Origin of the sequence: Flexivirga oryzae (genome assembly GCF_014190805.1) — a bacterium.
GTDB lineage: Bacteria > Actinomycetota > Actinomycetes > Actinomycetales > Dermatophilaceae > Flexivirga > Flexivirga oryzae.
The window spans coordinates 1-56,006 of sequence record NZ_JACHVQ010000007.1 but is presented as its reverse complement, the minus strand read 5'-3'; the positions used below and the strand labels follow the sequence as shown (position 1 = coordinate 56,006).

At 68.8% G+C, this 56,006-nt stretch carries 54 protein-coding genes, 1 tRNA gene and 2 pseudogenes (1 of these 57 running past the window's edge); 39 read left to right on the top strand and 18 right to left on the bottom strand.

All coding sequences use genetic code 11. From position 1 onward, the window contains the following. The 5 genes from FHU39_RS23575 to FHU39_RS23555 all read left to right on the top strand — a co-directional run. Positions 1-403 carry the 3' portion of a TetR/AcrR family transcriptional regulator gene (locus tag FHU39_RS23575; protein ID WP_183323171.1) on the top strand. 200 nt of this gene lie to the left of the window's left edge, so only the last 403 of its 603 coding nucleotides appear in the window; its start codon lies beyond the left edge, outside the window; the stop codon is at positions 401-403. After that, positions 400-1,575 carry an alanine racemase gene (locus tag FHU39_RS23570; protein WP_343066101.1) on the top strand — a complete coding sequence of 392 codons (1,176 nt, stop codon included), beginning with the start codon at positions 400-402 and terminating at the stop codon, positions 1,573-1,575. Before FHU39_RS23575 ends, FHU39_RS23570 begins: the two co-directional genes overlap by 4 nt. Next, positions 1,568-2,866 carry a D-arabinono-1,4-lactone oxidase gene (locus FHU39_RS23565; protein ID WP_221185875.1) on the top strand — a complete coding sequence of 433 codons (1,299 nt, stop codon included), beginning with the start codon at positions 1,568-1,570 and terminating at the stop codon, positions 2,864-2,866. The genes FHU39_RS23570 and FHU39_RS23565 overlap by 8 nt, the downstream gene beginning before the upstream one ends. A gap of 174 nt (positions 2,867-3,040) precedes the next feature. Next, the gene (locus FHU39_RS23560) at positions 3,041-3,358 is read left to right on the top strand and encodes an ArsR/SmtB family transcription factor (RefSeq protein WP_183323169.1); all 318 of its coding nucleotides are present in this window, start codon (positions 3,041-3,043) and stop codon (positions 3,356-3,358) included. Continuing rightward, positions 3,355-3,879 carry an SRPBCC domain-containing protein gene (locus FHU39_RS23555; protein WP_183323168.1) on the top strand — a complete coding sequence of 175 codons (525 nt, stop codon included), beginning with the start codon at positions 3,355-3,357 and terminating at the stop codon, positions 3,877-3,879. Before FHU39_RS23560 ends, FHU39_RS23555 begins: the two co-directional genes overlap by 4 nt. 24 nt (positions 3,880-3,903) lie before the next feature. Here FHU39_RS23555 and rarD read toward each other — a convergent pair whose 3' ends face one another. Next, positions 3,904-4,872, bottom strand: coding sequence for an EamA family transporter RarD (gene rarD / locus FHU39_RS23550; RefSeq protein WP_183323167.1), 969 nt, complete (start codon positions 4,870-4,872; stop codon positions 3,904-3,906). Positions 4,873-5,022: 150 nt separating this feature from the next. Here rarD and FHU39_RS23545 point away from each other — a divergent pair, with 150 nt between their 5' ends. Next, entirely contained in the window at positions 5,023-6,054 is a 1,032-nt protein-coding gene (locus FHU39_RS23545; RefSeq protein WP_183323166.1) for a hypothetical protein, read from the top strand. Here FHU39_RS23545 and FHU39_RS23540 read toward each other — a convergent pair. The 4 genes from FHU39_RS23540 to FHU39_RS23525 all read right to left on the bottom strand — a co-directional run bounded on the left by FHU39_RS23540 (position 5,940) and on the right by FHU39_RS23525 (position 10,206). Continuing rightward, a complete protein-coding gene (locus FHU39_RS23540; RefSeq protein WP_183323165.1) occupies positions 5,940-7,025 on the bottom strand; it encodes a 2-oxoacid:ferredoxin oxidoreductase subunit beta in 1,086 nt (361 codons plus the stop codon). The genes FHU39_RS23545 and FHU39_RS23540 overlap by 115 nt on opposite strands. After that, on the bottom strand, positions 7,022-8,896 hold the full coding sequence (locus FHU39_RS23535; RefSeq protein WP_183323164.1) for a 2-oxoacid:acceptor oxidoreductase subunit alpha: 1,875 nt from the start codon (positions 8,894-8,896) through the stop codon (positions 7,022-7,024). Before FHU39_RS23535 ends, FHU39_RS23540 begins: the two co-directional genes overlap by 4 nt. Positions 8,897-9,032: 136 nt before the next feature. Continuing rightward, positions 9,033-9,593, bottom strand: a complete 561-nt coding sequence (locus tag FHU39_RS23530; RefSeq protein WP_183323163.1) for a sigma-70 family RNA polymerase sigma factor family protein — start codon at positions 9,591-9,593, stop codon at positions 9,033-9,035. Positions 9,594-9,765: 172 nt separating this feature from the next. Further along, positions 9,766-10,206: a carboxymuconolactone decarboxylase family protein gene (locus FHU39_RS23525; protein ID WP_221185874.1), complete on the bottom strand. Its 441-nt coding sequence runs from the start codon at positions 10,204-10,206 to the stop codon at positions 9,766-9,768. Positions 10,207-10,319: 113 nt separating this feature from the next. Between FHU39_RS23525 and FHU39_RS23520 the strand changes: the two genes are divergently transcribed. Further along, entirely contained in the window at positions 10,320-10,655 is a 336-nt protein-coding gene (locus tag FHU39_RS23520) for a PadR family transcriptional regulator (protein ID WP_221185873.1), read from the top strand. Beyond that, positions 10,652-11,050, top strand: a complete 399-nt coding sequence (locus tag FHU39_RS23515; protein WP_183323162.1) for a hypothetical protein — start codon at positions 10,652-10,654, stop codon at positions 11,048-11,050. The genes FHU39_RS23520 and FHU39_RS23515 overlap by 4 nt, the downstream gene beginning before the upstream one ends. Before the next feature lie 9 nt (positions 11,051-11,059). On the opposite strand, the gene FHU39_RS23510 is transcribed toward FHU39_RS23515, so the two are convergent. Next, positions 11,060-11,962, bottom strand: coding sequence for a GNAT family N-acetyltransferase (locus tag FHU39_RS23510; protein ID WP_221185872.1), 903 nt, complete (start codon positions 11,960-11,962; stop codon positions 11,060-11,062). Positions 11,963-12,016: 54 nt separating this feature from the next. On the opposite strand from FHU39_RS23510, the gene FHU39_RS23505 reads away from it, so the two are divergent. The 4 genes from FHU39_RS23505 to FHU39_RS23490 are packed head-to-tail and all read left to right on the top strand — an operon-like array spanning position 12,017 to position 15,459. Next, the gene (locus FHU39_RS23505; protein WP_183323161.1) at positions 12,017-12,787 is read left to right on the top strand and encodes an alpha/beta fold hydrolase; all 771 of its coding nucleotides are present in this window, start codon (positions 12,017-12,019) and stop codon (positions 12,785-12,787) included. Beyond that, entirely contained in the window at positions 12,784-14,103 is a 1,320-nt protein-coding gene (locus FHU39_RS23500) for a cytochrome P450 (protein ID WP_183323160.1), read from the top strand. Before FHU39_RS23505 ends, FHU39_RS23500 begins: the two co-directional genes overlap by 4 nt. Positions 14,104-14,113: 10 nt before the next feature. Next, positions 14,114-14,605: a GNAT family N-acetyltransferase gene (locus tag FHU39_RS23495; RefSeq protein WP_183323159.1), complete on the top strand. Its 492-nt coding sequence runs from the start codon at positions 14,114-14,116 to the stop codon at positions 14,603-14,605. Beyond that, positions 14,602-15,459 (top strand): hypothetical protein, encoded by an 858-nt coding sequence (locus FHU39_RS23490; protein WP_183323158.1) that lies wholly within the window; start codon positions 14,602-14,604, stop codon positions 15,457-15,459. Before FHU39_RS23495 ends, FHU39_RS23490 begins: the two co-directional genes overlap by 4 nt. Here FHU39_RS23490 and FHU39_RS23485 read toward each other — a convergent pair. Beyond that, positions 15,395-15,835, bottom strand: a complete 441-nt coding sequence (locus FHU39_RS23485; protein ID WP_183323157.1) for a CoA-binding protein — start codon at positions 15,833-15,835, stop codon at positions 15,395-15,397. The genes FHU39_RS23490 and FHU39_RS23485 overlap by 65 nt on opposite strands. A gap of 100 nt (positions 15,836-15,935) precedes the next feature. On the opposite strand from FHU39_RS23485, the gene FHU39_RS23480 reads away from it, so the two are divergent. The 3 genes from FHU39_RS23480 to FHU39_RS23470 all read left to right on the top strand — a co-directional run bounded on the left by FHU39_RS23480 (position 15,936) and on the right by FHU39_RS23470 (position 19,109). Then, positions 15,936-16,820, top strand: a complete 885-nt coding sequence (locus FHU39_RS23480) for a hypothetical protein (RefSeq protein WP_183323156.1) — start codon at positions 15,936-15,938, stop codon at positions 16,818-16,820. Positions 16,821-16,916: 96 nt separating this feature from the next. Next, on the top strand, positions 16,917-17,450 hold the full coding sequence (locus tag FHU39_RS23475; protein ID WP_183323155.1) for a glyoxalase superfamily protein: 534 nt from the start codon (positions 16,917-16,919) through the stop codon (positions 17,448-17,450). Positions 17,451-17,516: 66 nt separating this feature from the next. Then, positions 17,517-19,109: an IS1182 family transposase gene (locus FHU39_RS23470; RefSeq protein WP_183323154.1), complete on the top strand. Its 1,593-nt coding sequence runs from the start codon at positions 17,517-17,519 to the stop codon at positions 19,107-19,109. Positions 19,110-19,441: 332 nt separating this feature from the next. Here FHU39_RS23470 and lon read toward each other — a convergent pair whose 3' ends face one another. Together lon and FHU39_RS23460 are read right to left on the bottom strand one after the other, a co-directional pair. Further along, the gene (gene lon, locus FHU39_RS23465; RefSeq protein ID WP_183323153.1) at positions 19,442-21,832 is read right to left on the bottom strand and encodes an endopeptidase La; all 2,391 of its coding nucleotides are present in this window, start codon (positions 21,830-21,832) and stop codon (positions 19,442-19,444) included. A gap of 142 nt (positions 21,833-21,974) precedes the next feature. After that, complete coding sequence (locus tag FHU39_RS23460) at positions 21,975-22,469, bottom strand: GNAT family N-acetyltransferase (RefSeq protein WP_183323152.1); 495 nt, start codon at positions 22,467-22,469, stop codon at positions 21,975-21,977. Positions 22,470-22,623: 154 nt separating this feature from the next. Here FHU39_RS23460 and FHU39_RS23455 point away from each other — a divergent pair, with 154 nt between their 5' ends. Beyond that, positions 22,624-24,348, top strand: coding sequence for an HNH endonuclease signature motif containing protein (locus FHU39_RS23455; RefSeq protein WP_183323151.1), 1,725 nt, complete (start codon positions 22,624-22,626; stop codon positions 24,346-24,348). 303 nt (positions 24,349-24,651) lie between these two features. After that, on the top strand, positions 24,652-25,113 hold the full coding sequence (locus FHU39_RS23450; protein WP_183323150.1) for a hypothetical protein: 462 nt from the start codon (positions 24,652-24,654) through the stop codon (positions 25,111-25,113). A 271-nt stretch (positions 25,114-25,384) separates the two neighbouring features. Here the strand turns inward: FHU39_RS23450 and FHU39_RS23445 are convergent, their stop codons facing one another. After that, positions 25,385-26,023, bottom strand: coding sequence for a GNAT family N-acetyltransferase (locus FHU39_RS23445; protein WP_183323149.1), 639 nt, complete (start codon positions 26,021-26,023; stop codon positions 25,385-25,387). Positions 26,024-26,074: 51 nt separating this feature from the next. Further along, on the bottom strand, positions 26,075-26,965 hold the full coding sequence (locus FHU39_RS23440) for a sigma-70 family RNA polymerase sigma factor (RefSeq protein ID WP_183323148.1): 891 nt from the start codon (positions 26,963-26,965) through the stop codon (positions 26,075-26,077). 84 nt (positions 26,966-27,049) lie between these two features. Between FHU39_RS23440 and FHU39_RS23435 the strand changes: the two genes are divergently transcribed. The 17 genes from FHU39_RS23435 to FHU39_RS23355 all read left to right on the top strand — a co-directional run bounded on the left by FHU39_RS23435 (position 27,050) and on the right by FHU39_RS23355 (position 45,463). Further along, entirely contained in the window at positions 27,050-27,499 is a 450-nt protein-coding gene (locus tag FHU39_RS23435; protein ID WP_246336885.1) for a carboxymuconolactone decarboxylase family protein, read from the top strand. Positions 27,500-27,549: 50 nt separating this feature from the next. Next, complete coding sequence (locus FHU39_RS23430) at positions 27,550-28,626, top strand: DNA polymerase IV (RefSeq protein WP_183323146.1); 1,077 nt, start codon at positions 27,550-27,552, stop codon at positions 28,624-28,626. A 73-nt stretch (positions 28,627-28,699) separates the two neighbouring features. Further along, entirely contained in the window at positions 28,700-29,497 is a 798-nt protein-coding gene (locus tag FHU39_RS23425) for an isocitrate lyase/PEP mutase family protein (protein ID WP_183323145.1), read from the top strand. 328 nt (positions 29,498-29,825) lie between these two features. Beyond that, positions 29,826-30,206 (top strand): NADH-quinone oxidoreductase subunit A, encoded by a 381-nt coding sequence (locus FHU39_RS23420; RefSeq protein WP_343066098.1) that lies wholly within the window; start codon positions 29,826-29,828, stop codon positions 30,204-30,206. After that, a complete protein-coding gene (locus tag FHU39_RS23415) occupies positions 30,203-30,793 on the top strand; it encodes an NADH-quinone oxidoreductase subunit B (protein ID WP_183323144.1) in 591 nt (196 codons plus the stop codon). The genes FHU39_RS23420 and FHU39_RS23415 overlap by 4 nt, the downstream gene beginning before the upstream one ends. Continuing rightward, complete coding sequence (locus FHU39_RS23410; protein ID WP_183323143.1) at positions 30,790-31,329, top strand: NADH-quinone oxidoreductase subunit C; 540 nt, start codon at positions 30,790-30,792, stop codon at positions 31,327-31,329. The genes FHU39_RS23415 and FHU39_RS23410 overlap by 4 nt, the downstream gene beginning before the upstream one ends. Next, positions 31,330-32,289, top strand: a complete 960-nt coding sequence (locus FHU39_RS23405; protein WP_183323142.1) for a complex I subunit 1/NuoH family protein — start codon at positions 31,330-31,332, stop codon at positions 32,287-32,289. It abuts the gene before it with no gap. Next, on the top strand, positions 32,289-32,795 hold the full coding sequence (locus FHU39_RS23400) for a NuoI/complex I 23 kDa subunit family protein (protein ID WP_183323141.1): 507 nt from the start codon (positions 32,289-32,291) through the stop codon (positions 32,793-32,795). The genes FHU39_RS23405 and FHU39_RS23400 overlap by 1 nt, the downstream gene beginning before the upstream one ends. Continuing rightward, positions 32,792-33,322, top strand: a complete 531-nt coding sequence (locus FHU39_RS23395; protein WP_183323140.1) for an NADH-quinone oxidoreductase subunit J family protein — start codon at positions 32,792-32,794, stop codon at positions 33,320-33,322. Before FHU39_RS23400 ends, FHU39_RS23395 begins: the two co-directional genes overlap by 4 nt. Beyond that, positions 33,319-33,624: an NADH-quinone oxidoreductase subunit NuoK gene (gene nuoK / locus FHU39_RS23390; RefSeq protein WP_183323139.1), complete on the top strand. Its 306-nt coding sequence runs from the start codon at positions 33,319-33,321 to the stop codon at positions 33,622-33,624. Before FHU39_RS23395 ends, nuoK begins: the two co-directional genes overlap by 4 nt. Beyond that, positions 33,621-35,666: a proton-conducting transporter transmembrane domain-containing protein gene (locus FHU39_RS25155; RefSeq protein WP_183323138.1), complete on the top strand. Its 2,046-nt coding sequence runs from the start codon at positions 33,621-33,623 to the stop codon at positions 35,664-35,666. The genes nuoK and FHU39_RS25155 overlap by 4 nt, the downstream gene beginning before the upstream one ends. Beyond that, positions 35,660-37,162, top strand: a complete 1,503-nt coding sequence (locus tag FHU39_RS23380; protein WP_183323137.1) for an NADH-quinone oxidoreductase subunit M — start codon at positions 35,660-35,662, stop codon at positions 37,160-37,162. The genes FHU39_RS25155 and FHU39_RS23380 overlap by 7 nt, the downstream gene beginning before the upstream one ends. Further along, positions 37,159-38,607, top strand: coding sequence for an NADH-quinone oxidoreductase subunit N (locus FHU39_RS23375; protein WP_183323136.1), 1,449 nt, complete (start codon positions 37,159-37,161; stop codon positions 38,605-38,607). Before FHU39_RS23380 ends, FHU39_RS23375 begins: the two co-directional genes overlap by 4 nt. 129 nt (positions 38,608-38,736) lie before the next feature. Next, positions 38,737-39,615: a zinc metalloprotease HtpX gene (htpX, locus tag FHU39_RS23370; RefSeq protein WP_183323135.1), complete on the top strand. Its 879-nt coding sequence runs from the start codon at positions 38,737-38,739 to the stop codon at positions 39,613-39,615. 39 nt (positions 39,616-39,654) lie between these two features. After that, a complete protein-coding gene (pepN, locus tag FHU39_RS23365; RefSeq protein WP_183323134.1) occupies positions 39,655-42,192 on the top strand; it encodes an aminopeptidase N in 2,538 nt (845 codons plus the stop codon). Between the two features lie 5 nt (positions 42,193-42,197). Continuing rightward, the gene (gene pepN / locus FHU39_RS23360) at positions 42,198-44,669 is read left to right on the top strand and encodes an aminopeptidase N (protein ID WP_183323133.1); all 2,472 of its coding nucleotides are present in this window, start codon (positions 42,198-42,200) and stop codon (positions 44,667-44,669) included. Beyond that, entirely contained in the window at positions 44,666-45,463 is a 798-nt protein-coding gene (locus FHU39_RS23355) for a serine hydrolase (RefSeq protein WP_183323132.1), read from the top strand. The genes pepN (FHU39_RS23360) and FHU39_RS23355 overlap by 4 nt, the downstream gene beginning before the upstream one ends. A gap of 4 nt (positions 45,464-45,467) precedes the next feature. Here the strand turns inward: FHU39_RS23355 and FHU39_RS23350 are convergent, their stop codons facing one another. The 5 genes from FHU39_RS23350 to FHU39_RS23330 form a co-directional block, all read right to left on the bottom strand. Next, positions 45,468-48,401 carry a helix-turn-helix transcriptional regulator gene (locus tag FHU39_RS23350; protein ID WP_183323131.1) on the bottom strand — a complete coding sequence of 978 codons (2,934 nt, stop codon included), beginning with the start codon at positions 48,399-48,401 and terminating at the stop codon, positions 45,468-45,470. Then, positions 48,398-48,610 carry a hypothetical protein gene (locus FHU39_RS23345; protein ID WP_183323130.1) on the bottom strand — a complete coding sequence of 71 codons (213 nt, stop codon included), beginning with the start codon at positions 48,608-48,610 and terminating at the stop codon, positions 48,398-48,400. Before FHU39_RS23345 ends, FHU39_RS23350 begins: the two co-directional genes overlap by 4 nt. A gap of 246 nt (positions 48,611-48,856) precedes the next feature. Then, entirely contained in the window at positions 48,857-49,612 is a 756-nt protein-coding gene (gene fabG / locus FHU39_RS23340; RefSeq protein WP_183323129.1) for a 3-oxoacyl-ACP reductase FabG, read from the bottom strand. A 28-nt stretch (positions 49,613-49,640) separates the two neighbouring features. Then, positions 49,641-50,627, bottom strand: coding sequence for an NADPH:quinone oxidoreductase family protein (locus FHU39_RS23335; protein ID WP_183323128.1), 987 nt, complete (start codon positions 50,625-50,627; stop codon positions 49,641-49,643). After that, positions 50,624-51,427, bottom strand: coding sequence for an SDR family oxidoreductase (locus FHU39_RS23330; RefSeq protein ID WP_343066097.1), 804 nt, complete (start codon positions 51,425-51,427; stop codon positions 50,624-50,626). The genes FHU39_RS23335 and FHU39_RS23330 overlap by 4 nt, the downstream gene beginning before the upstream one ends. A gap of 163 nt (positions 51,428-51,590) precedes the next feature. Here FHU39_RS23330 and FHU39_RS23325 point away from each other — a divergent pair, with 163 nt between their 5' ends. Both FHU39_RS23325 and FHU39_RS23320 read left to right on the top strand, forming a co-directional pair. Next, a complete protein-coding gene (locus FHU39_RS23325) occupies positions 51,591-52,235 on the top strand; it encodes a TetR/AcrR family transcriptional regulator (RefSeq protein WP_183323126.1) in 645 nt (214 codons plus the stop codon). A 132-nt stretch (positions 52,236-52,367) separates the two neighbouring features. Then, positions 52,368-53,270, top strand: a complete 903-nt coding sequence (locus tag FHU39_RS23320) for an SDR family NAD(P)-dependent oxidoreductase (RefSeq protein WP_183322679.1) — start codon at positions 52,368-52,370, stop codon at positions 53,268-53,270. 38 nt (positions 53,271-53,308) lie between these two features. Here the strand turns inward: FHU39_RS23320 and FHU39_RS23315 are convergent, their stop codons facing one another. Beyond that, positions 53,309-53,806 (bottom strand): YajQ family cyclic di-GMP-binding protein, encoded by a 498-nt coding sequence (locus FHU39_RS23315; protein ID WP_183322680.1) that lies wholly within the window; start codon positions 53,804-53,806, stop codon positions 53,309-53,311. A gap of 126 nt (positions 53,807-53,932) precedes the next feature. Here FHU39_RS23315 and FHU39_RS23310 point away from each other — a divergent pair. Continuing rightward, positions 53,933-54,016 (top strand) — tRNA-Tyr (locus FHU39_RS23310). A gap of 223 nt (positions 54,017-54,239) precedes the next feature. Further along, positions 54,240-54,833, top strand: a pseudogene (locus FHU39_RS23305) (GTP pyrophosphokinase); the annotation flags it as partial. Between the two features lie 39 nt (positions 54,834-54,872). Here FHU39_RS23305 and FHU39_RS23300 read toward each other — a convergent pair. Next, the gene (locus FHU39_RS23300; RefSeq protein ID WP_183322681.1) at positions 54,873-55,745 is read right to left on the bottom strand and encodes an EamA family transporter; all 873 of its coding nucleotides are present in this window, start codon (positions 55,743-55,745) and stop codon (positions 54,873-54,875) included. A gap of 77 nt (positions 55,746-55,822) precedes the next feature. Here FHU39_RS23300 and FHU39_RS23295 point away from each other — a divergent pair. After that, positions 55,823-56,006, top strand: a pseudogene (locus tag FHU39_RS23295) (MFS transporter); the annotation flags it as partial.

Sequence of the window (56,006 nt, the reverse complement as noted above, 5' to 3'; positions counted from 1 at the left end):
GATCGACGTCAGTTCGCTGGAACGGCTGCCGACGGAGGAGGCGCTGACCGCGGCGTTCCGCGCCTACTGGGAGCAGATCGGCAGTGATCGACGCCGTCAGCTGCTCATCTACGAACTGCTCGCGCATCTGTCCCGTGGCGGCCCGGAGAGCCGGGAGATCGCGCGCAACCTGATGGACCGCGTCTACGGAGCCGTGCTGGATGCGGTCCGGCGGTATGCCGAGGACCTCGGCCGGACGCTTCCGGTCGACCCGGAGCTGTTGGCTCGGCTGATCATCGCCGTCACCGACGGCGTGAGCATCGCGTGGATCGTCACCAGTGACGATGCCCGGGCCCAGGCCATCATGGAGATCTTCGCCCGGCTGCTGGCCGGCGTACTGGATGCGCAGGTGGACCCGGCGTGAAGTTGTTGCGGCCGGGACGGGGCCGGCCGGAGGCACCGTTGTGGCGGGCCGTGCGCGGCATCGGCGCACCGGTCGCGGTCCTCGATCTCGAGGCGTGTGAGCACAACATCGCCGAGATGCGTACCCGGGCTGCCGGCCTGCCGATTCGCCTCGCGTCGAAGTCGATTCGGGTCCGTGGTCTGATCGAGCGGGTGCTCGCGGAGTCCGGCTATCGGGGCGTGCTGGCCTACTCGGCCGCAGAAGGGCGTTGGCTGGCCGGACACGGTGTGACCGACGTGCTGGTGGCCTATCCGACGGTGGACAGCGCGACCGTCGCCGAGGTCGCAGCGTCGGACGACCTGCGTGAACGCGTCACCTTCATGGCCGATCTGCCGGAGCACCTGAGGCTTCTCGACGCCGCGTCCGGTGGCCGGCCGGTGCGGGTGTGCCTGGACGTCGACAGCTCGCTCGACATCGGCCCGGCGCATCTCGGCGTGCACCGGTCGAGTGTGCACACTCCCACTCAGGCCGCCGAGTTCGCCCGACTGGCAGCAGGTTTCGACACGATCCGGCTGGTCGGGTTGATGTTCTACGACGCGCAGATCGCGGGGATGCAGGACACCGGCCCGGCGATCCGTCTGGTGAAGCGGAAGTCGGCCGAGGAGCTGCGGGTCCGTCGACAAGCGGTGCGAGCCGCCGTGGAGGAGCATGCCGAGCTGGAGCTGGTGAACGCCGGCGGGACCGGCAGCCTGCATGCCGACTGGGACACGTCGGTGACCGAGCTGGCCGCAGGATCAGGGCTTTTCACGCCCGCGTTGTTCGACGCGTACGACGACACCGAGTTGCGGCCCGCCGCGTACTTCGCCTCGCCCGTGGTGCGGAAGCCACAACGCGACATCGTGGTGACCTTCAGTGGCGGGTATGCCGCCTCCGGTGTCGCGGGACCGTCCAGGTCGCCCCGACCGGTGCACCCGGAGGGCCTGCGTCTGATCCGCGCCGAAGGAGCCGGCGAGGTCCAGACTCCGTTGCGGGGCAAGGCGGCTCGCGACCTGCAGCTCGGTGACGTGGTGTGGTTCCGGCACGCGAAGGCGGGCGAGATGTGCGAGCGGTTCCAGGAGATCGTGCTGGTGCGTGACGGTGAGATCGTCGACCGGCTGCCGACCTATCGTGGAGAAGGACAGAACTTTGGCTGACTGGAGCAACTGGTCCGGTACGGTCACCAGCCACCCCCGGGAGACGGTGCTGGTGCGCGACGTCGCGCACCTGCAGCTGCTGTGCGAGGAGTCGATGCTGGCCGGCCGGCGGGTGAAGGCGGTCGGGGCGGGCCACTCGTTCACCGGGATCGCCGAGCCCACCGACGTCCTGGTGCGGATGGACCGGTTGTCCGGCATGCGCTCGGTCGACGAGGCGACCGACCGGGTGTGGGTGCACGCCGGCACGCCGCTGCACGTCCTCGGGCCGGAGTTGCGACGACGGGGACTGGCGATGACCAACCTCGGCGACATCGACCGGCAGACGATCGCCGGCGCGGTGTCGACCGGCACGCACGGGACCGGTGCCGGCTTCACCGGGCTGGCCGGCCAGCTGACCGGGGTCGAACTCGTGCAGGCCGACGGGTCGTTGCTGCGCGTGACCGAGACGGAGAACGCCGAGCTATTGCCCGCGGTGACCCTCAGCCTCGGCGCGCTCGGCATCGTCACCGCGCTGCAGATCCAGTGCGTGCCGAAGTTCCTGCTGCACGCCGTCGAAGCGCCGGCGACCCTGGACGAGACACTCGACGGCATCGACGAACGGGTCGATGGCACAGACCATTTCGAGTTCTACTGGTTCCCGCACACCGACCGGGTGCTGACGAAGTCCAACACGCGGCTGACCGACCCGGCGGCCCGCGCACCGTTGCCGGCCTGGCGCAGCCGGCTGGACGACGACCTGCTGTCCAACAAGCTGTTCGGCGCGCTCAACAAGGCCACGACCAGGGCGCCGCGGATCATCCCGGCGATCAACCAGGTGTCGGCCCGGGCGTTGTCCCGCCGCGAGTTCACCGACTGGTCCTACCGGGTCTTCGCCTCGGAGCGGGATGTCGTCTTCCGCGAGACCGAGATGGCGATCCCGCGCGCGGCCGTGCCGGACGTGTTGCGTGAACTGCGGTCCTGGTTGGCCCGCAGGGTCGAGGTCGTGACGTTCCCGGTCGAGGTGCGTTTCGCCGCCGCCGACGAGCTGTGGCTGTCGACGGCGCACCGGCGGGAGTCGGGCTACATCGCCATACACCAGTACGCCGGGCGCGACCACCGGCGCTACTTCGAGGCCTTCTGGTCGATGCTGGCCGGACTCGACGCCCGCCCGCACTGGGGCAAGATGCACGACCTCGGCGCTTCCGAATTGCGTTCGCGTTACCCGAGGTTCGACGACTTCGCGGCACTGCGCGACCGCCTCGATCCCCAGCGCGTCTTCACCAACCCCTACCTCGACCGCGTCCTCGGCTGACACCCCCTCTTCACCCACAGGCTCAGTAACGACCCAGAGGCTCAGATATTCGGGGGTATCGCTGCCTGGAGTGCTGGGCCTGTCGACGTTTTGTGGGCCTTTCGGCGGTGGGTGGGTGCGAGTTTTGGGCTATGTACCCTTGCGGGTAGGTAACTGACCGGGTACATTCAACGAATGGACGCAGTACTGCAGGCGCTGGCCGATCCGAGTCGGCGCACCGTGTTGGAGATCCTGCGCGATCACGAAGCGACCGCCGGCGAACTGGCCGACGCGTTGCCGATCGCCCGGCCCGGAGTGTCCCGGCACCTGCGGGTGCTTCGGGAGGCCGGGCTGGTCGACGTACGCCAGGACGCGCAACGGCGGATCTACAGCCTGCGCCCGGAAGCGCTTGTGCCGGTTGATGATTGGCTGGAGGACTACCGCGCCCTCTGGCGGAACCGACTGGATGCTCTTCATACCGAGATCGCCCGAGGGAAGAAGGCACGGAGATGAGAACGACTGCAACGACGAGGCCGATCGACGAAACCCGCGGCGCAGTGCGCGTCGAGGACGTCTACGACACCGGCATCGACGACCTGTGGGATGCCTGTACCTCGCCGGAGCGACTCGCCCGGTGGATCGCCCAGGTGTCGGGTGAGTTGCGGGTGGGCGAGACCATCCACGCGACCTTCACCAGCACGTGGAGCGCACCGGTGCGGATCGATGCCTGCGATGCACCGCACCACCTGCTGTTGACCTCCGACCCGGGCACGGCGGAGGAGGGCCAACTCGAAGCCTGGCTCACCGACGAAGGACCGAGAACCCGCCTGGTCGTTGAGGACCGCGGTATCCCGGTGGAGGAGTTGCCCTTCCATGGTGCGGGCTGGCAGGTGCACCTGGAGGACCTCGGCCGATCGCTGGCCTCCGGCGACACGGCACATCCGGACGGCTGGTCGCAGGATCGCCCGTCGCCCGCCTGGCACGCGCACTGGCAGGAGCTCATCCCGGCATACCGGGGCTCCGAAACGGGATGAACCCGTTGGCCGGCCCGGGCCGCGTCAGATCGCGCAGTTCTCGGCGGCCCGGGCCAGCCGTCGCGCGCGTGTGCTCGCGGTGAGCGAGTCGAACGTCAGCAGGATCAGTGCGACCCACACGATCGCGAAGCCGATCCACCGGGAGATCGGCATGTGCTCGCCGAGCAGCAGGACGCCACACAGCAGTTGCAGGATCGGCGTGATGAACTGCAGCAGTCCGATCGTCACCAGCGGCACCCGGCTTGCTGCGGCGGCGAAGAGCAGTAGCGGCACGGCGGTCACGATGCCGGCGCACAGCAGCAGCAGGAAGTGGCCGCTGCCGTGCGAGGTGAAGGTGGCGTTGCCCGTCATACCGACGCCGACGAGTATGACGAGGGCGATCGGTGTGAGGGCCACGCTCTCGGCGGACAGGCTCTCGATCGCGGTGAGCGAGCCGCCGATGCGCTTCTTCATGAACCCGTAGCTGGCGAACGACAGCGCGAGCACCACCGAGATCCACGGCGGGCGGCCGTAGTCGATCGCCAGGTAGACGCAGGCGAGCGCACCGACGCCGACGGCGACCCATTGCAGGACGCGCAGCCGTTCGTGCAGCACGACCACGCCGAGCGCCACCGTGACCAACGGGTTGAGGAAGTAGCCGAGCGCCGCCTCCACGGTGTGCCCGGAGTCGACCGCCTCGATGTAGACCCCCCAATTGACCGCGATCAGCAGGCCCGCGACGGTGGTCGCGCCCAGCTGGCGCCGGTCGGACACGAGACGGTGCAGGAAGCCCAGGTTGCGGGTGGCTGCGAGCGCGATCAGGCACACGACGAGCGTCCAGAGGATCCGGTGCGCCAGCACCTCCCAGGCGCCGGCCGGCTTCAGTGCGTCGAAGTAGAGCGGGAAGGCACCCCAGATGAGATAGGCGAGGAGGCCGTAGGCCGCACCGTTGCCACCGACCGGGGACGACTTCGGCGACGAAGTCTCCGGTCGGGTGGTCTGCACGGCTGCCATCCTCTCACTGTCGCAGGAGGGATACAAAAGCACCAGCGAAAGTTTCTTGCGGACCATGAAGTGTCGCTGTATTGACCTGGGCCCGAAATGGGTGACCGATCCAGGCTTTCCCCGAGTGCCCGACGGTCGCCCGAGACCTACCGTCGAACCATGATCCGACGCGGGCTGCTCGTCCTGTGCGCGACATGCGCTGCCGTCCTGCTGCCGTGGACCGCCTACCTCGGCACGACGCTGCCCACCGACCACCGGGCCGATGCCTGGCGGGCGGCCTGGGTTGGTTTCGACCTCGCGCTGTTCCTGCTCTTCGGCTGTGCACTCTGGCTCGGCGGGCGGCGCCACCCGATGGCGGCACCGGTGATGACGGCGACAGCAGCGCTCCTGCTGTGCGATGCGTGGTTCGACATCGTGCTCGACTGGGGATCCGCCGCCGTCTGGGCCTCGGTCGCCTCAGCGGCGCTCGTCGAGATCCCGCTGGCTGCAGTGCTTCTCGCCTTCGGCAGACAGATGCTGTCCGGGGGTATGGCGCGCCACGTCCTGACGGCGGGCGACGTCCGGGCCCAGCGGGACAGCACGGTCGCACGCGTGATGACGGCGCTCGCCGACGGGCCACTGGACACGGGCGCGATCGCCACCCGGACCGGACTCACGCCGCACGCGGTTACGGCATCCCTGGGCGAGGCGGCGAACGTGCGGCAGGTGCGTCGGCTCGCGGACGGCCGCTGGCGGCAGCTGCCGGTGTCCTTCGAGCGGCCGTCGCCGGCCGGTCTGGGCGAAGCCGATCGGCGCACGCTCGAAGCGTTCTACGACGAGAAGCTGCACCAGGAGCTGGAGCTCTTCGCCTGGGCCGCCGCACGGCACCACGAGTTCGGTGAGTGGGCCAAGGGCAGCCGTTCGTCGATGTGGCTCACCGAGCGCGAGCTGCGCAGGTTCGACCGCGAGTACCTCGATCTCGTCCTGCGCTACGGGATGCTGCACCAGGTGCCTGCCGAGGGAACCCGTGAGTTCGCCGTGCGCTGGTACGCATTCCCCACTCGTGACGAGTTCGAGCGCGGCGTCGTGCCCGGGCCTCAGCCGTCCACTGCCCAGGTGTCGCCGCCGTGCAGCAAGGCGAGCAGTTCCTCGTCGGTGGCGGGTCCGTTCGGCGACGCAGCCTCGACCTGCGCGCGCACCCCGTCGTCGTAGGTGGGTCGCTCGACGTTGCGGAAGATGCCCATCGGGACGTTGGTCATCTCCGGGCCGTCGAAGCGGGACAGCGCGAACGCCGCAGCCGGGTTGGCCGCGGCCGCGTCGTGGGTGACGATCCGGTCGGGCTCGGCGGCGGACTCGGGCACCAGCTCGAGGTCGCCGGCCGCATTGCGGATGACGACCCGTGCGTTGTCGCCCTCGCCGGCGCGCACCGGCTCGCCGTCGACCAGTCGCAGCACCCGCGCCCTGCTCTCGTCGGCGTCCTTCAGCACGTCGAAGGCGCCGTCGTTGAAGATGGGGCAGTTCTGGTAGATCTCGACCAGTGCCGAGCCGCGGTGCTGGGCGGCTGCCCGCAGCACGTCTGTCAGGTGCTTGCGATCCGAATCCATCGTGCGCGCAACGAAACTCGCCTCTGCACCGAGAGCTAGCGACACTGGGTTGAACGGCTGGTCGACGGACCCGAGGGGTGTTGACTTGGTCACCGCGCCGACTTCGGAGGTGGGGGAGTACTGCCCCTTGGTGAGGCCGTAGATCTTGTTGTTGAACAGCAGGATCTTCAGGTTGACGTTGCGCCTCAGTGCGTGGATCAGGTGGTTGCCGCCGATCGACAGCGCGTCACCGTCACCGGTGACGACCCAGACCGACAGATCCGGCCGGCTCGTCGCCAGTCCGGTGGCGATCGCCGGCGCGCGGCCGTGGATGGAGTGCATGCCGTAGGTGTCGAGGTAGTAGGGGAATCGGCTCGAGCAGCCGATGCCGGAGATGAAGACGATGTTCTCCCGGCGCAGCCCGAGCTCGGGCAGGAAGCTCTGGACCGCGTTGAGGATGATGTAGTCGCCGCAGCCGGGGCACCAGCGCACCTCCTGGTCGGAGGTGAAGTCCCGCTTGGTCTGCTTCTCGCCGTCGGCGAGCAGCGGAACGCCGACGATGCCGCTCGTCCGTGGTGTGTTGAGGTCGGTGGTGCTCATGCGTTGGCCCCTTCCCCGAGGTCTTCCAGTTGCTCACCGATGACGGTGGCGATTTCGACTGCGGTGAAAGGCAATCCGCGCACCGCGTTGTGGCTTCGTATGTCGACCAGGTACTTGCCGCGCAGCAGCAACGCGAGCTGACCGAGGTTCATCTCCGGCAACAGGACCCGGTCGTAGGAGCGCAACACCTCGCCGAGGTTGGCCGGGAACGGTGCCAGGTTGCGCAGGTGTGCGCGGGCGATCCGGGCACCGGTCGCGCGGGCCAGCCGGACACCGGCCGCGATCGGCCCGTAGGTCGAGCCCCAGCCCAGGACGAGGAGTTTCGCGTCTCCCGTGGGGTCGTCCACCACGACGTCGGGCACCGCGATGCCGTCGATCTTGGCCTGCCGGGTGCGGACCATGTGGTCGTGGTTGGCCGGGTCGTAGCTGATGTTGCCGCTGCCGTCCGCCTTCTCGATGCCGCCGACGCGGTGCTCCAGGCCGGGCGTGCCGGGGACGGCCCACGGCCGGGCCAGGGTCTTCTCGTCCCGCAGGTAGGGGTGGAAGACCGGATTGCCCTTGGCGTCAGTGGCGTCCGGCTCGGTGGCGAACTCGACGGTCACCTCGGGCAGGTCATCGGCCGACGTCGGCAACCGCCAGGGCTGCGAGCCGTTGGCGAGGTAGCCGTCGGTGAGCAGGATCACCGGCGTCCGGTAGGTGGTCGCGATGCGCACTGCGTCGGCCGCGGCGTTGAAGCAGTCCGCCGGGGAACTCGCTGCGATGACCGCGACGGGTGACTCGCCGTTCCGGCCGAACATGGCCTGCAGGAGGTCGGCCTGCTCGGTCTTGGTGGGCAGGCCGGTCGACGGTCCGCCACGCTGGACGTCGATGACCACCAGCGGGAGTTCCAGCGCGACGCCGAGGCCGATCGTCTCGGACTTCAGGGCGAGTCCCGGGCCGCTCGTGGTGGTGACACCGATCGAGCCGCCGAAGGACGCGCCCAGGGCGGCGCCGACGGCGGCGATCTCGTCCTCGGCCTGGATCGTGGTCACGCCGAAGTGCTTCATGCGCGACAGGTTGTGCAGCAGATCGGAGGCGGGAGTGATGGGGTAGCTGCCCAGCACGAGCGGGAGCTTCGCACGGTGTGCCGCGGTCACCAGGCCGTATGCCGTTGCGACGTTTCCGGTGATGTTGCGGTAGGTCCCCGGCTCCATCGGCGCCGGGGCGACGGCGTACTGCACGGAGAAGGCTTCGGTGGTCTCGCCATACGCATGACCGGCGCGCAGCGCCGTGAGGTTCGCCTCGAGGATGTCGGGCTGGCCGGCGAACTTGGCGCGCAGGAACGCGTAGGTGCCGTCCAGCGGACGGGTGTACATCCAGGAGAGCAGGCCGAGCGCGAACATGTTCTTCGCGCGTTCCTTGTCCTTGCGGCCCAGGTCGAAGTCGGCCAGCGCCTCGACCGTGATCGAGGTGAGCGGGACTGCGTGGACCTGCCACGCCTCGAGCGAGTCGTCGTCGAGCGGGCTGGACGCGTAGCCGACCTTGGACAGGTTGCGCTTGGAGAACTCGTCGGTGTTGACGATGATCGTGGATCCGCGCGGCAGGTCCCCGAGGTTGGCCTTCAACGCGGCGGGGTTCATCGCGACCAGCACGTCGGGAGCATCGCCCGGGGTGAGCGCGTCGTGGTCGGCGAAGTGCACCTGGAAGCTGGAGACGCCGGGGAGCGTCCCCTGGGGCGCCCGGATCTCGGCGGGAAAGTTGGGCAGCGTCGACAGGTCGTTGCCGAGCACGGCCGAGTCGCTGGTGAATCGGTCACCGGTCAACTGCATGCCGTCGCCGGAGTCTCCGGCGAAGCGCACGACGACACTGTTGATCTGTTTGAGGTTGCTCACTACTTCTCCCGGCTTCGCTGACTACCCCCAAATCTACGCGCCTGATCAGCGCCCATTGCCTTGGGGTGGCAAGTCATAACACTGACTTATATATCGAGTCGGCTCGAAGTTTGGGTCGACCGTCCGGTCCGTGAAACTACGGCTGTGGCACTGCGCCGAGCTTGTCCGGGTTGCCGACGAGGAGCAGCTCGTCGACCCGGCCGTCCCGCACCACCAGCGTGACGATCCGTGGCAGGCCGTCCGGGCGGAACAGCAGTGCGGGCAGGCCGTTGAGCTCGATGACGGCGGCCGGTGTGTCGGGGTGCGTCACGCCGGCGACGAAGCGGGCCACCTTCGCGGCGCCGTGGATCGGGTTGAGCGCGGACCGGACCTTGCCGCCGCCGTCGCTCCACAGCACGGCGTCGTCCGCGAGCAGGGTCTCCAGTTCGCGCATCGCGCCGTTGCGCGCTGCGGCCAGCAGGGCGCGCAGCAGCCGGGTGTGCGTTGCGGCGTCGGTGTCGAAACGTGCATCGGAGCCGATGCGCGTCGTGGCACGACGGAAGAGCTGACGGCAGGCTGCCTCGGTGTGATCGATGACCGAGCCGATCTCACGGAACGAGTAGGCGAACCCGGTGCGCAGCACGTACGTCGCACGCTCCGGCGGGGTCAGACGTTCGAGGAGCTGAATCGCCGCCAATGACAACAGATCCCGATCCACTGCGGCGTCCTCGGGTAGCCGATCGGACGCGACCGGCTCGGCGATCCACGAGCCGACGTAGTCCTCCTGCCAGGAGAGCCGAGCATCCGGTAGGCGTGTGCGAGCATCCGACCACGTGCGGCGGCCCAGGCCTCCGTGTGATCGGGGGTCTGGGCCGTGCACTCGGCGGGGGTCACCGCTTGGGCGGCTGCATTCTGGTCGGTATCGCGACTCGGTTCCACACATTGATGGTCGCAATCGCCACCAACAGGTTGGCAACCTCCTCCTCGGTGAACTGCGCGTTGGCCTCGTCCCACACCTCGTCGCTGACGCCGCCCTCGTCGAGCCGGGTGACCTGATCGACCAGCGCGAGCGCCGCGCGCTCCTTGTCGGTGAAGCAGTCCACCTCCCGCCAGGCCATCAGCTCGAAGAGTCGTTGCGGTGTCTCGCCGGCCTTGAGCGCGTCGTGGCTGTGCATGTCGATGCAGAAGCCGCAGCCGTTGATCATCGATGCCCGCAGCTTGACCAGTTCGTAGAGGGTGGGGTCGACATGCGCGGAAGCGTACTTCTCCAGGCCGAGAACGGCGTCGTACGCCTCCGGTACGACGTTCGCGATCTTCATCCGCGGTTCCATGTGTGCTCCTTCGGATCGAGGCTCTTTCTCACGGTACGACGAACGATGCGGGCGAAACGTGACAAGGTGGACAACTCTCTTGTATATACATTTCAACTGTATATACTGGTGGCATGGGTAAGAAGCGCGCGATGCACGAGGTCAGCTTCCTAATCCTGACCGCGCTCGCCGGCGGCAGCCAGCACGGCTACGGCATCATCAGCGACGTCGAGCAGATCTCCACCGGCCGCGTCCGGCTGAAGGCGGGGACCCTCTACGCCGCGCTCGATCGCCTCGCCGATGAAGGCCTGATCCACCCGGACCGCGAAGAGGTCGTCGAGGGACGGTTGCGCCGCTATTACTCGATCACCCACGACGGCCGTGAGCGGCTCGGCCATGAGGCGGAGCGACTGCGAGCCAACGCACGGGTCGCGCTCCGCCGGCTGCGGCCGGGAGGAGCGACGTCATGACCGACCGGAGCCCGTTGGAGCGCAGTTATCGCCGCTGGTTGCGGTTCTATCCGGCATCGTTCCGTGCGCAGCACGAGGAGGAGATGATCACCGTGTTGATCCATGGCTCCGGCGGTGAGGATCGGCCGAGGACAGGGGAGCTCGTCGATCTGGCGCAGCACGGCCTGCGGGAACGACTGCGGCAACTGGCTGCTCGGGTTCCGAGCCGGTGGGAGCGTGAGCACGCCAGGGCGATGTTCCCGATCCGCGTCGGCATCGCGTTGTGGCTGTGCATGATCAGTGGCCTGCTGATCGGCTATCACCACGGTGAGCTCTGGCTCGTGCTGCTGCTGCCGGCGATCGCGGCGCACCTCTACATCGCCTACTGCATTCGTCCGGGTCGCCGGGTGGCGTGAGGCGACCGGTCACAAGTCCCGCGCGAGTCCGAGCTCGGTGGCGACCCGGCGGTAACCGAGCCAGTCGTTGACTGCGAGCATCGGGCCGTTCCGGTCGTCGTTGGAGGTGTATGCCGACACGACGCCGTTCGCGTGCGCCCGGTGGAGGGACGCGGACTTGACGAGCTTCGACAGGCCGCGGCCACGCTGCGGCGGGACGGTGCCGCTGAAGGCGGACCACAACCGGTCCCCGTCCGTCTCGGCGATCGTGAAGGACAGCACCTCATCGCCGGAAACCGCTGCGACACTGAGGTTTCTGTCGATCGCGGGATCGTTCCAGAAGTCGGTGAGCCACTGGTCGTAATCCATCGAATCGAGCGGCGCGTCACCCGGTTCGTCGGAGGCAGCGAGCATCTCGGCGGCGTAGACGGACCGTGGATCCACTTCGGCATACGTGTGGAGCTCGACGCCCGCCGGAGGTGTGGGTCCGGGCGGGAGGTCTTCCAGCCGGACACCGGCGTAGTGCATGGTACGGGTGGGTTCGTAACCGCGGTGCCGGGCGAACTCACCGCTGTCCTGCAGTGCGAAGACCTGGACGCGCTGCGCGCCGGCGTCGCGCAGGTGCTGGTGCAGACGTGTGCAGAGCGTGCTGCCGATGCCGTCCCCGCGATGGTCCGGATGTACGAAGACCGCGAGGCTGCTGTGTCCGGATGCGCTGGTCCACACGTTCAGGCCGGCCTTGCCCCAGCCGACGATCCGGTCGGTGCGCTCCGCGACGAGTGCCAGGCGTTCCTCGCCGGGGTGCTCGGAGGTGATGGCGTGTCGCAGCATCTCGGCCGACATCACTTTGTACGGGAAGACCGTCCGGCGCAGCGCCGCGACGGCTTCGGCGTCATCGGCTCTGGCTCTGCGCACGGTCACGTCGGTCGCCATACAAGTCACGCTAGACGGGCGGCGGGAACGTTCGCGACGGATTATTGTCGGCGGATGAGCATCGGACACGTCCTCGTGGGCTCCGGCCCGGTCACAGTGATCGCCCTGCACGGGTGGTTCGGCTCTGCACAGGGCTGGGGTGAACTGCCGCTGCGGATCGACGGCGATCGCTACACGGTCGCGTTCCTGGACTATCGCGGTTACGGGAGCCGCAAGGACGAGACCGGTGACTACAGCCTGGCCGAGATCAGCGCCGACGCCCGGGAGCTCGCCGACGAACTGGGCTGGGAACACTACGCATTGATCGGCCACTCGATGGGTGGTTCGGCAATGATGCGCACCTTCGCCGACGCGCCGGAGCGTGTGACCGGCCTGGTCGGCATCTCGCCGGTGCCGCCGACCGGCGTGCCCTTCGACGATGACTCGTGGGCGCTGTTCGACGGCGCCGCCGTCAACGACGAGAACCGGGCCGCGATCATCGGTTTCACGACCGGCAACGTCCATCCGGACGAGTGGGTCCAGCAGCTGGTGCGTTTCTCGGTCGACAACTCGCGCCGAGACGCGTTCGGCGCCTACCTGCCGTCGTGGGGCAAGACCGACTTCCACGAGGAGGTGCCCGCCGTGCAGGTGCCGCTGCGGGTGATCACCGGGGCACGGGACGCCGCGCTCGGGCCGCAGACGTGCGAGGCGACGTGGCTGCAGCTCTTCCCCGGTGCGCGGATGGACGTCATCGACGACGCCGGGCACTACCCGATGTATGAATCACCGGACGTCTTCATGACGCACCTCGACAGCGCGCTCGGCGAGGTGCCCTCGGACGAATGACGACCTCCGACACCGCCGCGCTGCACGATCCGGACACCTACACGCGGGGTGTCCCTTTCGGCCTCATCGAACAGCTGCGTGCGCGGGGTCCCGTGCACTGGGTGGATGAGCCTGAACTTCGCGGGCTACCAAGGGGTTCCGGCTATCACCTGGTGCTCGACCATGCACTGGTGACCGAGGTGGTGCGTGATGCGGCGACGTTCTCCTCGGCGCTCGGCGGCACCCAGATCCACGACCCGGCCACGCCCCGGGACCTGGCGTACGTGCGCCGGATGATGCTCAACATGGACCCGCCGGAGCACACCCGGCTCCGGAAGCTGATCGCCGCGTCGTTCACGCCACGCGCGGTCCGGGCGCTGGAGGAGCGGATCGCGGGGCACGCGAAAGGCATCGTGGACCGGATGCTGGCCGGGCCGCGCGAGTGCGATTTCGCCAAGGATGTCGCGGCGGACCTGCCACTCCTCACACTCGCCGACATCCTCGGGGTGCCGACCGAGGATCGGTGGCTGATGTTCGACTGGTCCAATCGGGTGATCGGCTTCCTCGACGCCGACTACGCGAGCTCAGCGAGTTTCGACCCGGGACAAGGGACCTCGCTCGCACAGGAAGCGGTCTCCTTGCGTCCGTCACCCGACGCGTCGGGGCGAATGCCGGATCCGCGCGGCCGCGACGGTATGCCGGACCTCTACCGCTACGCGCACCTGCTCGGCGATGCGAAGCGGGCCGCGCCGGGCGACGACGTGATGTCGATCCTGCTGGCCCAGCGGGAGGAGGACGGCGACCGGTTGTCGGTCGAGGAGTTCGAGAACATGTTCTGGCTCTTCGCCGTTGCCGGCAACGAGACGCTGCGCAACGGATTGCCCGGAGCGATGATCGCGCTGCTCACCAACCCGGAGGCGATGCGGGCGCTGCGCGAGGACCCGTCGCTCATCCCGACGGCGGTCGACGAGTTGTTGCGCTGGTGGACACCCGTCATGACGTTCCGGCGCACCGCGAGTCGCGACACATCGCTCGGCGGCACCGCTGTCCGGTCGGGCGACAAGGTGGTCGTCTCCTACCTCGCGGCCAACCGGGACCCGGCCGTCTTCGACCACCCCGACGAACTGCTCATCGACCGGAAACCCAACAACCACCGGGTCTTCGGGCACGGCCCGCACGTCTGCGTCGGCGCGCACTTCGCGCGAGTGCAGATGGCACTGCTGTTCCGGGAGGTGTTGACGCGCACCAGCGACATACAACTCGCCGGTGAGCCGGCATACCTCCGCTCGAACTTCCAGCGCGGCGTCAAGCGACTGCCGATCGCATGGACGGCGTGACGTGATGTCCATGGCCATCCGGGTCGCGACGGCGGCCGACCTGCCGGCGATCCGGGCGATCTACGGCCAGTCGGTGCGGGAGACCGTCGCCACGTTCGACACCGACGACCCGCCGGCCGCGTACTGGCAGGCGAAGCTGGACAGCACGGCGCCGGGTGACCACACGATCGTGGTCGAGGAGGCCGGCACCGTCGTGGGCTTCGCCTTCTCCGGACCCTTCCGGCCCCGCCCGGCCTATCTGCGCACCCGCGAGACGTCGATCTACCTCGCGGACGGGGCCGTGGGTCGCGGGATGGGGAGACTGACCTACACGCACCTGCTCGATCTGCTGCGCGCCGACGGCATACACACCGTCATGGCTGTCGTCGCCGAGCCGAACCCCGCGTCGTGCGCGCTGCACGAAGCACTCGGCTTCGAGTCGGTCGGCACCCTGCGGGAGGTCGGCTGGAAGTTCGACCACTGGGTCGACACCCGCTGGTACCAACTGATGCTCGTGCCATGAAGCCCGAGGTGACGACGTACCGTTACGTGCGGCTCGGCCTGCTGGCCCTGTTGCTCGCGCTGGCGATCGCCATCGGGATCGAGACCGTGAGCGACGGGTGGCAGGCATCGATCAGCGCGTACTACTACACCCCGGCCGGCCCGGTCTTCGTCGCGGTGATGGCCAGTGTCGGGGTCTGTCTGGTCGCCCTGCAGGGTTTCACCGACGCGGAGAACGTCTGCCTCAACCTGGCCGGGATCAGCGCGCCGATGGTGGCGTTCGTCCCGAGCCCGGAACGCGGCGAGTCGCCGGATGTCGCCGCGATCACGAACAACGCGGCGACCTATCTGAGCGTGCTCGCCGTGGGCTACCTGGTCGTGCTGGCGTTCGTCTGGCGTCGCGTGCGGCGCGGAGGGACGGTGTCGGTCTGGAGCAGGATCGGTCTCGGATCCGTCGCGCTCGCCTGGCTGGTGGGTGTGGTGTGGCTGCTGAGCGATCGCAGTTCGTTCGTTGCCCGGGCGCACACGCTCGCGGCCACCTTCACCCTGTTGCCGTTCGTGTTCGTCGTCGCGTTGAACACCGACTGGGGTGTACGCGTGATCGCCCGAGAGCCGGTGCCGAGTCGAACGCGCTTCGGTCGCGCGTACTGGGTCGTACTCGCCGGGATGTTCTGTGTGGCAATTGTTTTCGGGGTGCTGCACACGTGGGCCTACGCGCTCCTCGGCCTCGAGATCGGCGTCCTCGTGCTGTTCGCGGCGTTCTGGGTGCTGCAGTCCGTCGACCTCATCGACCCGGCGCGCGACGAGCTGACTAGCGATGCGGCCCGATCAGCCAGGAATGCTGCACCCGGAGGCAGCGGTCCATCACCACGGTGAGCCCGGCGGCCGTTGCCGTGCCGGCAACGGCTTCGTCATACAGCCCGAGCTGGAACCACAACGTCCCGGCCTTCGCGGCGACCGCTTGCTCGGCGACGTTGGCCAACTCGCTGCGCCGGCGGAAGACGTCCACGAGGTCAGGTGCCTCGGGCAGTGCGGCGAGACTGGGGAAGACCGGTTTACCGAGCAGAGTCGTCAGGTTCGGATTGACGAACCACACCTCGTAGTCGGTCTGGCTCACCAGGTATGACGACACGTCGTAGCTGGGGCGCGTGGGGTTGTCGGAGGCACCGACCACCGCGACCGTCCGCGCGCCCTCCAGCAGCTCGCGGATGTCCGAGGTCGTCGGTGACGTCCAGCTGTGCTTGTCGGTCATGATCCAACGCTAGAACGGGTACGTGATGGATGCCGTCCGGGGGCGCGCTCGCGTTGTCGGGGAGTGCATCAAACCGCGAGTCCGGACACTCCTTGATGTCATGGAGCACAATCGCGACACCAATACCGAGGTGACCACCTACCGTTACCTGCGGTCCTGCCTGCTGGCGCTGTTGCTGGCACTGACGGTCTCGGTGGTGGTCGAAACCGTCCGCGGCGGCTGGCAGACGTCGATCAGCGCCTACTACTACACGCCGGCCGGGCCGGTCTTCATCGGTGTGCTGTCCAGCGTGGGCGTCTGCCTGGTCGCCCTGCACGGTTACACCGACGCGGAGAACGTGTGCCTCAACCTCGCCGGGATCAGTGCCCCGATGGTCGCCTTCGTGCCGACCCCGGAGCAGGGCCGCACTCCGGACGTGGCGGCGATCACCAACAACGCGACCACCTATCTGGCGGTGCTGGGTGTCGGATACCTGGTCGTGCTCGGCTACGCCTGGCGTCGGCTGCGCCGGCACGAGCCGTTGTCCGTGTGGAGCGTCATCGGCCTGGTGTCGGTCGGCCTGGCCTGGCTGATCGGTGCGGTCTGGCTGGCCGCGGACCGCGCCGCGTTCGCTGCACACGCGCACATGCTGGCCGCGGCGTTCACCTTCCTGCCGTTCGCCGGGGTCGTTGCGCTGAACACCGACTGGGGCGTGCGGGTCCTCGCGCGCCGGGCCGGGCCGAGCCGTACCCGTTTCGACCGGGCCTACTGGGTGGTGCTGATCGGAATGGGTTGCGCTGCGGTCGGGTTCGCGGTGGTGCGGGCATCCTGGGACTACGCGATGTTGGGGGTGGAGATCGCGTTGCTCGCACTCTTCGCGGCGTTCTGGATCCTGCAGACGATCGATCTGATGGATCCGGCGCGGGACCTGCGAACCAGCGCTGCCGCGGCGCCGGAGCGCAGTACGCTGGTCCTGGGTGACCGGTGGACCCGCCTCCTGCCTTGATGGTGAACCGCCGGGCGACATACTCTCGCTGATCCGAACCCTCAGGTGCGGGCCGGCAACGCAGGACCCGGAATACACCGCGCCGGAAGGTCATTCGTGATCACCATAGAAGAAGCCAAGCGGCTCGCGCGTGAGTTGCGTGGAGGACCGGTCAGTCATTCCCAGGTGCTGGAGGCGGCCGCACATGCGGCCGGATTCCGCGACTGGAACACGTTCGCAGCGCTCGGCCGGCCGAACTCGGCCGAGACGGAGACCGCTCACGAGCAGCTGGTCGTGCCGATCCTGCGGGTCTTCGACCATCGCCTCGCTCGCGAGTTCTACTGCGAGTTCCTGGAGTTCGAGTGGGAGTGGGACCAACAGTACGAGCCCGACCTGCCCGTCTACGCGCAGGTGACGCGCGGCGCCGCGGCGCTCCACCTGTCGGAGCACCACGGCGACGCGACACCCGGCTCGGGCGTGCTGATCGTCGAGCAGGATCTGGCGGACTACCACGCGAAGCTGCTCGCGAAGCGGCACCGCAACGCGCGACCCGGCATCCAGCACAACCCCTGGGGCGACACGATGACCATCGCCGACCCGTTCGGGAACAGGTTGGTCTTCTGGCAGCGGACACCCGCAGCTGACGCCTAGGTCGCTGGTGTTTTTCGTGGCGTGGCGGTCCGTGTTGCTTGGTGCTGGGTTCGGGAGGATTGGCCTGTGACGTTGGGAGTGACTCCGAGCCAGGCTGATTTGTTCCGTTCGACGACCGCGTTCTGCGAGCCGCGGATCGGCGAAGACTCGATCTACGGGTTGTTGCACCGGCAGTGCCACCGGTTGTTCCCGGACGAGATGTTCGCGGACTTGTTCACCGATGTTGGTCGCCGGTCGGTACCGCCGATGATCGTGGCGGTGGTGATGGTGTTGCAACGTTTCGAGGGGTGCAGTGACCGGGAAGCGGTCGACCGGTTCGCGTTCGACGCCCGGTGGAAGTACGCGGCGGGCGGGCTGGACTTCGATTACCCGGGATTCGTGCACACGGTGCTGGTTGATATGCGGGCCCGGCTGGCCGCCTCGGATGCGCCGGACCGGATCTTCGATGCCGTGCTGCAGGTGGCCAAGGCTGCCGGACTGGTCGGGCGTAAACGGGTGCTGGACTCCACCCCGTTGTATGACGCGGTCGCCACGATGGACACGGTCACGTTGATCCGGTCGGCGATCCGTGGGCTGCTCAAGGCGTGTGATGCGCAGTTGGGGGCGCGGGTCCGGGACGTGCTGGCCCGTGATGATGACTACGTGGGCGCGGGGAAACCGGCCTGTGACTGGGACGACCAGGTCGCCCGGGCGGTGTTGGTCGATGAGTTGGCTCGGGACGGGGTGGCCGCCCTGGCCGTGTTGGAGGGGCGGACGGTCAGTGAACCGGTGGCCGCGGCGGGGCAGTTGCTGGCCACCGTGCTGGGGCAGGACCTGGAACAAGACGCTGACGGGGTGTTCGCGATCGCGCGGCGGGTCGCCAAGGATCGGGTGATCTCCACGGTCGACCCGCAGGCCCGGCACGGGCACAAGACCGCCGCACGCTCCTTCGACGGGTACAAGGGGCACCTGGGCCTCGACCCGGACAGTGAGATCATCACCGCTACCGGCGTGACCCCGGGCAACACCGGTGATGCCGCGGCCGCACAAGACCTGATCGCTGATCTCCTCGACACCGACGATCACGATGCCGGCGATCACGGCGACGCGGATGAGCATGGCGTGTATGGGGATAACGCGTACGGGACTGGGCCGATCCACGACTTGCTGGAGGCTGCCGGGATCGATGACAAGTGCAAGACCCAGTCGCCGTCCAATACTGGTGGCCTGTTCGCCAAGGACGAGTTCGAGGTGGACTTGGACGCTGACACGGTGACCTGCCCGGCGGGGCAAGTCTCGCCGATCCGGCGCGGGAAGGGTGGTGCCGGCACGGCACGTTTCGGGGCGGCGTGTGCCGAGTGCCCGCTACGGGAGCAGTGCACTACCTCCGCGAAGGGCCGCACCATCAAGGTCGGCGCCTATGAACGGCAGCTGACCGATGCCCGCGGGCGGCAACAGGACCCGGGATGGGTGGCCGACTACCGGGCTACCCGCCCGAAGGTCGAACGCAAGATCGGGCACCTGATGCGCCGCAAGCACGGCGGGCGCAGGGCACGGGTCCGCGGCACGACGAAGGTTGCCGCTGACTTCTCCCTGCTGGCCGCCGCGGTCAACCTCGTACGCCTGAGTGTGCTCGCCGTGACGTTCACGACCGGTCAAGGATGGGCAGCGACCGCCTGATAACACCAGGATCAGACTCGAAACCCCTTACCTGGCCGTCATATCCGCCCTCAAGCCGGCGTACTCGACTGGCCAGCGTCATCAGTCCCGCCCGGCGACCAGCCGCGCTCGGCCAGCCTCAGCCCCACGCGGTGACCTCATCTACCCCAGCCGACCATCCTCACCCACACGCAGCTGTTCAACACCAGCCACCTAGCGCCCCTGCGCCGAGAGGCCCAGAAACACCCCGAGAGGCCCAGAAAACCGCGACATAACGGCTCGTGGGCCCCGTTTTTCGTGTCCTGTCGAGGCGTTTTGTGTCCTCTCGGCAAGAGGGGTGCGTGGGTCGGGTGTCAGGCGGCCCCGTGCGCTCCGGGTGCGTCCTGCGCTCCGGGTGCGCTGTGGGCCGCCTGCTCGAACGCCAGCTCAAGGATCTGCGCCACGTCACTCACCGGGTGTATGTCGAGCGCGTTCTTCACCTCGTCCGGTACGTCGTCCAGGTCCGGCTCGTTGCGCTGCGGGATGAACACCGTCGTCAGGCCGGCACGCTGGGCGGCGAGCAGTTTCTGCTTCACGCCACCGATCGGCAGGACCCGTCCGTTCAGCGTCACCTCACCCGTCATACCGACGTCGCTGCGGACCGGGCGGCCGGTCGCCAACGATGCGAACGCGGTCACCATGGTGACACCGGCGGACGGGCCGTCCTTCGGTGTCGCGCCCGCTGGGACGTGCAGGTGGATCGGACCGGACAACGCCGACACGTCGACGTCGTGCTCGGAGCCGTGCGACCGCAGGTAGGACAGTGCGATCTGTGCCGACTCCTTCATCACGTCACCGAGTTGACCGGTGAGGGTGAGGCGCGGCCCGGAATCACCTTCGGCTGAGGCGGTCTGCAGCTTCGCCGTGCTGGGCTTGGCCGCCTCGATGAAGAGGACGTCACCGCCCATGCCGGTCACCGCGAGTCCGGTGGCGACACCGGGCACCGCTGTCCGCTCTGCCGATTCGGGAGTGAAGCGCGGCCGACCCAGGTAGTCCTTGAGGTCATCGACCGACACCAGGACCGGCGCCTCGGCCTTGTCCGTTGCGAGGTTGGTGGCCACCTTGCGCAGGATCTTGCCGATCATCCGCTCCATCTGCCGCACACCGGCCTCTCGGGTGTAATCGCCTGCCATTTCACGCAATGCGGCGTCATCGATGGTGACCTCGTCGCTCGTCAGCGCAGCACGCTCCAGCTGCCGGGGCAGCAGGTGCGTCGAGGCGATGGCGACCTTGTCGTCCTCGGTGTAGCCATCGAGGGCGACCAGCTCCATCCGGTCCAGCAGTGCACTGGGGATGGTCTCGAGGGTGTTCGCCGTGGCGATGAAGACCACGTCGGACAGGTCGAGGTCGAGCTCGAGGTAGTGGTCGCGGAACGTGTGGTTCTGCGCCGGGTCCAGCACCTCGAGCAACGCGGCAGCCGGGTCGCCGCGGAAGTCGGAGCCGACCTTGTCGATCTCGTCGAGCAGGACGACCGGGTTCATCGAGCCGGCCTCCTTGATGGCACGCACGATGCGGCCGGGAAGCGCCCCGACATACGTCCGCCGGTGACCACGGATCTCGGCCTCGTCACGCACACCACCGAGGGCAACGCGCACGAACGACCGGTCCAGCGCACGGGCAACGCTCTCACCGAGTGAGGTCTTGCCGACACCGGGCGGGCCGACGAGCGCGAGGACCGCGCCCGAGCCACGGCCGCCGACGACCTCCAGACCACGCTCGGCACGGCGGCCGCGCACGGCGAGGTATTCGACGATGCGATCCTTCACATCGTCCAGGCCGTGGTGGTCGGCGTCCAACACCTCACGGGCTGCGGTGATGTCGGTGCGGTCGGATGTCTTGTGGTTCCAAGGCAGTTCGAGGACGGTGTCGAGCCAGGTGCGGATCCAGCCACCCTCCGGGCTCTGCTCGCTGGAACGCTCCAGCTTGCCGACCTCGCGCAGCGCGGCCTCCCGGACCTCGTCCGGCAGGTCGGCGGCCTCGACGCGCGAACGGTAGTCGTCGGCGCCCTCGGGCTCGTTCTCGCCGAGCTCCTTCCGGATCGCCTCCAGCTGCTGCCGCAGCAGGAACTCCCGCTGGCTCTTGTCCATGCCTTCGCGGACGTCGGTCGCGATCTTGTCCGAAACCTCTTGTTCGGCAAGGTGATCGCCGGTCCACGTGATCAGGACCTCCAGCCGCTTGTCGATGTCGGTCTCCTCCAGCAACTGCACCCGCTGCTGAGGGGAGAGGTATGACGCCCACCCGGCCAGGTCGGCCAGCGCGTGCGGATCGGTGGTGGACTCGACGTGGTCGATCACCTGCCAGGCGTTGCGGCGCTTGAGCGTCGCGACCACGAGTCGTTTGTAGTCGGTTGCGAGTTCGCGGGTGCGCTCGGTCGGCGCGCCGGGCTCGATCACCTCGGCTTCCACCCACAGGGCGGCGCCGGGTCCGGCCACACCGCGGCCGATCCGGGCGCGGTCGGTGGCACGCAGCACTGCGGCAGGTGCGCCGCCCGGCATCCGGCCCACCTGCTCGATCGAGGCGACCGCACCGACCGTCGGGTAGGTGTCGTCGATGCGCGGCGCGAGCAGCAACTGTTCGCCGCCGGCAGCACGGGCCGCGTCGACGGCCGCGCGGGCCTCGTCGTCGAGCTCGATGGGCAGCGTCATGCCGGGCAAAGCCACCTGGTCGTGCAGAAAGAGCACCGGCAGCTCGTGTGTTTGGGTCATCGCTCTCCTGGAGTCGTATGGCGACCCGAGCGGCTCGCCGGCCTGGGCCGACGGGCGACTCGCGCCGCAGCGAAAGTTGAGTCTTATCCACTCAAGGCTGCAGGGGGTGGTTTTGTTCCCGAGAGCATCGTCAAATCGGAGGTCAGTGCAAGCCGAAGAACGGTCGGTACTCCTCGAAGCCGCGGATCCCGACGTGTGCGCGGGCGTCGCTGCCCGCCCAGTCGTCGTGGGTCAACGCGAGGTGCTGCAGGTCGATGATGCCGGCGCCGGTGTCGTGCGATCGGACTCCGGTGTCCCGGTAGCCGAGATGACGGCTCACTCCGAGCGACGCGTGGTTGCTCATGACTGCAGAGGTGATCGCCTGCCGGGTGCCGAGCGATTCGAAGGCGAAGGACAGCGCGACAGCCCGGGCGTGTATGCCGAAGCCCCTGCCGCGATGGCGCCAGATGCTCTGGACAAGGCGACGCGCACGGTCCTGCGCCGGGGGCACTCCATCCAGCGGAGGGAAGCTCGGGTCGAGGTCGAAGTCGTCGGGAAACACCTTGATGAGGCGCGGGAGGTCCGCGTCGCGGACAGGTCGGAGCACCAGTTCCGGCCCGGTGAGGGAGAGTCCGTCGAACGGCCAGGTCGATGTCATGTGATCACTCTTCCAGGTCGTCCGATGTCGGCGTTCACGTATATACTTTCAGCACTCGGTGTGCCGATGCTTGCAACGTGAAAACCGTTGATAGATAAGGAAAAAATGTCATCTCAACCTTGCCTTTGAACTCGAACATAGATATGATTAGGGCATGTCGAAACAGCAGCTCCTGGTCGCCGGTGATGACATCGCCGGCGCATCGGTCGACGCGCTGATTGCGACTGCTCATGCACTCGTCCGTGAGGCTGCGGACAAGGCGAGGGCCGGGACCGTGGGTTCGTCTCGCGAGGAGTTGATCGACCAGGTCGTGGCGTGTCAGCAAGTGCAAAATTCCACCTGGGCGGCACAGTCCGTTCGGCTGGCACAAGTCGCCGCGATCGAGGAGATCGTGGAGCCTGGCGGGCGTCCGCGAGAGGTTCGGCGTTCCATCGGGAAGTATGCCGACGAATGGTTGCCGCAGGAGCTCGGCGCTCGACTGGGTTGGTCGGACCGGCAGACGACCAACCGACTGACGGATGCGATCGATGGGATGAAGCACACGCCGGCCTTGTTCGCGCTCGCGGAGAAGGGATCGCTCGACCCCCGCAAACTGACCATCATCTCGGACGCCTTGTGCGGAGTGAGCCCGAAGGTCGCGCACGATGTCGAGGACGAGTTGCTCTCCGTGATCGACGACGCGCAAGCGACGGGGGAGGCGCCAGGCGAGGCCGATGATGAGTCGGCTGAGCCGATCCCGTTGACGTCCACCAAACTCGTCCGCCGCACCCGACGACTGCTCGCCGACCTGGCGCCGGCGGACGCCCAGGAGTCAGCGCGCAAGAGTCGTGTGGCGGCGAAAGGAGTGCGGGTCTCGCCACACCACGAGCCGGGACTCAGCGCGTTCCATGCCGTCCTCCCGACCGAGGACGCGGTGCGCATCATGGCAGGCATCGACGAGTTGGCGCGGCACCTGCACGAGGACACGACCACCGACAAGTGCCTCGATGAGTGCCGCGTGGACGCGTTCGTCGACCTCATGCTCGGCAACGTGTCCGTCAGCACCACGTGCGTCGTGCAACTCCCCATCCTGCCGGAGCAGAGCGGCACGACCGCAGACCGTGCCGATGCGCCCGGTTTCTTCGCGCCCCGGGTCTTCGACGGTCACAGCGCTGTCGCGGGCCTGGCAGCAATGATCGGTATGACGGGAGGGTTGTCGTGCGAGCCCGGTAGCGAGTCGGAATGGTTGTCCCGATCCTTCGTCGAGCCACGGCTCGAGGAGTGGCTGCGGCTCAGCGTGGCTGAGAGCTTCGACATTCTCACCACGGTGGACACGCCGCTCGCGCCGCGTGTCCGGGTCGACCTGACTCCTGGCAGTGGTGATCGCCGGCAGCGGTGGGATCACGGGCCGGTCGCGACGGCGACCCGTCGCCGCCGGGCGAGGGCACGAGCCGCTGAGGCCGGATCACCGCCGACCGACTACCGGATCGGCGACGCGGTCGTCGAAGGGTTCGGCGTCATACCCGCCGGTGCGCTTTCTCAACTGTGCCGAACACTCGGTGTGAGACTCACGCGTGCACTGGTGGATGCGAAGACCGGGGCAACCGTGGAGACATCGGATGTGACCTATCGCCCGGGTGCACGTCTGCGACGGTTCGTGGTCACGCGGGACGAGCATTGTCGATTCCCGGGCTGCACCCGGCCGGCCCGGCTCGACGACGTCGACCACGTCATCCGATGGCCCGATGGCCCGACCGCTGCGAGCAACCTGCAATCCCTATGTCGTCATCATCACAGGGCGAAACACGAAGGCGGCTGGTCTGTTTCGATGACCCCTGACGGTATCTGCACGTGGACCAGCCCGTCCGGTCACCGTTACGTCACTCGCCCAGCGGACTGACCGGTGAAAGGCGGCTGCCGGGAGGTCGTGCCGTGCTCGGGTCACAGCAGGACGACGAGCGCCACGACCAGCACCACGACGACGACCGCGATCAGTGCGCCGATGATCGCAGACCCTCGTGCGACCTTGGCAGTGGTGCCGCGCACCTCGGTCCAGCCGAGTTCGGTGGCCGCTTGCGGCGCGATCGCCCAGGTCGGCGGTGACGAGTCCGCGACCTCCCCGCCTCGCGTAAGGCTCGCTCGATTCGTTCCGGTAGAACGAAGGTCCGGGCATACTTGGCCCATGCGGTGGTACCAGGGGGTCGTGTCGGCGATTGTGCTCGTACTCGTCGTGCCGGTCGGCGGTCTCTGGTTGTGGGGAAAGCCCCGTGCGCACGTCCCCTTTCCGACAGCCCGCGCGTCACCAGCGGTTGTCGTGCAGACGTACGTGCGGGCGATGAATGATCGTGACTTCGATACGTGCGCGCACATGGAACTCGACAGTGACGGCGGATTCGGAGCGGGGTGGGCGAGCCTGCACGCCCCGAACATGCAGGGCCTCACGATCAACCGGGTTGACCCGGTGGTACCCGGCCGCAGGGCAGCCAAGGATCAGTACAACTCCGACCTGACGGCCTGGGAACAGACCGTCGAAGTGGACAAAACCGCCACCTTGAACAATTTCCAGGGCGTCCACGCGAGCATGCCCGACCAGCCGTGGTCCTTCGAACTCGTACGACACGACAGTTCGCAGCCATGGCGCATTTTCGATCAGGGTCAAGGATGAACCTGGCTGTTCCCTGGTCCGTTGCGACGAGTCGTCCGGAGTCGGCCACTCGCGCCCGGACGGCGGCCCGAAGTAGAGCAACTCCGTGTTGCGCGCACGCTTGACTAGGCCGAGCAGATTCGTGCCGGTCGGTGTACGGGGCAAATCGCATGCCTCGCTCGGACAGACCGTCCAGCTTCCACACGAGCGCATCGCGTGCACCCCTGCAGATAGGTCTTGAGCGCATCCTTCGGTGCTGAGTCCAGGTGTGGCAGCCTGTCACGGCGGCAGGTCAGGTCGGCCCGAAAAAGGGCCGGCAGGTGTCGAACCCGTTGATCTCGGACGGGATCCGGGCATCACTGTGACGCCACTCGTCGCGAGTCAGGACCAGATGCTGCAGCTCCACGATGCCGGCACCCGTGTCGTGCGGCCGCATGCCCGCATCCCGATAGCCGAGACGCCTGCTCACTCCCAAAGACGCCTGGTTGGTCGTCACTGCCGAGGTGACGGCCCGCTGCGCGTCGAGGCACTCGAACGCAAAGGTGAGCACGGATGCCCGCGCCTGCCTGCCGAAACCGCTGCCGCGGAAGGCTTTCGCGATCCAGGATGCGGTGTCGACCGTTCGGTCCGTCCGGAACCTCGTCCCTTCGAGGGTCTGTATGCCGATCGGTGCACCGTCCCGCCATACACCGAAGTCGAGCGCCCAGTCGTCGACCGACCAGCAGCCGCGGTGGCGCCAGATGCTCTGGACGAGCCGGCGTTCGCGATCCGTGGCCGGCGGCAGGCCGGGCAGCGGCGGAAAACCCGGGTCGAGGTCGAAGTCGTCCGGGAACACCGCGAGGAGCGAGGGGACGTCCTGGTCGCGCACCGGGCGCAACGCGAGATCCCGGCTGCGGATGGCAAGCTCGTCGAACGGCCAGTGAGAGGTCATGGGACAACCCTCGCAGGGCCACTGGGCCTCGCGGGGGCATGGCATCGGGACTCAGGGTTTGCCGAGCACCTCGATCCGCATCAGGGCGATGGTCTCCCGATCAGCGCACACGTCGAGGCCGACGACGCGCCCGTCGCGGACCCGGGCCGCGATGGCAGACACGACCGTCCCGCCCGGCGCGTAGACGGCCCCGACGACCCCGTCGATGAGTGCCAGCTCGGCACCCTGCGCCCGGCCTTGGAACGCGGCCGCGACGGCCTGTGCGCCACGCAGCCGGTGGTCGATCTCCGGTGCCCCGCCGGGAGCCACCGCTGCTGCCGCGACCGCGACCCGGTCGGCGCGCAACTCGATCTGCGGATCGAGCACCGTCAACAACGTGGCGAGGTCACCCTCGCGGGATGCGCGCAGGAAGGCCGCAACGGCCTCGCGCTGTCGCGCACGCGCCTTCGGGACGTCGGCATCGCGCACCCGCCGGCGCGCCCGGGAGGCCAACTGCCGTGTCGCGTCGGGGGAGCGTTCGAGCACCGCAGCGATCTGCTCGAACGGCACGCTGAACAGATCGTGCAGTACGAACGCCAGGCGCTCCGCCGGGCCCAACCTGTCCAGCACCACGAGCACGGCGTCGTTGACCGAATCATCCTGGACCGCAAGTGCCTCCGGCCCGTCGCTCGGCCCGGTGAGGGCCTGATCGTCCTCGGTCAACTCGTCCTCGCGTCGTGCGCTGCGCGATCGCAGCATGTCCAGACACACTCGCGAGACCACCGTGGTCAGCCAGGCCCGCAGGTTGTCGATCGACGACCGGTCGGTGCGGTCCAGTCGCAGCCACGTCTCCTGGACCGCGTCATCGGCATCGCCATACGTTCCGAGGATCCGGTAGGCCACTGCCCGCAGCCGAGTCCGCTCGGCGTCGAAATCGCGAGCCAGAAATTCGTTGTCGTTCACGTGTCACATTCTCCTGTCGGCGTACGTCACCTGTGATGACCCTGCAATCACACATTCAAGGAGCTCATCACCATGGAACCCCGTATGACGAACCCGGCCGGTCTACTCGACGAGTCCGCCACCAAGGGCATCCTCGCCGTCGTCAACGCCGTTCACGGGCAAGGCGTTCCGGACGAGACGCTGGAGCTCGTGCACCTGCGTGTCAGCCAGATCAACGGCTGCTCGTGGTGTCTCAACTACGGTATGCGCTCCGCCCGCAAGGCGGGGGAGAGCGACGAGCGGCTGATGACCCTCGCCGGCTGGCGCGATGCGCCGTACTTCACCGACGACGAGCGAGCCGCGCTGTTGCTGGCCGAGCACATGACCCGCATCGCCGACAGTCTCGACCCGGTGCCCGATGCGGTGTGGGACGAGGTTGCCGACCGGTATGACGAGAAGGCCCTCGCGGCCCTGGTCCTGTGGATCTCCACGACCAATCTCTTCAACCGGATCAACGTAACCACCCGTCAGGTCGCCGGCACCGGCATGGCCTGACCACCCCGGCCTGCTCGTCGGGCATGCTGGTCCCCAGCGAGGTGAGCGGTATGACGGCCTGGGTCCTGCACGTCGACATGGACCAGTTCCTTGCTGCCGTCGAGATCCAGCGTCGCCCCGAGCTGGCCGGCAAGCCGGTCGTGGTCGGTGGCCGCGGCGACCCGACCGAGCGGGCCGTGGTGTCGACCGCCTCCTACGAGGCGCGGGAGTTCGGTATCCGGTCCGGCATGCCCCTCAAGATCGCCGTGAAGAGATGCCCCGACGCGATCTTCCTCCCGGTGGATTTCCCGGTGTACGAGGCGGTTTCGGCCCGCGTCATGCAGACCTTGCGAGACTTCCCGGGTGCGGTCGTGGAGGTGCTCGGCTGGGACGAGGCGTTCGTGGGGCTGCAGGCGGACGACCCCGTCGCGACCGCGCGTGCGGTGCAAGCGGCAGTGCTCGACGCGACCGGGCTCGACTGCAGCGTCGGCATCGGTGACACCAAGGTCCGGGCGAAGGTCGCCACCGACCTCGGCAAGCCGCGCGGCGTGTTCCAGCTGACCCGCGACAACTGGCTGGATGTGATGGGCGAGCGGCCGGTGAAAGCGTTGTGGGGCATCGGCACCCAGACGGCGAAACGACTGGAAACACACGACATCCGCACCGTCAACGACCTCGCGGCCGCCCCGGACGACCTGCTCGCAGCCGAGTTCGGGCCGAACACCGGTCCGCACATCGGCCGGCTCGGCCGCGGTGCCGGGAGCGCGGTCGTCGACGACACGCCGTGGGTCGCGCGGGCACACGGCCGGGAGACCACGTACCAGCAGGACCTGGTGACCCAGGACGAGATCCGCACTGCCCTGGGAGAGCTCGCGACCCAGGTCGAGTCCGACATACGGGCCGAGGGGCGCCAGTGCCAACGGGTGCATCTGAAGATCCGCTTCGCACCCTTCTTCACCTTCACCCGGGTGCGCAAGCTGCCCGAGCCCACCTTTGCGGCCGAGGCCATCGCCGACACCGCTTTCGCCCTCTACCGGGGGCTGTCCGACGACCGACCGGTGCGACTGCTCGGGGTTCGCGCCGAGATGGTCCCGCCACCCGGAGGGTATGACGCACCACGTACGCACGGCCGTCGCGGCGCCCCGTGACCGCGCCGCGCAGCTGCGTCGATGGCGGAAACTCGCGAGTGCTCGACGGTGCCCCTCATCTAGCGTGGAAGCCATGACACAGACCGAGCTCGCCGCCACCTTCCGCGCCCTCCACGACGACCTCCTGGTGTTACCGAACTGCTGGGACGCAGCGTCCGCCCGGATCATCCAGCAGGCGGGCGCCCCGGCACTGGCGACGTCGAGTGCGGCCGTCGCGTGGTCGCTCGGCACCCGGGACGGCAACGTGCTCGACCGCAACCTGATGCTCGAGCACCTGCGCCGCATCATCGCTGTGTCGAGCGTCCCGGTCTCCTGTGACATCGAGGGCGGATTCGGCGACAGCGCAGCGGATCTCGCGGAGACGACGCGGCTGGTGATCGAAGCCGGGGCGGTCGGCGTCAACCTCGAGGACGCGTTCGACCGCGGCCTTCGCCCGGTCGAGGAGGCGGCCGCTCGGGTGCGGGTCGTGCGCGACGCAGCCGATGCGGCCGGCATCGATCTCTACCTCAACGCACGCACCGACGGCTACCTGCTGGGTGCAGCCGACTTCGACGACACGGTCGCCCGGGCAGCGGCCTACCTCGAGGCGGGCGCGAGCGGGATCTTCGTCCCGGGGGTCACCGACCTGGAGACCGTGTCACGGCTCACCGCCGCCATCGACGCGCCGGTCAACATCCTGACCGGCCCGTCCGCTCCACCCATCGCACAGCTCAAGGCGGCCGGCGCGCGACGCGTGTCGGCGGGGTCCTCGCTGGCCGCAGCGGTCTTCGGCCACGTCGAGCGAGCAGCCCGCGAGTTGCTGGACGAGGGAACCTACACCGGGCTGGAAGGCGCGCACACCTGGGCGGAGCTGAACGCACTGTTCGAGTGAGCATTGATCGACCCACGGCCGTCCACAGCCGCGGACGTACTCTTGGACATGGACAACGACGGAGGTGACGATGACCGGTAAGCGAGTGTTCGTGACCCGGGCCCAGAAGGCGGCGGCTCGAGCAATGGTGGATCGCTCAGCCGTGACCGGCCGTCCGATCTCGGATGCCGTGCGGAAGATCGCGGAAGCCAGAATCGAGCCCGTCGAACCTGTGGCGAGTGCAGGTGGTCGCCGTACCTCCGCGTGATCTGATCGGTTGAGGGTCCCGAACCGTCCAATCTGGGAGCGCCTTCCCCATCGTGAGGCGTCCGCTCGTTAGGCTGCCGTGGTGTCCTCGGGAGTGACCGGTTACTTGGTGCTGCTCGGCGTCGGTGTCGCCGGCGCGGTGCTGTTCGGCGCTGCCATGATGTCGCGGCGGCTCCTGGCACCCCGCGCGCCCGCGCTCACCAAGCTCGCGACCTACGAGTCCGGCGTCGACCCGGTCGCCGGTGGCTGGGCACAGACCCACTTCCGGTACATCACCTACGCCTTCTTGTATGTCGTCTTCGCCGTCGACGCGGTCTACCTCTTCCCGTGGGCGCTGGTGTTGCGCGACCACCACCTGGGTGTCGCCAGCCTGGTCGAGATGGCGATCTTCATCGCCGTCGTGCTCGTCGGCCTGCTGCACGCCGCCCGCCGCGGCCTGCTCACCTGGAGCGATAGGTCATGACCACCGACCTGCCCATGCCCAAGGTCGGGCTGGCGCAACAAGTGGCGCCCAAGCCGATGCGGGTGGTGCTCAACTGGGGCCGCCGCTACTCGCTGTGGGTCTTCAACTTCGGCCTGGCCTGCTGCGCCATCGAATTCATCGCGGCATCCATGGCGCGCCACGACTTCATCCGGCTCGGTGTCATCCCCTTCGCACCCGGGCCCCGGCAGGCCGACCTGATGGTGGTGTCGGGCACGGTCACCGACAAGATGGCGCCCGCGGTCCGTCGGCTCTACGACCAGATGCCAGAACCCAAGTACGTCATCAGCTTCGGCGCCTGCAGCAACTCCGGCGGGCCCTACTGGGACTCCTACTGCGTGACTAAGGGTGTCGACCAGCTGATCCCGGTCGACGTCTACGTGCCCGGTTGCCCGCCGCGCCCGGAAGGCCTGCTGCACGGCATCCGCGTGCTGCAGGAGCAGATCGCCGCCGAGAAGCTGCAGAGCAAGGGGTTGCGCGCCAAGCTGGGCGCGAACGCCGGTCGCAAGGTCACCGCCGCCGAGGTGAGCCGCCCATTGGTGGCTCCGCCCGGGGAAGGGGAGTCGTGACCGACACGTCATACGAAGTCCCCTCTGTCAGCTGTGATCCCACCGAGTGGCTCGACGTCCTCGAGCAGCAACGCGACGAAGGTTTCACCTTCTTCGACTTCCTGACCGCGGTGGACGAGACCGACGCCGAGGCCGACCCGGGCTTCGACGTCGTCGTCCACCTCTACGACGTCACCGCCGGCGCGCTGCGCGAGGTCCTGGTGCACACGCGCATCGACGACGGTGCGACGCTGCCCAGCTGCACCGGGCTCTGGTCCGGCGCAGCCTGGCACGAGCGTGAGACCTTCGAGATGTTCGGCATCGGCTTCGACGGCTTCACCGACCCGATCGGCGGGAAACTGCGAAAACTGTTGCTGCCCGACGCTTTCGACGGTAACCCGTTGCGCAAGTCGTTCGTCCTCACCGCCCGCGCGAGCAAGCCGTGGCCCGGTGCCAAGGAGCCCGGCGGTGGCGGCACCGACGGCAAGCCCGCCCGCGCGCCGCGGCGTCGCCTGCAACCGCCCGGTGTCCCCGACGAGAGCTGGGGTCCGCGGTAGATGAACGAATACGTCGAGATCGTCATCCGGTCGGTGTGTGTGCTGGCCGCCTTCCTGGTGCTGCCGTTGGTCGTCGGCCAGACCGAGCACAAGGTGATGGCGCACATGCAGGGGCGGCTCGGCCCGATGGAGGCGGGCGGCTTCCACGGCTGGGCGCAGCTCATCGCCGACGGGGTGAAGTTCGTCCAGAAGGAGGACGTCGTCCCGCTCGCCGCGGACAAGAGCGTCTTCCGGCTGGCACCGGCGCTCGGCATCGTGTCCTACCTGCTGGCGCTCGCGGTCATCCCGTTCGGCTCGGACTTCTTCGGCGCCAACGTCCCCGGCGGCCTCGTCTGGCTGCTGGCGGTCAGCGGCATCGGCACCCTCGGGACGCTGATGGCGGGCTGGTCCAGCGGCAACAAGTACTCGCTGCTCGGTGGCATGCGCACCGCGGCCCAGCTGGTGTCCTACGAACTCCCGCTGATCCTGGTCTGCGCGTCGTTCGCGATCGCCGCCGGATCGCTGTCCATGGTCGGCATCGCGCAGGCCTGGAACCCGTGGTGGCTCATCTGGCAACTGCCGGGCGCCATCGTCTTCCTCGTCGCGGCGACCGCGGAGCTGCAACGCCCGCCGTTCGACATGCCGGTCGCCGACTCCGAGCTGGTGATGGGGCCCTACACCGAATACACCGGTCTGCGCTTCGCGCTCTTCCTGCTCGCCGAATACGCCGGCATCGTCGTCATGTCCTTCCTGCTCGCGGCGCTGTGGCTCGGCGCCTGGGCCGGCCCGTTCTCCGACTCGCTCGGCTGGCTCTGGATGCTGATCAAGGGCGGCATCTTCGCCTTCGTCATCATCTGGATCCGGGTCGCCTGGCCGCGGCTGCGGGAGGACCAGCTGCAACGGGTCGCCTGGCTGGGGCTGGTCCCGATCGCGTTGCTGCAGTTGGCAATCACAGCAGTCGGAGTGGTGGTGACTTCATAATGTCCAAGTTCCTGACCGGGCTGGCCAAGGGTATGGCGACAACCGCCCGCACCATGGTCACGCACGCACCCACCCAGCAGTACCCGCACGTGCAACCCGACCTGCCCGACCGCAGTCGCGGGGTCATCGCGCTGCTGGAGGAGAACTGCACCTCCTGCATGCTCTGTGCCCGGGAGTGCCCCGACTGGTGCATCTACATCGACTCGCACAAGGAGACCGTCCCGCCCGGCCCGGAGGGCGGACGCGCCCGCCAGCACAACATGCTGGATCGTTTCGCGATCGACTTCAGCCTGTGCATGTACTGCGGGATCTGCATCGAGGTGTGCCCCTTCGACGCGTTGTTCTGGAGCCCCGAGTTCGAGTATGCCGACGGCGACATCCGGAACCTGTTGCACGAGAAGGAGAAACTGGGGGAGTGGATGCGCACGGTGCCGCCGCCGGAGCCGATCGACCCCGGTGCGGCGCCCGACGCGGACGGTGTGTCACCGGGCGAGGCGGCCGGATGACGACCTACGACGTCCTCTTCACCATCGCCGGGGCGATCAGCGTGGCATCGGCGCTGCTCGCCGTCAGCACCAAACACCTGGTCCACTCCGCACTCTGGCTGATCGTCAGCCTGGCTGCCCTGTGCGGTTGTTACCTGGTGCTCGGTGCCGAATTCGTCGCGCTGGTGCAGCTGCTCGTGTATGTCGGTGCGGTGGTCGTGCTCGTCCTCTTCGCGCTGATGCTCACCCGGGCGCCGATCGGTCGCAGCCACGAGCACGACACCTCCCTGGTCCAGCGTGCGGCGGCACTCGTCGTCGGTGCGGCGACGGCCGCGCTGCTCTCCGCGGTGCTGGTCGGCGCATTCGGCAACAGCAGGCAGCGCATCAACGGCGGCGGCACGCACCTGCTGGCCACCCGGCTGTTCGGCAGCTGGGTCTGGCCGTTCGAGCTGCTGTCCGCGCTGCTGCTGGTGGCGCTGGTCGCCGCGCTGGCCCTGGCCCGGCTGCCGATCGGGCGCCGCGGCGCGACCGAGGGGAAGATGCGGTGATCCACTCCGCGCCGCCGATGGTGGTCGTCGGGCTGCTCTTCGGCATCGGTCTCTACGGTGTGCTCGCCCGCCGCAACGCGATCCTGGTGTTGATCGGCGTCGAGTTGATGCTCGCCGCGGCCGGCCTGCTCTTCGTGACCGTCGGGTCGCTGACCAGTGACACGATGCGGGCCGGGCAGATCATGACGATCTTCGTCATCACCATCGCCGCGGCGGAGATCGCCGTCGCGCTCGGGGTGATCCTCGCGATCTTCCGGTCCCGCGGGAACATCGACATGGCGCAGGCGGGTGAGCGCGAGTGATCCTCGCCGACGGCCGCCTCGACACCACGACCCTGGCGCTGGACCTCCCGGTCCAGCCGAGTCACCTGGTCGTGCTGCTACCTGCCGCCATACCGGTGCTCATCATCCTGTTCACGCGCAAGAGCACGCAGGCGTTCGTCGTCGCCTCGGCCCTCAGCTTCCTCGGGCTCCTCGCCCCGATCATCCTGCTGGCCCAACAGGTCCGGGGAGGAGCGGTCGCCGGCCCGGAGACGGTCGGGGACCTGCCGGTCGGGCCCGGCTTCAGCATCCCGCTGCACCTGCAGGTCGACCGGCTGTCCGTGCTCGTCGCCGTTGCCGTCGGACTGGTCTCGTGGGTGGTGCAGATCTTCACCCGCTGGTATCTCTACAGCGACCCGCGGTACCGCCAGTTCGCCGCCGGTGTCGGCCTTTTCACCGCCGCCATGCAGCTGGTGGTGTTGTCCGGGGACATGCTGCTGACCCTGATCGGCTGGGAGCTGATGGGCTGGTGCTCCTACCTGCTGATCGGTCACGAGTCGGAACGACCGAAGGCGCGGCGGGCGGCATACAAGGCCTTCATGGTCACCCGCATCGCCGACACCCCACTGGTCATCGGGCTGGCGATCCTGTCCCTCGGCGCGCACAGCACGCGCATCCACACGGTCGTCGCACACTGGACCCACGCCGGAGCCGAGCACCACACCGCGCTCACCGCGGCGCTGCTCTGCCTGATCTGCGCCGTCGCCGGCAAGTCCGCCCAGGTGCCCTTCCAGGACTGGCTGCCGGACGCCATGGAGGGTCCGACACCTGCGTCCGCGCTGATCCACGCCGCGACCATGGTCGCCGCCGGCACCGTTGTCCTCGGCAAGCTGGTCACGCTGCTCGAACTCTCCGACACGGCACGCGTGGTGCTCACGATCGTCGCCTCCGTCTCGATGGTCGGGGCCGGCATCCTGGCCTTCCTGCAGCACGACCTGAAGCGGCTGCTCGCCTGGTCGACCGTGTCCCAGGTGGCGCTGATGCTGCTCGGCCTCGCCGTGGTGACCCGACCCGACGGTGCCGACCTGGGCATCGCACACCTGCTGTCCCACGCGATGTTCAAGGCGCTGCTGTTCCTCATGATCGGCTGGCTGTCGGTGTTGGTCAGCGGCACGACGGTGGAGCGGCTCTCCGGCGCGCTGAGCAAGCACCCGGCCTGCCGGACGATGGTGGGCATCGGCCTGCTCGCCCTGGCCGGCGTCCCACCGTTCGTCGGCTTCGTCTCCAAGGACCTGATCGTCGACGCGGCCGCACGCGCCGGCATCGACGGCGACCTGAGCGCGCGGATCGCGTTCGCCGCGCTGGTGTGCGTCGTGCTGCTGACCGCGGCATACAGCATGCGGATGTGGTTGATCCTCATCCACCGCACCGGTTCCCAACGGGTGCAGGTCCGCAAGGCCGTCGAGGACAGCTACCACGTGGCGGACGTCGGCATCGTCGAGATGCTGACCGACCTGCCCCAGGTCGACCAGCACGGCCGCCCGCTGGACCACACCGAGCCACTGCCCGTCCAGGTCGAGGAGGACGACGAACCGTTCGTCGACCAGCAGCCCGGCGGTGGTGCACGCTTCGGCCTGCAGCTGCTGTCCATCCTCTCCCTCGTCGGCGGCGCGCTCGTGGCGACACCGATGCTCGACGTCGACTGGCAGCACCCGAACGCCTGGCTGATCGTCGCGTCGCTGCTGCTGATGGGCGCGGTCGCGCTGCTGGTGCGGATGATGTCGGTCGGCACGGTGTATGGCGATGCCGCGGCCCGGATCCCGGTGCTGGTGCGGGCGTCGGCGTCCCGCGGATTCGACGTCGACCGCCTCTACGTCGCCAGCGTCCGGCCGGTGATCGCCCTCGCGCACGCGGTGACCCGTGTCGAAGCCCTGCTGGACCGTGGCGTCCAGGCGCTGCCGCGGGTGTCCGCCGGGATCGCGCGACGATCCGCCCGCCTGCACGACCGCCGGCCCACCAGCGGGCTGGTGGCGGTGTCCGTGGGTCTGGTCGTCGTCGGCCTGATGGGGGTGGTGCTGTGGTAGCCGCACTCCTCGCCGCACCGCTCGCACCCATCGTCGCGGGACTCGCACTCGTGACCGGCGACCGCAGCGTCCGCTCGGTGAGCCGGCACACGGCATACATCGTGTCGCTGCTGGCGACGCTCGTCTCGCTGGTCGCGTCGGTGCTGATCGCCAAGGACCGTCCGGTGCTCAACCGGCAGTGGGTGCCCGAGATCGGGATGCGCCTGCACCTCGCCGTCGACGGCATCAGCGTGCCGCTGCTGCTGATGACCGCGGCGATCGGCGTGCTCGTGGTGCTCCACGCGCGTCACGAGCAGCCGGCGGGTGGCACCCCGGCGACCTTCTTCGGCTGCCTGCTACTGGTCATCGGCGGTGGCATCGCCACCTTCCTGGTGCAGGACGCGATCAGCTTCTTCCTCGCGTTCGAGGTCGTGCTGGTCCCGATGTGGGTGCTGATCGGCCGCTTCGGCGACCGTCGGGACGCCCGCGAGCGGGCCCATGCGGCATACACGTTCGTGCTCTACACCGTCCTCGGGTCGACGCTGATGCTGATCGGCATCCTGGCGATGACCTTCGCCGCCGGCACCAGCGACCTGGCCGGCATCGCGGCGCATCCGCTGCCGGCGAGCGGTCAGACCGCCGTCGCCCTCATCCTGCTGATCGGTCTGGGCATCAAGGTGCCGATGTGGCCGCTGCACTCCTGGCTGCCGCGGGCGCACACCGTCGCCCCGACCGCCGGGTCGATGCTGCTCGCGGCGGTGCTACTGAAGATGGGCACGTATGGCGTGGTGCGTCTCGTCCTCGCGCCGTTGCCGGAGGGCGTGCACCGGCTGGCGCCATACATCGGGACGCTGGCGGTCATCGGGATCATCTGGGGCGGGCTGGTCTGCCTCGTGGAGCGCAGCCTGAAACGACTGATCGCCTGGTCGTCGGTGGCGCACATGGGTTTCGTGCTGCTCGGGATGATGAGCGGCACCACGATCGGACTGCAGGCCGCCCTCTACGCCAACATCGCGCACGGCGTGATCTCGGCACTGCTGTTCGCCGTCGTCGGCGGGCTCAAGCACCGCTGGGGGGACGACGACCTGGACACCGTGCGGCGGTCGCTGCGGGACGTCTCACCGCGGCTCAGCCTGGTGCTGGTGATCGGTTTCGCCGCGTCGATGGGGCTGCCCGGTCTCGCCGGCTTCTGGGGCGAGGTGCTGGCGATCTTCGGCGCCTGGAACGCCGGCGGCGATCTGCCGGACGGCTGGTTCCACGTGCTGGCGGCCGGCGCGTCGGTCGGCGCGGTGCTCGCGGCCGGCTACGCGTTGCGCGTGCTGTGGGTGGTCTGGCAGGGGTCGGCCCAGGGCGGCCTGCCGCCGGCACCCGAACCCGCGGGTGACGCGCGCGGCAACGAGTGGATCGTGACCGCCGTGCTGGGCGCCGCCACGGTCGCGCTGGGCGTCATACCGATCGTGCTGCTGCACGCCACCTCCGACGCGGTGACCCACCTGATGGCGGTGGCCGGCCGATGAAGCTGACCTACGACTGGTGGTTGCTGGCCCCGGTGCTGATCCCGGCCGTCGGCAGCGTGTTCCTGCTCCTGCTGGATGCGCTGCTGCCCCGGCTCGGCCGGGTGCACTGGGCGCTCACCGCGATCCTGCTGCTCGCCGGCGCCGCCGCCGCGGTGCCCGGTGCGTTGCCGTCCGCGGACAACCCGCGCGAAACGCTGTGCCTGCCGACCGGCGTCTGCCTCTACTCGGTCGACCACGTCGGGGTCGGCCTCCAACTGACCGCGCTGGTGAGTGGTGCCGTGATCGCATTGCTCGCCCTGCCGATCAGGGTGCCGGCCGAACGCGCGGCCATCCAGGCGACGCTGCTGCTCGCGGCCACGGCGGGCGCGACGGGTGTCGTCGCGGCGCGAGACCTCGGGTCCTGGCTGGTGCTGCTCGAGTTGGCGACGTTGCCGGCGGTGGCGCTCGTCGCCCTGCGCGCCCGCCGGTCGGCGGTCGACGGTGCCCTCTCGATGCTGATGACCGCACTGGTGAGCTTCGCGATCACGACGATGGGGGTCGCGCTGTGGTTCGCCGCCACGGGTTCGGCCCTCTTCACCGGGAACGCGGTGCTGAACGCGTCCCGTGACGCCGACTCGCGTCGGATCCTCGTGCTGGCCGTCGTTTTCATCATCGCGGGGCTGGCGTTCAAGATGTCGCTCGCACCGTTCCACGCCTGGACACCGGAGGCGTTCGGTGGTGCGTCGGTGCCGATCGGCGGCTTCCTCGCCGTCACCTCCAAGGCGGCCGCGCTCGCCGCGCTGCTGGTCATCTTCCGCGGCGTGACAGTGCTCGGCACCTCGGCGCTCGCCGCGATCGGGGTGCTGTCCGCGGTGTCGATGACGCTCGGCAACGTGATGGCCCTGCGGGAGAAGAACGCGCTGCGCTTCCTCGCCTGGTCGACCGTGTCGCAGGCGGGCTGGGTGGTGCTGCCCCTCGCCACCGTGTCGTCGCGCGCGGTCCTGTCGGCCGCCGCCTACCTGGTCGTGTATGCCGTCGCAACGCTCGTCGCGTTCGCCGTGGTGACGGCGCTCGCCCACGCCGACGGGCGTGACCACGCGATCGGCCTCGCGTCGTACGGCGGGCTGTTGCGGCGCCGCCCAATGCTCGCCGTGACCCTCGCGCTCGCGCTGCTGACCCTGATGGGCCTGCCGCCCGCGGTGATCGGTCTGGTCGCCAAGGTCGCGGCGATCGGCCCGGTCGCCGGTGGACGGTTGTGGGTGCTGGCCGTGATCGCGGCGCTGAACGCGATGCTGGGGGTCGCCGTCTACCTGCGGTGGCTGCGGATCCTCTTCGGTGCGCGCAAGGACCCCGACCAGGCCGACCGGCTGCACCCGGTGCACCATGCGCTGGTGATCATCGGGGCCTGCGCGCTGGTGGTCACCAGCATCGCGCCACACTCGTTGCTGCAGATCGTCGGTAGGTGACCTCGACGGGCTCGGCCATCTCGGTGGACGGGCTCGGCCATCTAGGTCGACGGGCTCGGCCATCTCGGTGGACGGGCTCGGCCGTCGGGTTTCCGGAACAAACCAGGTGGTCAGGCGCGTTTGCCTGGTATGCACCGTCACTACAACGGCCTGAAGACGGCCGCGTTGTTCGGCGGCATCTGGGTCGTCCTGCTCGCGATCGGCGCGCTGGTCGCAGGCGGGCGCTACATCTGGATCTTCGCGCTGATCGGTGTAGCCACCACGGCATACAGCTATTGGAACTCCGACAAGCTGGCCATCAAGGCGATGCGCGCCTACCCGGTCAGTGAGATCCAGGCGCCGGAGATGTACCGCATCGTCCGTGAGCTGTCGACCAAGGCGGGCAAGCCGATGCCGCAGCTCTACATCTCCCCGACCGACGCGCCCAACGCGTTCGCCACCGGACGCAACCCGCAGCACGCCGCGGTGTGCTGCACCCAGGGCATCCTCGAGCTGCTGGACGAACGCGAGCTGCGCGGCGTCCTCGGGCACGAGCTGATGCACGTCTACAACCGTGACATCCTCACCTCGTCGATCGCCGCGGCACTGGCCGGCATCATCACCTCCATCGCACAGATGATGATGTGGTTCGGCATGTTCGGCGGCGGGAGCAACGACGACGACCGGCCCAACCCGCTGGCGATGCTCGCGATGGCGTTCCTCGCACCGGTGGCGGCCAGCATGATCCAGCTGGCGATCAGCCGGACCCGCGAGTACGACGCGGACGAGGACGGCTCGAAGCTCACGGGCGACCCGCTCGCGCTCGCGTCCGCGTTGCGCAAGCTCGAGGCGGGGACGGCCCAGATCCCGCTGGCGCCGGAGCCCAAGGTCGTCAACGCCAGCCACATGATGATCGCCAACCCCTTCAGGGCACAGGACGTTTCGCGGCTGATGTCGACCCACCCGCCGACCACCGAACGCGTGAAGCGGCTGGAGGAGCAGGCCTACGGCCGGCAGATCAGAGGGTGAGACCCACCTCGACCGTGTCGACGTGACAAGCTCGCATCCATGGGTTCTTTGTTGCGCACCGAGGCGCAGGAGCGCGCCGCGCTGATCGACGTCACGGGCTACGACCTGGCTCTCGACCTCGACCAGGGGGAGGAGACCTTCGGGTCCGACGTCACCATCGGTTTCACCTGCCGAGAGCCGGGCGCGTCCACGTTCCTGGACGTCGACGCCGAGTCGGTCACCTCGATCACGCTCAACGGTGAGCCGGTCGACCCCGCGTCGGTGCAGGACCGGCGGGTGAACCTCGCCGGGCTGGCCACGGACAACACCGTGCGGGTGGTCGCGCAGATGCGGTACCGCCAGGACGGAGAGGGCCTGCACCGCGCGGTCGACCCGGAGGACGGGAAGCACTACGTCTACGGAATGGCGTTCCTGGATGCCGGCCCGTCGATCTTCGCGTGCTTCGACCAGCCCGACCTGAAGGCACCGTACGACGTGCGGGTCCGTGCGCCGCAGGACTGGGTCGTGGCCGGCAACGGAGCGGTCGAGCGCACCGGCCCCGGGCAGTGGACCCTCGCCACCACGCCACCGCTCGCGACCTATTTCGTGACCGTCTGTGCGGGCCCGTATGCCGTCGAGACCGACGAGCACGACGGCATACCACTCGGCATCTACGTCCGGGCATCCCTCGGCGACCGGCTGCGCGAGCAGCGCGACGACATCTTCGAGGTCACCAAGCAGTCCTTCGACTACTACCACCAGCTCTTCGGGATCCGTTACCCCTGGGGCAAGTACGACCAGTTCTTCGTCCCCGAGTTCAACGCCGGCGCGATGGAGAACCCCGGGTGCGTCACGCTGCGCGACACCTATGTCTTCCGCGGCGCCCACACCCGGACCCAGCTGTTCACCCGGGCCAACACGATCGCCCACGAGATGGCGCACATGTGGTTCGGTGACCTGGTCACCATGCAGTGGTGGGACGACCTCTGGCTCAACGAGTCGTTCGCCGAGTACATGGCGCACCGCACCACGGCAGAGGCCACCCGGTACGACGAGGCCTGGGTCGACTTCGGGATCACCCGCAAGACCTGGGGGTATGGCGTCGACCGGAGCCCGTCGACGCACCCGATCGCCGGGGCACCCGCCCCCGACGCGGAGTCGGCGCTGACCAACTTCGACGGCATCTCCTACGCCAAGGGCGCTTCCGCGCTCCGTCAGCTCGCGGCGTACGTCGGTGACGAGGCGTTCCTCTCCGGTGTACGCAAGCACCTGTCGGACCACCGGTTCGGCAACGCGACGATGACCGACTTCCTCGGCGCGGTCGAGGACGCGAGCGGTCGGTCGCTGGTCGACTGGACGCAGGGCTGGCTGCGCAGCTCAGGAGTGGACGACATCCGCCTGGACGTCGAGCAGCGGGACGGCACGATCACCCGTGCCGAACTGGTCGTCACCCCGCCGCAGGACGACCCGGTGACGCGTTCCCACGTGCTCGATCTGGCCGCGGTCGAGGGTGGGGTTGCGACAGGCACGGTGCGGCTGCACGCCGCATCGGCACGTACCGAGGTCCCGGAGCTGGTCGGCACGCCCCGCGCAGCCCTCTTGTTGCCGAACTCGTCGGACCTCACCTGGGCGACCACCGTGCTCGACGAGCAGTCGCTGGCCGCCGTGCAGGATGCGCTGGTGGCAGCGCCGGACCCGCTGATCCGCCTCAGCATCTGGTCAGCGCTCCTCGGCGGGGCCGACACCGGACGGATCGATCCGCGACGGGTCGTGCAGATCTTCGGTGTGTGCTGGCCGCACGAAACCGTCTCCTCACTGAGTGACGTCCTCGGCGGACTGGTCCGGGCGTTCTACCCCTATCGTCTTGTGCCGCAGCATGATTCGGCTGCTGCGCTAGCGACGATCCGGGACGCGGGTCGCAGGAAGCTGGAACTCGTCGACGGTGCGTCCCCGGCCGCCCTGGCAGCGGCACGGCTCGTCGCAGCAACCACCTCGGATGCCGAGCTGTTGGCCCGGTGGGCGGCCGACGAAGGTCGGCCGACGGCCGCCTCGGGCGACAAGGACTTCGGCTGGGCCGTCGTCCGTCGCTCGGCGAGCATGGGTCATCTCGACGGTGCGCAGATCGACCGGGTCGCGTCCGCGGACAGCAGCATGAGCGGCCACCTGTCCGAGCTGCGCGCCCGGGCGGCGCTGCCGACCGAGTCGGCCAAGGCGTGGGCGTGGAACCAGCTCTACGGGGAGTCGAAACTGTCCAACTACGAGGGGCTCGCCGTGGCGGAAGGGTTCTTCGACGGTTACGGCGAGAACGACGCGACCGAGCTGTTGCGCGGTTACGCCGACCGGTTCTTCGCCGAGCTGCCCGAGGTGCCGCAGCGGTATGGCGACATGGCGGCGGAGAAGTTCGTCATCGCGGCGTTCCCGCATCGCGTCATCGAGCCCGCCGTCGCCGACGCCGCACGCACGGCGATCGCGTCACCGGACAACACCGCAGGCGTTCGCCGATCGCTCACGGATGCACTGGACCGGCTCGATCGGGCCCTGCTGGCGCACCAGCGGTTCGGTGCGACCGCCTCCACCCCCGTCGCAACGGAAGGCTGAGCCGGATGTCGCTGCTGCGCACCGAGTCAGAGGAGCGCAAGGCCCTGATCGAGGTCTCGTCGTACGACGTGACCCTGGACTTCACCCTCGGTGACGAACTCTTCGGATCCCGGACCGAGCTCGCCTTCGACTGCCGAACCCCTGGGGCCTCGACCTTCGTCGAACTGATCCCGCACGACGTCACGTCGATCGTGTTGAACGGCACCGTGATCGGGCAGTCTGCCGTCCGTGACGGCAGACTGTGGCTCGACGGACTGCAGGAGCACAACGTGCTCGTCGTCGAGGCGAGCATGGCCTACGTCCACGACGGCGAGGGCATGCAGCACACGGTCGATCCCGAGGACGGCCGGACCTACCTCTACGCCAGTCCGTCGTCCTCGTCGGCCGGCCGGATCTACGCCTGCTTCGAGCAACCGGATCTGAAGGCGCCGTACCGGGTGCGGGTGAAGGCGCCGGAGGACTGGCGGGTCATCGCCAACGGCGCCGGCACCGACACCCGGGACGGGCTGCACAGCTTCGCGGAGACCAAGCCGATCGCGACCTACTTCTTCACCGTCTGCGCCGGCCCGTTCGCCGTGCAGACCGGCGAGCACGACGGGATCTCGCTCGGGATCTACGCCCGGGCGACGCTCGCAGAGCGGTTGCGCGAACAGGCCGACGAGATCTTCACGGTCACCGGCCAGGGGTTCGACTACTACCACCGGGTCTACGGCATCCGCTACCCGTGGGGGAAGTACGACCAGGTGTTCGTGCCCGAATTCAACATGGGCGCAATGGAGAACCCGGGTTGCGTCACGTTCCGCGACGAGTTCATCTTCCCCGGCCGTGCATCCCGCGCCGAGCATCTGCTGCGCGCAGTGGTCGTCGTGCACGAGATGGCGCACATGTGGTTCGGCGACCTGGTCACCATGCAGTGGTGGGACGATCTCTGGCTCAACGAGTCGTTCGCCGAGTTCCTCGCGCAGCAGTGCACCGCGGAGGCAACCGAATTCACCGAGGCGTGGGTGGACTTCTCGGCCACGAGGAAGAACTGGGGGTATGCCGCCGACCGCGCACCGTCCACCCACCCGATCGCCGGGTCACCCGCGCCGGACGCTCGCGCGGCCCTGGAGAACCTCGACGGCATCACCTACCCGAAGGGCGCGTCCGCACTGCGCCAGCTCGCTGCCTACCTGGGGGAGGACACGTTCCTGGCGGGGGTCCGGAACTACCTGCGAGCGCACGAGTTCGGGAACGCCACCCTCCACGACTTCCTGCAATCCATGAGCGCTGCCAGCGGCCTCGACCTCGACGACTGGTCCCGAGGCTGGCTGCTGACCGCCGGCACCGATGTCCTCGCGGCGCGCGTGGACGGTGACACCGTCACGATCGAGCGGACCACCCCGGCGGACCGTCCTGCGCAACGTCCGCACGTCACGGACGTTGCCGCTTTCGGTGGCGGGATCGAGCTGGGCCGGGCCGATGTGCGGATCGACGCCGACCGTACCCGGGTGCACGGTCTGGACCTCGGTGCATCGCCGAAGCTGTTGGTGCCCAACGCAACCGACCGCACCTGGGCGATCGGCGCGTTGGACGAGGCGGCACAGCGGTCGATCCCGGACGAGCTGCCGGCGATCTCGGACCCGACCGTGCGCGGTGTGGTGTGGTCCGCCCTGTTGAACGGACTGGCGCTGGGGACGGTCGACCCCGCCACCGCGCTCGACGTCTTCGACGCGGCCTGGCCGCACGAAGAGGTCGAGCCGCTGCTCGAAGCCGTAGCGATGTTCGCGTCGTTGTTCATGCCGGGCCGCTACTTCTCTCCCGCCCGGACCCCGAGCGCGCTGGAACGTATTGCCCGCACCGGACGCACGGTGCTCGAGCTGGAGGGCATCAGTGACTCCCGCCGGCTCACCGCCGCGCGGCTGGTCGCGAGAACCTCCGCCGACGTGTCACTGCTGCGCGGCTGGGCGGCCGGCCGCGACCTGCCCGAATTCCTGGTGGGCGACGACCAGTTCCGGTGGTCGGTCATCGGGCGGCTGGCATCGCTCGGCGAGGTCGATGACGACGAGATCGACTCCTGGCAGGAGAAGGACCCGTCCGTCAGCGGTGTGCTGCGCGCGATCGCTGCCCGCACCCGCATCCCGACCGAGGCGGCCAAGGCGGCGGCCTGGGCGCGGCTCACCTCGTCGGACCGACCGAACAGCCACGAACTGAGCGCCGTTGCCGCCAACTTCTTCGGCCACTCCGATCAGCAGTTCACGCGTCCCTACGTCGAGCGCTTCTTCGAGGAGCTGCCGCAGCTGTCCGGCACGCTCGGTGACATGCTGCTGCATCTGCTGACCCGGGAAGGATTCCCGGTGAGCGTCGTCGAGCAACGCACCGTCGAACTGGCCGAGCGAGCCCTCGCCGGTGAGCTTCCCGCGGGCGTGCGCCGCTCGTTCGTCGACGGGACCAGCAGCTTGCGGGAACACCTACGCTCGCAGGAGAGATTCGGATGAACATCAACTGGTCCGTGCTCGTCGTTCCACTCGACGAGCCCAATCCGCAGCCCTGGCTGGAGCAGTCCCCTCACACGGTGTTGAAGACCGCCTCGGTCGGGAAGCTGTTGCTGCTCGGCGAGGTGGCACGCCGGATCGACGCCGGAGCGCTCGCCGCCGATCACCGCGTCACGAAGGACGGTGCGCGCTTCGTGCGCGACTCCGGGCTGTGGCACACGCTCGACCAGCGGGACCTCACGGTCGTCGACGCCTGCCGGCTGGTCGGAGCCGTCAGTGACAACCTCGCCACCAACGTCCTGCTGGACCTTGTCGGCCTGGATTCCGTTGCTGCGTACGGTGCTTCGATCGGTGTGGGACCGATGGAGTTGCTCGACTACGTGAGTGGTGAGGCCCGTGACCTCTCGGTTCCCGGCACCCCGCCGACGCTTTCCCGGGCCAGCGCCGCGTCGCTGATCGCCTACCTGCGCCGGTTGTATGACGGGGGCATCTCGCCGCGCGTCGAGGAGTGGATGTCGCTCAGCACCGATCTGTCGATGGTGGCGTCGGCCTTCCTGGAGGACCCGCTGGCACACAACACGATCGACGAGGACGTCCACCCGGCGCTGGTCAACAAGACCGGCACGGACGACGGCATCCGCGCCGACGTCGGCGTCGTGCGCAGCGGCGGCCGAGCGGTCGGCTACGCCGCGATCGCCAACTGGCCGACCGACGGGTCCGCGCCCGGGTTGCTGTCCGTCATGGAACGAATGCGACGCATCGGCGCGGAGATCCGCGATCGGTTGGCGCAGGGCTGACGGTTCAGTCCAGCAGTCCGCGTTGCCGCGCGACGTCCACGGCCTCGGTGCGGGTGGATGCATCCACCTTCGCCAGGATGTTCGACACGTGGACGCTCGCGGTCTTGGTGCTGATGAACAGCTTGGTCGCGATCTGGCCGTTCGTCATACCGGCCGCGACGAGGTCGAGGACGTCCTGCTCGCGTGGTGTGAGAGTGGTGTTGCGGGCGGCCTCGCCTCGCGCGCGACCGCTGCGCAACTGGGCGATGAGATGCGTCGCCCCGAGTCGCCGCGCCGTCTCGAGAGCGTGGTCGGCAAAGGCGCGTGCTTCTTCCCGGTCGCCGCTCGAGTAGAGCGCCCGGGAGAGCAGCAGCTCGGCGAACACCTGCTCGTAGGGAAACTCTGCCTCGGTGAACAGGTCCACGGCTCTTCGGTATTCGACGATCGCCTCGTCGCTGTCGCCGGCGAACCGGGCGAGCTCGGCGCATGCCCGCGCGAACCACGCCTGCGACTCCAGGCCGAGCGACTCGCGTTTGCCGCGCACCGAGAGCACTGCCTGAAGGGTCGCGTGGAGCTGCTCCACCCGGTCCTCCCAGACCGCTACCTCACGCGGTTTGGACGCGACGGCATCCGCCAGGTGGGTGAGCAGCAGTGCCGTCATGCGGATCTGCGCGTCGAACACCGAGAGGCGCCACACCTTCCGGACGGTCTCGGTGGCATCGTCATACATGGCGGCGGCGCCGTCGAGGTCGCCGGAGGACCCCAGGACGTCGATCATCCCCGGTGCGTCGTTGACCAGGATGAACATGTCCTGGCGCCAACGGGGTCGCAGCTCTTCGTGCGCGGCGCGCACCTCGTCGAAGCGACCACGGGCCACGTCGACGGTCACGCCCGCCGCCATGGAAGATGCCCTCGCCATCGGTGGCAGGTCGTCGGTCTCGGCCAGCAGTTCGTCGACGCGGGTCCAGTCGCCCAGCTTCGCCGCGAGCATTGCGGCGAAGATGATCGCGTCGATGCCGTACAACTCCGTCCGTGCCTGCAGTTCCGCGGCCCGGCGGATCGCCTCGGCGAAGGTGGCAGCCGCGCGGCGGTACTGGTCGGTCCGGGCCAGCAGGCCGGCGAGCTGGTGCAGGGCGCGGAGCTCGGCGCGGATGTCACCGTCGGCCGCCGCCTGCACCCGCACCTGCTCCAGGGTGGCCAGGGCGGAGGTCAGGTCACCCGCGATGCCGTCCAGCTTCGCCTGTGTCGTCATGGCATCGCTGATGATCGACGGTTCGTCGACCGTGCGCCCGATCGCGAGGGCGTCGCTGGCGGTGACCGTCGCCGCCTCGTACCGCCCGAACGCCAGCAGGTAGTGCGCCTTCAGTGCGAGCAGCTGGCCGAGCAGCACCTTGTCGCCGCCGTCCCGGGACCAGCCGATCGCGATGTCGAGCAGCTCGTCCGCGTCGTCCGGAAGGTCCTCGACGCCGAGCCGCGTGTGCATGGTCGGCAGGTCGGTCAGCAGCAGGGCGGACAGGTAGAGCCGCAGGAGGCGGGCGCGGTCCAGCGGGCTGCCGCAGAAGGAGCGCAGCACGTCGCGGATCAGGTCGGCGGCGCGGTGCGGGTCGCCGGCGGTGAGGAGTGCCTCGGCGGCGCGCTCGGACAGGTCGTCCGGCACCCCGGTCACGTCCGGGTGGCCGGCCGCGATCGCGATCGCCTTCTCGAAGTGGCGGGCCGCGTTGGACGGCGCTGCGGTGTCGAGCGCCTCCTTGCCGGCAGTCAGGCGGGCGCGCAACGCAGCGTCGAAACGGCAGGCCTTCTCGGCGTGCATCGCGAGCATCGAGGCCTCGGCCGGCTCGGCGCGTTCGAGGAGTACGTCGGTCAGCTTGTCGTGCAAGCGGATTCGTTCGCCGGGCAGCAGGTCGTCATACACGGCCTCGGCCAGCAGCGCGTGCCGGAAGGCGTAGTTGCCGTCGGGAGTCGTGACCAGGAGATGTGCGTCGATGGCGGCGCGCAGCGCGCCGTGCAGTCGCTCCGGAGGCAGGTCGGCGAGGAACTGGATCGCGGTGTCGGACGCCAAGGAGCCCGCGACGGCCACCGCGCGGAGCACTCTGCGCGGGTCGTCGTCGAGCGAGTCGGTGCGGACCAGCAGCAGGTCGGCGAGGTCGCTGGGGAGGGCGGATCCGCCGAAACCGTCATGCTGCATCGAGGCGTTGACGAGCTCCTCGGTGAAGAACGGGTTCCCGCCGGAGCGGCGGATGATCTCGCCGGCGTCGTGGTCGTCGAAACTCGGGTGGAGGTGGTCGACGAGGGCGCGCGCGGGGTCCGCGTCGAGCGGGTTGAGCAGGACCCGCCGCACGGTCGGCAGCCGGGACCACTCGGCCAGCGTGGGCCGCAGCGGGTGCCGCCGGTGCAGGTCGTCGGTGCGGTAGGTCGCCACGACATGCACGCCGGGCGGCACGTTGCGGGTGAACAGGTAGGTCAGCAGTTCCCGGGTGGCGCGGTCGGCCCAGTGGACGTCCTCCAGCACCACGAGGGCCGGAGCGAAGTCGGCGAGCTGGTCGAGCATCGTGGCGACCGACTCGAAGAACTCCAGCGGGCGGAGCGCTTCGGTGGGGGTGACGGTCTCTCGACCCGCCGCGCCGGGCACTGCGTGGAGCGCGCGGGCGATGTCGGTGATCGGTAGGTATGCCGCGGAGCTGTCACCCAGGTCGAGGCATCGCCCGACGAGCACGATCCCTCCCGCGGCCCGGCAGCTGGCGGCGACCTCCTGCACGAGGCGCGTCTTGCCGATGCCGGCGTCCCCGCCGAGCAGGGTGATCGACGACTTCGCCGGGTCACGCAGCAACTGTGCGAAGTCGTCGATCTCCCCGTCGCGGCCGAAGATCGGCCCGGCGGGTGCGGAGTCGGGGATCACATCGCCATTGTTCCCGGTGGACGGCCCCGGCGGGGCGGCGACGGCCCGTTCGGTCGTGCTCATCGCCAGCCGAGACGTCCGGGCCGCACGAGGTTGATGTCCTGGGGAGGAATGACCGGTGTCTGATGTGCCGGACGCCGGCGGCGCCCGAACAGCCGACGAGCACTGAGTTCCCAGCCGTGCGCGACGGCGAAGTCGTGTGCGATCTGCTGTTGCCGGTAGGCGATCTGTGCGTCGACGATGGGTGCGGTCGAGAACGAGAAGTTCATCATGGTGCCTTTCGATGTCTGGTGTATGGCATCGAGGTTCGCCGCCTGAGGTAGCCCACCGCGTCGGGCAGATGACCTATTTCCGCGGCTGAGGTAGCTCCTCAGGCCACCGCGCCACCCACCGGCTCCTTACCGACCGGACACAAAAGCACCGACAGGACACAAAAGCACCGACAGGACACGCAAATCCGCCCGAAATCGGGCGATCTGCGTGTCCTCCCGGTGCCGATGGTGTCCGCTCGGTGAGGATCAGTCGTAGGGGCCGCCGGCGACATACAGGACCTGACCGCTGACGAAACCGGCTGCCTCGCTGCAGAAGAACGATGCGGCGTTCGCGATGTCGTCCGGGCGCCCCACGCGTTGCACGGGGATCTCCTTGGCGGCCAGCTGCTGGAACTCGTCGAAGTCGACACCGACGCGGTCCGCGGTCGCCTTGGTCATGTCGGTCACGATGAAGCCGGGCGCGATCGCGTTGGCGGTGACACCGAACTTGCCCAGCTCGATCGCGAGGGTCTTGGTGAAGCCCTGCATGCCCGCCTTGGCCGCGGAGTAGTTGACCTGGCCGCGGTTGCCCTGTGCCGAGGTGCTCGACAGGTTGACGATGCGGCCGAACTTCGCCTCGGTCATGTACTTCTGCACCGCCCGGGTCATCAGGAAGCTGCCGCGCAGGTGCACGTTCATCACCGTGTCCCAGTCGTCGACGGACATCTTGAAGATCAGGTTGTCGCGCAGCACCCCGGCGTTGTTGACCAGCACGGTCGGCGAGCCGAGGTCGGCGGCGACCTTCGCGACGGCGGCGGTCACGGATGACTCGTCGCTCACGTCGCAGCCCACGGCGAGGGCCTTGCCGCCCGCTGCGGTGATGTTGTCGACGACCGTCTGGCAGGCGCCCTCGTCGAGGTCGAGTACGGCGACGGCCAGGCCGTCACTCGCGAGGCGTTCGGCGATGGCGGCGCCGATGCCACGGGCGGAACCCGTGACGACGGCGGTTCGTGTCTCCGACATGTGTCTCCTTGTGTTGGTTGGGTCGTTATCAGGCTGAGGGGCGCCAGACCAGTCGGCCGATGGTCTTGCCCGCGGCCAGCTGGGCCAGTCCGTCCGGCAGCTCGCCGAAGCCGAGCCGTCCGGAGATGAGGGGTCGGATGAGGCCGTCCGCGGCCAGCGCCGCCAGTCGGTCGTGTCCCTCGGCGATCACTGACGGGCGCATGGTTCGGTAGTAGCCCCAGTGCAATCCGAGGATCGCGTAGTTCTTCAGCAACACGTGGTTCAGCGGTGGTGCCTGGATGCGGCCGCCGCTGAAGCCGACGATCACGATGCGCCCCTCGAAGGCGACACACTTGGCCAGCAGGTCATAGGCGTCCCCGCCGACCGGGTCGAAGATGACGTCGGCGCCGCGTCCGTCGGTGGCCTCCTTGACCCGGGCCACGACGTCCTCGGCGGTCCGGTCGATGACGACGTCCGCGTCGAGCCGGCGGGCCGCGTCCACCTTCGGTCCGCCGCCCACGATCGCGATCACCTTGTTGCCGTTGATCTTCGCCAGTTGCACCGCCGCGGAGCCCACCCCGCCGGACGCTGCCTGGACGAGCACGGTCTCGTCCGGTCGGAGGTTGGCCCGGTGGAAGAGCGCGGCCCACGCCGTCTGGTAGGCGATGGTGAGCACCGCCGCCGCGTCGTCGTCCAGGCCGGCCGGGGCCGGTGCGCTCTCGGCCGGCATGAGCGCGAACTCGGCGAACCCTCCGTGCGGTATGACGGCCGTGCCGATCACCCGATCACCGACCGCGCAGCCGGTGACGCGCTGACCGATGGCGGTGACCTCGCCGCACAGCTCGACACCGGGGGTGAACGGCAGCTCGGGCCGCACCTGGTAGAGCCCCTGGCACATCAGCACATCGGGGAAGTTCAGCGCCGCGCTGAGCACCCGCACCTGCACCTCGTCGGGACCCGGCTCCGGCTTCGGGATGTCGGTGATCCGGACCGCCTGCGCCGGCTCGGCCAGCTCCTGCACCTGCCAGGCCTTCATCGACCAGTACCTGCCTCGTCGATCCGTGCCTGCAACCGCTGCATCCCGCGCAGCCAGCGGTCGGTGTCGGAGGCTCGCAGCGCGAAGTAGTCCTTGACCTCCGGGTGCGGCAGCACCAGGAAGTCGCCCCGCGCCAGGGTTTCCACCAGGGCGTCGGCGACGTCGGCCGGCGCGAGGGTGCCGTCGTGGCCGATGGTCGCGGCTGCGGGGTTGTCGCCCGGGCCGGGATACATGTCGGTGCGGACACCCTGCGGGCAGATGGCGTGCACGTCGATGCCGCGGTGTCCGTAACTGGCGGCGAGCCACTCCGCGAACGCCTCGGCGCCGTGCTTGGTGACCGCATACGTGGGCTGGTCCAGGATCGTCAGCAGGCCGGCCGCCGAGGCGGTGATCACGAACCGCCCGGTGCCGCGCTCGAGCCACCGGGGCACCAGCAGCCGCGCCGCCCGGACGTGGGCGAGCACGTTGATCTGCCACGACAGGTCCCACTCGGACTCCGGTGCGTCCAGCCCGGATCCGGCGGCGACGCCGGCGTTGCCGATCCAGACATCGATGTCGTCGAGGTGGGCCAGCGCGGCGTCGACCACGGCGCGGACGCCGTCCTCGGTGCCGAGGTCGCCCGGGATCGGTTGTGCGCCGATGCGCTCGGCCGTTTCGCGGAGCTGTTCGTCGAGGCGGTCGCTGATCACGACCCGCGCGCCGAGGCCGCTGAGCCGCTCCGCGATCGCGGCACCGATGCCGCGGGCGGCGCCGGTCACGACGACGCGCTGACCTGACCAGGACGACAGCGGTGTGGGCACGTTCTCTTCTCCTTCGCGTGCTGCCGGATCGTCGGTGCGACCGGTCGGTGTCGCCGATCGGTCGAACACCCGACTGACTAAGCGCTTGCTTAGCGTGTCATGCTGCGGCATGCTCGTCAACGCGGGGACACAAAGTCCGCCGCCGTGACACCGAGAGGACCTGATGGCCGAGACGGTCGACGCACCACCGAGCGACGCACAGCGCCGGCTACTGGTGGCTGCCAGAGATGCCTTCGGCGCCAAGGGTTTTCACGGCACAACGACACGCGACATCGCGGCCGCGGCCGGTATGTCGCCGGCGGCCGTCTACGTGCATCACCGCACGAAGGAGTCGCTGCTGTTCGCGATCTCGCTGGAGGGGCACCGGGCCACCCTGCAGGGCTTGCAGGACGCCCAGCGGGGTGTCGCCGGCCCGAGCGCCCGGCTGGCGGCGCTGGTCCGTCGCCTGGTGCTCGGGCACGTCACCGACCACACCATGGCGCGCGTGGTCAACTACGAGTTGCCGTCGCTCTTGCCGGAGCACCGCGCGACCATCGACGCGCTGCGGCGCGACATACAGCAACTGATCCGTGCGGCGTTGGTCGCCGGGGTCGAGTCGGGCGACTTCGACTGCGCTGACGTCGGTATGACGACCAACGCGATCATGGGTATGTCGATCGACGTCGCGCGGTGGTACGACGAGCGGGACGCGTGGTCGCCGGAACGCATCGCCGACCACAACGCGCGGATGGCGCTGCGCATGGCGGGAGCCGGCCTCGGCTCCGCCGCTGCCGAGGCGGACCGGCCCCCGCACTCCTCGGACGGGTGACCTCGTCACCACCAGTGGTCCAGTTCGCACCACGTGAACGGTGAATACGGGCAATTGTGCACATGTCCCGGTCCAGTCGTGGCTCCCAGACTGGTTCTCACCACAACGCGGCAACGCACAAGGAGCACGCAGATGAGACGTAGCAAGGTCAGCGGCAAGGTCGCCGCCATCACGGGAGCCGGTTCGGGCATCGGCCGCGCCCTCGCCGTCGAACTCGCCCGCCGTGGTGCGTCCGTCGCCATCAGCGACCTCGACGAGACGGGCCTGGCGGAGACGGCGTCCTTGCTGGATGGCCCGTCCCACACGTCCGTCGTCGATGTCAGCGCCCGGGACGCGGTGCTGTCGTGGGCCGACGAGGTGAAGGGACGTTTCGGCCGGGTCAACCAGATCTACAACAACGCCGGCATCGCGTGGAACCGCCACGTGCTGGACAGCAAGTGGGCGGACTACGAACGCGTCCTCGCGGTCAACCTCAACGGGGTCATCCATGGCACCCATGCCTTCCTGCCGCACCTCGTCGCCTCGGGCGATGGCGCTGTCGTCAACGTCTCCAGCATCAACGGCGTCATCAGCCAGCCCGGACTGTCGCAGTACTGCGCAGCGAAGTTCGGCGTCCGCGGGTTCACCGAAGCGCTCCGCACCGAGATGATCCTCACCGGGCAGCCCGTCCACGTCAGCGTCGTGCATCCCGGTGGGGTCGCCACCGCGATCTCGTCGAGTGCAACGCGAATCGCCGAGGAAGCGGGTGAGGAACTCACCGCCGGCCAGCGCGCCCGGGAGCGCATCTACCGGGAGAAACTTCTTCGGATGCCACCCTCGAAGGCGGCCCGCATCATCGTCGATGGCGTCGAGCGGGCGAAACCGCGCATCCGCGTCGGCGGGGACGCGGTCGTGCTCGACCTGATGACGCGCCTGGCACCCGGATTCGCCACCTACCTCACCGTGCCGCTCGAGCGGAAGCTGTTCGGGCCGGCCTCCGGGATCGAGGAGGCAGTCGCAGCCGGGCCCTCGGTCAACGTGTCGCTCCCGGACTGACGGGGTTCGTACCGGGTCCGACCCGCGCAACGCGTGGTTCAGCGGTAATTGGTGAACTGCAGCGCGACATCCAGGTCCGCCGCCTTGAGCAGCCGCTGGACCTCCTGCAGGTCGTCGCGCGACTTGCTGGTCACCCGCAACTCGTCGCCCTCGATGCGCGACTTGACCGATTTCGGGCCTTCGTCGCGGATGATCTTGGAGATCTTCTTGGCGTTCTCCTGGCTGATGCCGTTCTTGAGCGTCGCCTCCAGGCGGTAGTCCTTGCCGGACAACTGCGGCTCGCCGTCGTGCGAGAGTTCCAGCGACTTCAGTGAGACGCCGCGCTTGACCAGCTTGGTCTGGAAGACGTCGAGCACTGCGAGCGTGCGCTCCTCGGAGTTGGCCTTCATGACGATCTTCTCGCCGGACCACTCCAGCACTGCGCCCACGTTGCGGAAGTCGTAGCGGGTGGAGATCTCCTTGGCCGCCTGGTTCAGCGCGTTGCTGACCTCCTGCTTGTCGGTCTTGCTGACGATGTCGAATGACGAGTCGGCCATGATCTCCAGCTCCTTCGGGCGAGTACGGTGCTCGCCCGAGTATGCCGCGCCCTCACGGGTATGCCGCCCGCGGGACGCCGATTGGCCCGCGCCGCCCGATGCTTGTTATCCTCGTCCACGCACCACGCCAGGTTGCCCGAGCGGCCAATGGGAGCGGACTGTAAATCCGTCGCGAAAGCTACCTAGGTTCGAATCCTAGACCTGGCACCACCTGACGAAGGGCCCCGGCGAATCAGCCGGGGCCCTTCGTCGTGCCCCGGACCGGATCGCTGCGGGTTCGGCTGCGTCCGGGGTTCGCAGAGGTTACGTTGGAGGCGCCATGAGCATCGACGAACAACGCGAGGACGCCGGCGGAGGTGTGCCTGCGGAGCCGCTGATCCTGCACCCGGAGCAGGAGGTCACCTTCGGTCAGGTGCGCGCGATCGGTCAGCGGATGCAGCGGTTCATGCTCGAGTACGAGTTCGCGCTGAGCGAGGTCGAGACCAAGATCACCATCCTCAGCGACGAATTCCGGCGGATGCACGACTACAACCCGATCGAGCACGTCTCCAGCCGGGTGAAGACCATCGACAGCCTGGTCGAGAAGCTGGACCGCAGGGGCGTCCCCGCCGAACTCGAGGCGATCCGCGAACAGATCACCGACATCGCCGGGATCCGGGTGACCTGCAGTTTCGTGGGCGACGCCTACATGCTGTTCGACCTGCTCACCCGGCAGGAGGACGTCACGGTCCGGATCGTCAAGGACTACATCGCGCAGCCGAAACCCAACGGCTACAAGAGCCTGCACGCGATCGTCGACATACCCGTGTTCCTGTCCACCGGGAAGGTCCTGGTGCCGGTCGAGATCCAGTTCCGAACGATCGCCATGGACTTCTGGGCGAGCCTGGAGCACAAGATCTACTACAAGTACGACCAGGACGTCCCCGCCGCGCTCCTCGCCGAACTGAAGGACGCCGCCGACGTCGCCGACGCACTCGACACCACGATGGATCGGCTGCACAAGCGGGTCCGTGGCGCCGACTCCGCACCGGGCCGAACGGCCGAGGCTCCGGAACCACGTCGGCCGTCATACGGCGATCAGGGCGATGCCGGCCAGGACGACCACCGCTCCGGCGAACTTGCGCGCCGGTGCCGGCTCGTGGAAGAGCTTCCACGCCAACAACGAGCCCACGACGATGCTCGACTCGCGTGCCGGCGCGACCAGCGCCACCGACGTCGTGGTCATCGCCTGCAGCACTAGGACGTACGCGAGCGGTGACAGCAGCGCGACGCACAGCGTCTCCCGCCAGTGCGCACGCAGCACGTACCGCAGCTCGGCCCGACGGCCGCGCAGCCCGGGCACCATGAGCCCGGCCTGCCAGGCGGTGCCGAGCCAGAAGTAGGGGATCGGCAGCAGCGCGAGGTGGGTCATCGCGTGGTCGTCCCACAGGGTGTATGCCGCAATGGCGAGCCCGGTCGCGGCACCCCACCGGACACCCCGCCAGGCCGGGGCCGCGTGCAGCTGCGGGGCGTCGGCCGACCGGGCCGACGCGACGACGGCGACACCGGCCACGATCACGAAACCACCCGCGACGGCAACGGCTCCGGGCCGATCGGCCAGCACCACAATGGCGAACAGCATGGTGATCAGTGGCCCGGTGCCGCGCGCCACCGGGTAGACCACGCTCAGGTCCGCCTTGCGGTAACCGGTCTGCAGCGTGAGCCCGTACACGATGTGTAGCGCACCCGAGAGCAGGCTCGCCAACAGCAGGGTCCGGGTGAGTCCGTCACCGCTGACGAGCAGCACCGCGATGCCGAGCGGTGACCAGAGGAGCGCCGAGAGCAGCGAGTAGGAGAAGACGAAGGCGTAGCTTCCACCACCGACCCGTTTCGCCGCGATGTTCCACACGGCGTGCAGGACCGCGGCCGTGAGGACGAGGCTCAGTGCGGTGGCAGACATCCCGAAGACGCTATCGAAGCGCCACCGCCCTCACCGCCGCGGGAATGATCGCAGCGTCGTCGGGCTTGAAGGACCACATGGGCGTTCCGGCCGTCACGGAGCCGCGGCCGCTCGCGATGAGCGAGCCGGCCGGGCGGCGGCTGCTCGCGACGACCGTGCTCGGGTCCGGCATGGGCTTCCTCGACGGCACGATCGCCAACGTCGCGCTTCCGCACATTGGCGACGACCTGGGCGCCGACCTGGCCGGGCTGCAGTGGGTGG

What these genes read in the sequence shown, in the direction of transcription:
- FHU39_RS23560 (WP_183323169.1), top strand. Translation starts at nt 3,041, where the DNA reads ATGGACGCAGTACTGCAGGCGCTGGCCGATCCGAGTCGGCGCACCGTG.
- FHU39_RS23555 (WP_183323168.1), top strand. Translation starts at nt 3,355, where the DNA reads ATGAGAACGACTGCAACGACGAGGCCGATCGACGAAACCCGCGGCGCA.
- rarD (WP_183323167.1), bottom strand. Translation starts at nt 4,872, where the DNA reads ATGGCAGCCGTGCAGACCACCCGACCGGAGACTTCGTCGCCGAAGTCG.
- FHU39_RS23545 (WP_183323166.1), top strand. Translation starts at nt 5,023, where the DNA reads ATGATCCGACGCGGGCTGCTCGTCCTGTGCGCGACATGCGCTGCCGTC.
- FHU39_RS23540 (WP_183323165.1), bottom strand. Translation starts at nt 7,025, where the DNA reads ATGAGCACCACCGACCTCAACACACCACGGACGAGCGGCATCGTCGGC.
- FHU39_RS23525 (WP_221185874.1), bottom strand. Translation starts at nt 10,206, where the DNA reads ATGGAACCGCGGATGAAGATCGCGAACGTCGTACCGGAGGCGTACGAC.
- FHU39_RS23520 (WP_221185873.1), top strand. Translation starts at nt 10,320, where the DNA reads ATGGGTAAGAAGCGCGCGATGCACGAGGTCAGCTTCCTAATCCTGACC.
- FHU39_RS23515 (WP_183323162.1), top strand. Translation starts at nt 10,652, where the DNA reads ATGACCGACCGGAGCCCGTTGGAGCGCAGTTATCGCCGCTGGTTGCGG.
- FHU39_RS23510 (WP_221185872.1), bottom strand. Translation starts at nt 11,962, where the DNA reads ATGGCGACCGACGTGACCGTGCGCAGAGCCAGAGCCGATGACGCCGAA.
- FHU39_RS23505 (WP_183323161.1), top strand. Translation starts at nt 12,017, where the DNA reads ATGAGCATCGGACACGTCCTCGTGGGCTCCGGCCCGGTCACAGTGATC.
- FHU39_RS23500 (WP_183323160.1), top strand. Translation starts at nt 12,784, where the DNA reads ATGACGACCTCCGACACCGCCGCGCTGCACGATCCGGACACCTACACG.
- FHU39_RS23495 (WP_183323159.1), top strand. Translation starts at nt 14,114, where the DNA reads ATGGCCATCCGGGTCGCGACGGCGGCCGACCTGCCGGCGATCCGGGCG.
- FHU39_RS23490 (WP_183323158.1), top strand. Translation starts at nt 14,602, where the DNA reads ATGAAGCCCGAGGTGACGACGTACCGTTACGTGCGGCTCGGCCTGCTG.
- FHU39_RS23485 (WP_183323157.1), bottom strand. Translation starts at nt 15,835, where the DNA reads ATGACCGACAAGCACAGCTGGACGTCACCGACGACCTCGGACATCCGC.
- FHU39_RS23480 (WP_183323156.1), top strand. Translation starts at nt 15,936, where the DNA reads ATGGAGCACAATCGCGACACCAATACCGAGGTGACCACCTACCGTTAC.
- lon (WP_183323153.1), bottom strand. Translation starts at nt 21,832, where the DNA reads ATGACCCAAACACACGAGCTGCCGGTGCTCTTTCTGCACGACCAGGTG.
- FHU39_RS23460 (WP_183323152.1), bottom strand. Translation starts at nt 22,469, where the DNA reads ATGACATCGACCTGGCCGTTCGACGGACTCTCCCTCACCGGGCCGGAA.
- FHU39_RS23455 (WP_183323151.1), top strand. Translation starts at nt 22,624, where the DNA reads ATGTCGAAACAGCAGCTCCTGGTCGCCGGTGATGACATCGCCGGCGCA.
- FHU39_RS23445 (WP_183323149.1), bottom strand. Translation starts at nt 26,023, where the DNA reads ATGACCTCTCACTGGCCGTTCGACGAGCTTGCCATCCGCAGCCGGGAT.
- FHU39_RS23435 (WP_246336885.1), top strand. Translation starts at nt 27,050, where the DNA reads ATGACGAACCCGGCCGGTCTACTCGACGAGTCCGCCACCAAGGGCATC.
- FHU39_RS23430 (WP_183323146.1), top strand. Translation starts at nt 27,550, where the DNA reads ATGACGGCCTGGGTCCTGCACGTCGACATGGACCAGTTCCTTGCTGCC.
- FHU39_RS23425 (WP_183323145.1), top strand. Translation starts at nt 28,700, where the DNA reads ATGACACAGACCGAGCTCGCCGCCACCTTCCGCGCCCTCCACGACGAC.
- FHU39_RS23415 (WP_183323144.1), top strand. Translation starts at nt 30,203, where the DNA reads ATGACCACCGACCTGCCCATGCCCAAGGTCGGGCTGGCGCAACAAGTG.
- FHU39_RS23405 (WP_183323142.1), top strand. Translation starts at nt 31,330, where the DNA reads ATGAACGAATACGTCGAGATCGTCATCCGGTCGGTGTGTGTGCTGGCC.
- FHU39_RS23400 (WP_183323141.1), top strand. Translation starts at nt 32,289, where the DNA reads ATGTCCAAGTTCCTGACCGGGCTGGCCAAGGGTATGGCGACAACCGCC.
- FHU39_RS23395 (WP_183323140.1), top strand. Translation starts at nt 32,792, where the DNA reads ATGACGACCTACGACGTCCTCTTCACCATCGCCGGGGCGATCAGCGTG.
- FHU39_RS23375 (WP_183323136.1), top strand. Translation starts at nt 37,159, where the DNA reads ATGAAGCTGACCTACGACTGGTGGTTGCTGGCCCCGGTGCTGATCCCG.
- htpX (WP_183323135.1), top strand. Translation starts at nt 38,737, where the DNA reads ATGCACCGTCACTACAACGGCCTGAAGACGGCCGCGTTGTTCGGCGGC.
- pepN (WP_183323134.1), top strand. Translation starts at nt 39,655, where the DNA reads ATGGGTTCTTTGTTGCGCACCGAGGCGCAGGAGCGCGCCGCGCTGATC.
- pepN (WP_183323133.1), top strand. Translation starts at nt 42,198, where the DNA reads ATGTCGCTGCTGCGCACCGAGTCAGAGGAGCGCAAGGCCCTGATCGAG.
- FHU39_RS23355 (WP_183323132.1), top strand. Translation starts at nt 44,666, where the DNA reads ATGAACATCAACTGGTCCGTGCTCGTCGTTCCACTCGACGAGCCCAAT.
- FHU39_RS23350 (WP_183323131.1), bottom strand. Translation starts at nt 48,401, where the DNA reads ATGAGCACGACCGAACGGGCCGTCGCCGCCCCGCCGGGGCCGTCCACC.
- FHU39_RS23345 (WP_183323130.1), bottom strand. Translation starts at nt 48,610, where the DNA reads ATGATGAACTTCTCGTTCTCGACCGCACCCATCGTCGACGCACAGATC.
- fabG (WP_183323129.1), bottom strand. Translation starts at nt 49,612, where the DNA reads ATGTCGGAGACACGAACCGCCGTCGTCACGGGTTCCGCCCGTGGCATC.
- FHU39_RS23335 (WP_183323128.1), bottom strand. Translation starts at nt 50,627, where the DNA reads ATGAAGGCCTGGCAGGTGCAGGAGCTGGCCGAGCCGGCGCAGGCGGTC.
- FHU39_RS23325 (WP_183323126.1), top strand. Translation starts at nt 51,591, where the DNA reads ATGGCCGAGACGGTCGACGCACCACCGAGCGACGCACAGCGCCGGCTA.
- FHU39_RS23320 (WP_183322679.1), top strand. Translation starts at nt 52,368, where the DNA reads ATGAGACGTAGCAAGGTCAGCGGCAAGGTCGCCGCCATCACGGGAGCC.
- FHU39_RS23315 (WP_183322680.1), bottom strand. Translation starts at nt 53,806, where the DNA reads ATGGCCGACTCGTCATTCGACATCGTCAGCAAGACCGACAAGCAGGAG.
- FHU39_RS23300 (WP_183322681.1), bottom strand. Translation starts at nt 55,745, where the DNA reads ATGTCTGCCACCGCACTGAGCCTCGTCCTCACGGCCGCGGTCCTGCAC.